Genomic DNA, 53,063 nt, shown 5'->3' on the forward strand with positions numbered 1-53,063 from the left:
CCCTCGGCTGAGCCGAGGGAAGGGGGCCTTCACGCGCGGAACGACCTACTCGGTCACCTCTTCGATGGCGGAGGTTCCCCGGGAGCCGGGGTTCCCGTACCGCTCCCACACCTCGTTCAGCCGGATCCGCCCGTCCGGCAGGAACTCCGGCGTGTTCGTGCTGTGCCCCGCGATCACCTGCCCGCTGGCCAGCACCATCGTGTAGGCCATGTCGATCGTGCCGTCCTCGCCGCACTTCCCGGTCAGCGAGCCGAGCCGCACCCCGCCGCCGGTCAGCTCGGCCCACACCAGATCGTCCTTCTGCCGGTACAGGGTCACCGGCGCGTTCGGATCCGTGCTGACCTTGCGGAACCGTTTCCCGTCGTAGTTGATCATCCGTCCAGCTCCGTCCGAGTCGGGAACCAAAGGTCGTCCGAGGTCAGCTCCGCGAGGTCGTACTTCCCGAGCGCGCTGGCGAGCAGCCGCAGTTCGAGTTCGAGGCAGCGCACCAGCCGCACGAGCCCTTCGTCCGCGTCCTCGTCGACGGCGAGCAGCGCCGCCCGGCCGAGGCCGACCGCTGAAGCGCCCATCGCCAGGCACTTCAGCGCACGGGCCCCTTCCCAGATCCGCCCCGACACCAGCAGCGACGCGTCGTGTTTGCCGACCCGGCGCAGGCATTCCACCAGCGGCAATCCCACCTGGTCGAGGAACACCGACGGCGCCCAGCCGGTGCCGCCCTCGGCACCGTCCACGGTGACGGCGTCCGCTCCCGCCGCCCACGCGACCCGCGCCGCCTCGCCGACGTCGCGGCCGGGGTGCAGTTTCACCCAGGCGCGGGCCCGCGGGTAGTTGTTGCGCATCAGGTGGATCTGCTGGCGCAGGATCTCCCCGGTGAAGGTGCCGGGGCTGCTGGACCGCAGCACCATCGCCTGATCCCTGCCGAAGGCTTCGTCCACTGTGTACTGTTCGGCGATCTCGCCGGCGGCCGTGCGCGAGAGCACGGTCATCCCGCCGAGTCCCGGTTTGGCGCCCTGCCCCACCTTGAGCTCGAACGCCAGCCGCCCGGTCTCCAGCAGTTTCGTCGCGGACGGGTCGCTGTAGACGAGGTTCCACACCTCCGCGTCGGCGTCTTCGGTGCTCTGCTGCACGACGACACCACCCAGCCCGTCCGGCACGGCATCGGCGTACGCGCGGATGCGGCCGAGCAGGCCGTCTTCGGCGCTTTCGCCCATCCGGCCGTACCCGTGCATGGGGACGACGTTCTCGCCGATCACCATCGGCATCCCGAGCCTGCCCGCCTGCTCGCTCGCGGCGATCCCGAGCCCGCTGCCCGCCACCTGCGTGGACCCGAACGCGCACAGGAACACCGGCGACGGCGCGGTGAACCCGCCGAGCACGGTCGACAGCCCGACGTCGCCGTAAACCGGTTCACGCGCGAGGTCGAACATCTTCTCCAGGCGCCGCGGGACGAACACCGGCGGCACGATCCGCGCGCGGTCGAGTTCGTCCGGCGGAGTGCCGGCGTCCGCGCCGAACAGCGACCGGCCGTATCCCGCGACGTCGGGGAAGATCGCCGCGCTGCCTTCCCGCGCCCTGGCCCGGATCGCGTCCTCCGGGAGCTGCCGCGCGGTGATCACGGCGCCGCGATCCCGGGCAGCTTCGGGTACGCGTTGGCCTGCCAGATCGCGTCCAGCCCGGCGATGTACCGCGTCACCCGCTCCAGCCCCATCCCGAAACCCGCGCTCGGCGGCAGCCCTTCGCGCGCGAGGTCGAGGTACCAGGCGTACTTCGCCGGGTTCTCCCCCGTCTCCCGCATCCGCTCGATCAGCCGCCGGTACTCGTGCGTGCGCTCGCCGCCACTGCACAGCTCCCCGAACCCGTCCGAGGCGATGAGGTCGAAGTTCCGCAGTACTCCCGGTTCGGTACTGGACTCGCCGTCGGTGAACCCGCGCGAGCCCTTGGGGTAGTCGACGATGAAGAACGGCCGGTTCGTCTGCTCCGAGATGATCCGCTCGCCCTGCCAGTCGATCTCCGCGTCGGCGCTCTGCCCGTGCCGAAGACCTTGCAGCCGCGACACCGCCTCGCGATGCGTCATCCGCTCGAAGTCCTCTTCCAGCAACGCCGTGAACGCCGCCTGGTCCCGGCCCAGCGTGGCAAGGTCCACTTTGGACTCTCGCAGGGTGTGGGAGACCACGTGCCGCAAGAGTCCCTGCGCGATATCGAGGACCTCCTCACGACTGGCACGGGCGACCTCGACGTCGATCTGGGTGAACTCGACCAGATGCCGTCCGGTGGTCGAGGTCTCCAGCGGCTCCAGCCGCACGTTCGGCGCGACGTAGAAGATCTTGTCGAACGCGAGCAGCGAAGCCTGCTTGTACAGGATGACGCTGGTCATCATCTTGTACTTGTGCCCGTAGTAGTCGACGTCGACCTGCTTGGCCCCGCGGCATCCCGGGTCGGTGACCGGCCCGATCAACGGCGGTTGCAGTTCCACGAACCCGTTCATGCCGAGATACTCGCGGGTGCCCGCGGTGATGCTGTTCTGGATACGCAACGCCGCCTGCGTCACCGGTGACGTCAGATGCTCGCGAGTGCCCGGCGGCAGCGCCGCCTCCGATGGTCCGGTCATGTCCTGCTCCCCTGTGTCAGTCGGTTCACGGTCTCGATTCCCGGCAGCCCGTACTTCTCGTCGAACGACCGCTCGACGTACCGGAGCGCGTCCAGCAGATCGCCCGAGGTCATCCGCCGTTCCGCGGGCAGGTCGACGAGGTCGCCCAGCGGCATCGCGCCGATCCGCTGCCACTCCAGCCGTCCACCGGCGTCCAGCCGTCCGCGCGCGCGGCCCGCGTTGTCCGGGTGCAGGCAGAACGGGACGTCCAGCTGCCCCCGCGCGAACGCGGTGACCAGCGCCCTGCCGAGATCGGTGTCGAGCGAAAGAACGTTGTCCACCAACGCCTTCGCCTGCGCGTGGATCCCGGTATCACCCAGCCTGCCGATCCGGGACACTCCCCGCGCGGCTTCGGCCGCGTGTTCCAGCGCGGTCACGTTCTCCGCCACGGTCGGCAGCCGGTGCGCCTCGGCGGTGGTCTTGACGATCAGCCTGCTCGCCCCGGTGCGGGCGGCCAGCCGCGCGGACTCCGCGATCAGCTCCAGCGCGCCGCCCGGCGTCCTCGGGTGGACGCCCATGTAGCCGTAGATCACCACATGCGTCCGCGCGTGCGGCACGTATTCCCTGATCAGCGCGTGCAGGGCGGCCACGGCCTCCTCGTCCTGCCCGGCATGGGTCTGCTGCGCGTAGCTGAAGGACAGGCAGCGGATCCCGTGCCGCCAGAAGAACATCCCCTCCAGCACGCTCAGCGCGACCAGCAGCGCCGGCGGGCAGAGCTGGCCCATCATGCAGCCGCCGAAGGTCTCCAGGTGCGGTTCCAAGGCGGGACCGCGGGCCTCGGCCAGCGTTTCGCACGAACGCCGCCAGTTGTCGACGGCCGCCGACAGCGGCATCCGGCTGTACGGCAGGCAGTACGACACCGGGCCGCCCTCTGTCGCGTGCAGCCCGAAGTCCAGCAGCGCCCGGACGATCCGGCGGGGATCCGCCGAACCGTGCCGGACCTGCACCGGGAAGTCCCCGGTCAGCACGCCGTCGAGCAACGCCGCCGTCGTCGCGGGATCGTGGTCGACGAGCGGGTACCCGTTGAGATCGGCACCGGCCGCCAGCGCCGCGCGAGCCGCCTCGTGGTCGCCGACCCTGGTGTAGCTGTCGATCGTGATCGTGCCGACCGTCGCGGCCCTCGCCGCCCTGGTCGCCAGCAGCCCGCGGGTCATCCGGCCCGGATCGGCGAACCCCATCCGGGGCTGCACGACCAGCTCTCCCCTGGCGTGGTGGCGCGCGACCACCTCGCCGAACGAATGTCCCCGCCGTGGGGTGAGCACGCTCATCCGGCGCCCAGCGGGACGCCGGGGGCGCGCACGGACAGGGTGCGGAGGAACGTCCGGAACGGCGTCAGCCCGCCGGAGTCCTCGAACACCGCGTCGAAGCCGGCCTCCAGCAGCCGCGCGGCGTTGCTGCCGCCCGTCACGTCGAGCTTCCCGCCGATGACGACCGGCATCGTGACCAGCTCCGCCCGCGCGCGGAAGGATTCCATCAACCGGACGCCGTCTTGGCGGCCGTGCCCGTTGAGGCTGCTGATCACCAGCAGATCCGGCCGCCGGGTGACGCACTCGCGCACGATCGTCGCGTCCGGGACGCAGGCGCCGAGGTTGGTGACCCGGCAGCCCAGTTCCTCCAGCAACAGCTCCAGGTACACCAGGTTCCAGGTGTGCGCGTCGGACGAGAGCCCGGTGACGAGCACGTCGAGACCGGCGTCCGGGAGCGTGGGCTGGACGGCTTCGATGGTCATGGTGCGGCGTTCTCCCTCTCTCCTCGGTCCGGCCGCACGTCGATCTCGATCAGCGCGACCGCCTCTTCGGCCAGGCGCGACGCCTCCGCCGGGCTGTCCGCGGTCACCATCAGGTCGCCGACGCGGTCCCACGAACTGCGCAGCCCGTCGAACCGGTCGCCCGCCGAGACACTGACGTCGCACATGAACACGCCCTCGGCCTGCGACGCCTTCTCCACGCCGCGCACGTCCTCGATCAGGCCGGGCTCGATCGAGAGGAACCGGACCGCGGCGCCGCCTTCGGCCTCGCGCGGCAACAGGTCCACGACCGGTTCGTCCTTCATCACCGAGAAGTAGGCGCGGTTCAGCTCCACCGGATAGGCGCGCTGGATCAGCTCGATGATGCCGTCGCCCGCGAACCGGCCGGCGCATTCGACCAGGTACGGGACGCCATCCGAGACGATCCACTCGCAGTGGACGATCCCGGTGCGGAACCCGGCCGCCGAGGTGAGCCGCCGGGTCTCCTCGGTCAGCGTCGCGGTCAGCTCGTCCGGGATGTCGGCGGGGACGATATGCGCGAGCTCGATCGGTCGCGGTCCGGGGAACAGCCGCTTGCCGGTGACGTTGGCGAACAGCGGTTCGCCGTCCCGCAGCAGCATCTCGACGCTGAACTCGTCACCCTCGACGAAGCTCTCGGCCAGCATCTTCAGTTCCATCGCGCGGTCCGGGACGAAGATCCCCTCGTCCTGCACGACGCAGTTCGTCCACGCCTGCTCGGCCTCGGCCGGGTCGGTGAGCACCTGCGTCCCCACCGACGCTTGCCGGTTCGCGGGTTTCAGCACGGTCCTCCCCGGATGCCGCGCCATGAACTCGCGGACCTGCGCCGGGCTTTCGACGCGCGCCGACGCCGGATTCGCGATCCCCGCCGCCCGGCTGACCAGACGCAGCACCGCCTTGTCCCGCAGGATCTGCGCCGCGCCGAACCCCGCGCCCGGCAGGCCGTAGCGTTCCGCGAGCCGGGCCGCGAACGGGGTCGCGTACTCGGTCAGCGGCACGACGGCGGCCGGGTCGAGGTCGTGGTGGACGTGATAGAACTCGTCCGCCTTGCCGGGCAGGTGGAACTCCCATTCGATGAGCTCGCGCACCAGCGCCGAACCGGCCACCGTCTTCCGCGCGTCGCGTTTGCGGATGACGTCGGGTTCTTCGACGAAGATCACCGAGCCGTCCGGCTGGAAGTCCTTGATGGACGAACCCAGCGCGGCGGCCACGAACCCGACCAGTACCACCGGCCGCGTCATGACTGCTCCTCTACGTAATACCAGTTCTCCGGGTTGATCAAGCCGTACGGGTTGATCGGCGAGAAACCGCGCAGGTTGCCCGCGACCTCGAACAGCCGCCGCGGGAACGTCGGCATGAAGATCACCGGCGCCTGCTCGGCGATGTACTCCTGGTACTCGTACAGCGCTTCGAGCGAGTCGGTGGTGACCGTCTTCGCGATCAGCTCGTCCGCCTTGGCGTCACGCCAGTTGCTGAAGTTGCAGGCCGCGCCGCTCTGGAAGAGGTTCTCCCCGGTCGGATAGTTGTAGACCCAGCCGCCGCCCCAGCAGGACAACTGCCACATCCGCTTCTCGCCGGGACCGTCCTCCGCCACCAGGACCGACCCCATCACCTCTTCGAGGCGGATCTCGATGCCGGCCTTGGCCGCGTCGTCCCGGAACTGCGCCATGAGCCGTGCCAGCGACGGCCGTCCTTCCCAGTAGCGCAGGGAGAAGCTCAGCTCCGTGCCCGCCGGGATGCCTTCGCCCGCTTCACCGGGACCGGTGCCGGGACGCACGCACACCGCGGGCGAAGCGCTGACGTCCCAGCCGTTGTCTGAGAGCAGCTGCCGGGCCTTCTCCAGGTCGAACGGCCAGAACCCGCCGCGTTCGGCGATCTTCGGCGACACCAGGTCGCTCTTGGGCAGCACCGGGATCGACCCGGTCTGGCTCCAGCCGTACCCCTGGTAGACCTCGCGCGCCCCGTACTCCTGGTCGAAGCAGCTCTGAAGGGCCTGCCGGATGTACGGCTGCCGGATCATGTTCCCGGCGACGGTCGGGTTGCTGAAGTTGACCGCCATGAAGTTGATGTTGAACAGGATCTGCGGTTCCAGCTGGAAACCGTCGCCCAGCGGGTTCGGCCCGCCCTTGGTCGGGTCGCCGTCGGGCTGGACGCCCATTCCCGGCGGCAGGAAGCCGACCTGGACGTCACCGGACTGCAGCAGTTCGTACTGCTGTTCGTCCGACGTCGTCGAGACCTGGCGCAGCTCGTCGAGATGCGCCGGATTGGGGCCGCTGTAGTGCTCGTTCGGGACGAAGGTGACGACACCTTCCTCGGTGTAGCTCTTGAGCCGCCACGGCCCGTTCACCACACTCCACACAGGACTGTCGGCCCAGCGCGTGCGGTGCGAGTTGTCCTCTTCGACGACGTCGCCGTTCTCCGCCATCAAGAACTCGTAGACGGCTTCGGCCTGCTCGATGTCGTGTGTCGCGTCGGCCGGGCCGTCCGCGGTGCGGTCCCACGCCTTCGGCATCGGCGTGATCATGGTGAGCTGGTTCAGCAGCACCCAGTTCTTCGAGTACGCCTTGTCGAAGGTGAAGCTCACCGTGTCGTCGGCGACCTTCCCGAACGACACCAGGTTGTCCGGGAAGTAGCCCTCGGAGTAGGCGCCGAACCTCGGCCCCTTCACCTTCAGCATGTTCATCCAGAAGATGACGTTGTCCGCGCAGAGCGTCTCGCCGTTGGACCACTTCCACGGTTTGATCCGGACCGTGCAGGTGCGGCCGGTCTCGTCCCACACCGGCTCCTCGCCGACGCTGAGGTCCCAGTCGATCTCCGGCGCGCCGTCCCGGCCCAGCCAGTAGAGCGGCCGGTACATCAGCATCTGGAACTCGTAGAGGCTCCGCACGCCGAAGCGCTCGCCCGGGGTGAAGGGGAAGATCACCGCGGGCGGGAACCCGGGAAGGCAGGCCCAGGTGGCGACGCCACCCTTGATCGGCTTGTCCGTCATGACTTTCGTTTCCTCCGCTCGTCGCCGCGCTCAGGCGGCGGTCGCCTCGAGAACCTCGGCCGGCCGTTTTTCCTGCGCTGACAACGGTTTCGCCAGACTGAAGTAGGTACCGATCACGATCGCGCCCTGCAGGAGAGCCAGTCCCCAGAAGGCGTAGGGCACGGAAGCCGCGTCCGCCAGCGAGGACAGCACGACCGTCGCGCCGACACCGAGCCCGAGGCCCAGTGCCTGGGTGCCGCCGAAGATCCGGCCGACGCGTTCCTCCGGGCTGGCCCGCATCAGCAGCGTGCGGGCCGCGATCCGGCCCTGCGCGAAGCAGAATCCGGCGAACGGGATCGCCGCCATCAGGGCGATGTAGTGCAAGGGCTGGATGGCGAGGCAGATCAGGTTCCCGAGGGTGCCGAGCACGGCCAGATGGATGCCCTTGAACCGTTTGCTGACCTTGCCGTACGCGGCGGCGCCGACGATGAACCCGACGCCTGCCAGCGCGTCGACCACGCCGATCATCCACGCGCCCTGGTTGAAGGTCTGCAGGATCAGCGTCGTCAGGATGACGTTGGCGACCATCAGGCCGATGTTGCCGTTGGCGTACAGCAGCGCGAGCCGCTTGATCGGCTGCCGCACCGGGACCTCGACCGGCGCCGACGGTTCGGTGGCCGTGATCTCCTCCACCACCGGGGCTTTGGCGGGCTTCCGGCCGATCGCGTAGACCAGCACGGCCGACAGGACGAAGCTCAGCGAGTTGAACACGAACAGCGGAGTGGCGCCGAACCAGATCACCAGGAAGCCTGCCAGCGAAGACGCCAGCAGCATTCCGGAGTTGCTCGCCATCTCGAAGTGGGAGTTGAACTTCCCGAGCCGCTCGTCGCGGATCCGTTCCTTGATCAGGCCGTTGCTGGCGGGCATGAACAGCGCCGCGGTGCACGCGAGCATGAAGTTCGCTATGTAGGAGCCGAGGCTCGCCGGGCCGCCGATCCACAGCCACACCGGCAGCGCGAACGCGGTCATCGCGCTCACGAGGTCGGCCGCCACGCACAGCATCCGGCGGTCGACCTTGTCGACCAGCTTCCCGAACATGACCGCGAGCGCGACCTGCGGGATGGACACCGCGATGAACAGCCAGCCGACCGCCAGGGTGGTCTGCTCAGCGTGGAAGACCAGGATCGCGGCAGCGGTGATCTGGAACGCGTTGCCCGCCGTGGTGATGAAGCCCGCCGGGACCAGCAGGCGTTCGGCGAGCCGGGAACTCCGGGCCGCGTCGGCGGAAAGGGTGCTGTCGAGTGACATGGGGTCTCAGACCTCGCTCGTCGGGGGGAATTCCAGTGATGGCACGGGGAAAGCCGTGGTGTGCGTGACGTCGAAGGCGGCCGCGGTGATCCGGGGTTCGAAGCCACCGGCATCGGCGGCACGCCCGGCGAGGTCGATCAGGATCGGCGAGGCACAGCCGATCAACGCCCGCAGTTCGAGGAAGAGGTCACCGAGCCGCGCGCGGAGCATCTCCTGATCGAGGTTGCCCTTCAGCGTGCGTTCCGTCGCCGCGCGCAGGCGTTCGACATGCTGCACGATCAGATCGGCGGCACGGCTGAGGCTGAAGTCTTCGAGCTCGTAGTTCAAGGCGAACCGGGAGACCATCGCCGCGGCGCGTTCCGTGGCTTCGGTCGACACCGGGAGCGAGCCGTTCTCGCCACCGACCTCGGCGGTGAGTTTCGCCAGGGTTTCGGCGAGTTCGTTCCAGGGCGCGACCAGCCGCTCCCCCGCGACCTTCTCCAGCGCGGCACGGGAGAAGTTGGTCCGTGCGAACTCCGGAGCGGTGAGGTTGAGGTGGAACCGCGCGATGTCGCGGGGCACCTCGGCCGCCAGGTCACGGGCCCAGACCACGTGTCCCTTGCTGGTGGAGAACTTCTCGTTCTCCAGCTCGTAGAACTCGTTGACCAGCAAGGTGTCCGGGAGGACGTAGCGGCCTTCGAGGGCCATCAGCTCCGCGACGTGGACGACTCCCCAGGTGAACAGGGGGTCGAAACCCATGAACACCACGACCCGCGCGTCGTTCTCCGCGAGCCAGGCGTCGTCGTCGGCGACCTTCGGCTTCCCGTTGCGCCGCAACGCGTACTCGGTGCAATACATCGAGGCGGGCATACCCTCGACCCAGGCGTTGAGGCGTTGCCCAGGTGTCTGGAGGAACGGTGCCGGCAGGCCCCACTTCACCGGATACGTGATCGCGAAATCGGGCAATGGCCCGGCGAGCAGCTCCCGCATCAGCCCGAGCACATGCGGCCGCCACGCGGGACCGCGTTCCTCGTAGTAGGCGAGGAGCCGCTCGCGGTACTCCGAAACCGGGAAGACCATGATCTCGGTTTCGCGGTAGGTCACCTCGTCTGCCGGGTCGAGCACCGAGTACGGCTCAATGAGCGCGTCGAAGTCGATCGGATGCCCGCAGCCCTCGCAGAACCCGCCGCGGCTGTCGGCGAGGCACGTCGGGCAGCCACCGCCGACGAAACCCTCGACCAGGAACTCGCCCTTGCTCTCGCTGTAGGGCAGCCGCACCTTGCGCAGCCGGAGCTTTCCCTTGTCGTACAGGCGTTTGACGTAGTCGTAGACGAGCGCCTTGTAGCCTTCGTCGGTCGGCGAGAAGCCGTCGACCTCGACACCCATCGCCTTGAACGTGCGCTGGATGTTCTCCGTCGACTGCTCCACCAGTTCGGGCGGTGTCAGCCCGACCCTGGCCGCGCTGGTGACGAGGTAGGTCTGGCTGTCGTCGGTGCAGGAGGCGAACACGGCCTCGCGGCCCGCCGCGCGCAGGTACCGGCGGTGCACGTCGGCACCGAGGTACGGGCCGGCGATATGCCCGATGTGCAGATCCCCGTTGGACGTCGGCGGGCCGCCGATGATCACCACCGGTCGCTGTTCGGTCATGCTCACGCCTCCGCCTCGTGCCGGGCGGCGAACTTCACCGTCATGTCCGAGTCCCACCAGATCGCGTACATCTCGAAGTCCTCCGCGCCGTCGTTGAGGATGCGGTGCTCGGTGCCGGGCTTGTGGAATTCGATGTCGCCGGGGCGGAAGGCGCGGCGCTCTCCCCCGGACTCGACCACGGCCTCGCCGCTGACGGCGATGAAGATCTCGTACTCGTGATGGGAATGCGCACCCGTCGCGCCGTGCGCCGGCACCGTGACCCAGGCGCCTTCGAACGGCGCGTTCAGCGCCGCCCACGGCAGCAGCCGCTGGCCGTAGGCACCGTTCTCGAAGACCATCTTTTCCCGCTCGAGCGGACGGATCTCCATGACTTCCTCTTCCTTCTCGTGGGTCAGCGGGTGACGGCGATCGGGGCGGTTCCCGAAGTCGGCTGCGGTGGCACCGAAGGGTTCTCGCCGCGGTGGGCGAGGAGGTCCTGCAGGATGTCGTTGGCCCGCGGGGCCAGGACGCTCAGCAGGGAGTCCGCGATCCCGTGCGTGGCCTCGTTGACGCCCTGCAGGTAGACGGCCGCGGTGGCGGGCTGGTCGATCTCCAGCCGGTAGTCGCGGGTCACCTTGATCTCCGACAGGCCGATCGACTTCGCGATCTCCTGGACCATCCTCGGCATCTCCGGCGAGAAACCGGTGCCGAGCAGCACGAGGTCGGTGCGCAGTTCCTGCGTCTCGCCGGTGCGCCGGTCGGTCAGCTCCAGCACGATCTCGTCGCCCTCGTCGCGGGCGTCGGTGATGTCGTTCATCGTGATCATCTTGAGCCGGGAACGGCCGGACAGACGGTCCAGGTAGATCGAGCGGTAGAGCGCGTCCATCGTGCCCGGCGCCAGCCCGGAGTAGTTCGTGTGGTGCATCTCCTTGAGCATCTGCTCGCGCGCTTCCGGCCGGGAGCCGAAGAAGGTGTCCACATGGGACGGGAAGAACAGCTCGTTGTTGAACTTGCTGCTCTCGTAGTAGTTCAGCCCGATCGAACGCATCACCATCGTCGGCTTGCATTCGGGCAGATCGTGCTGCACCGAGCTGAAGAGTTCCGCCGCGCTCTGCCCGGCGCCGATCACCGCGACGCGGTACGGAAGGTCCTTGCGCAGCTTCGCGATCCTCGGCAGGTACTGCGTGCTGTGGATGACGCGCTCCTGGTTCACCGTCCGGAGCTGATCCGGGATCCGCGCGTCGCGTCCGGCGCCGACCACCAGGTACCGGCTGCGGATGACCTCGCCGTCTGCGACGTGCGTGTCCCAGCCGGTCAGTGTGCCGTCCGTCCACACGGGAGTGATCTCGCGGCATTCCCGGCCACGCTGCAGATCCACCAGTGACAGCGAGTCGGCGGTCCACTTGAGATAGTCGGCGAGCTCCACCCGGTACGGGACGAAACTGCCCATGTTCACGAACTCGTTGAGCCGGTTCGTGGCGTGCAGGTAGTTCAGGAACGAGAAGCGGCTGCGCGGGTTGCGCAGGGTCACCAGGTCCTTGAGGAACGAGACCTGCGACAACGCCTCCGGCAGGAGCATGCCCCGCTGCCAGGAGACCTCTTCGTCCCGTTCGAGCAGGACCGATTCGCGGGCCAGGCCGGGCGCGAGCTCTTCCAGTGCCACTGCGAGCGCCAGGTTGGACGGTCCTGCTCCTACTGCGAGCAGCTCGACATCACGGTTCGCCATTTGTTTGCTCCGCCATCGTTTGAGAGTGCTGGGAAGGTGTGGTGCGGTGCCGGTGCGCGGTCAGGCGCCGGCGGCCACCGAAGGCAACAGGGGGTGCGCGGTCAGCCGGACCTGGGCCATGGCCTTGTCCAGCACCGCTTCGCAGTCTTCGGGATCGGCGCCCGCGCAGATCACGTACGCGTGCCGCGAGATGAACTCCGCCGGCGGCAGCCGCAGGCGGCCGCCCGGCTCGACGAGCACGTCCGCGGCGAGAATGCCGTTGTCCCGCAAGGTATCCGGAACGGACACGGACTCGACGACACAGTCCTGTTTCGGGTAGCCGAACCGCACGCCGACCCACCGGGGCTCGGCCTCGTGCGGGATGTGCGGACGCATGCCGAGCGCGACGTCGACCGCGGCCGCGCCCGGGTCGACCCCGGTCGCGAATTTGGCGAGCAACGGGATCAGGTCGCCGCCGAGCCTGCCGTTGATCTCCACGATCACCGGCCCTCGTCCGGTGAGCTTGAGCTCGGTATGGGTGATGCCGTACCGGAAGTCGATCGCGCTGTGCGCGCGGGCCAGCGTCGAGCGCAGGACCGGGTCGGCGAGCAGTTCGTCCGCGGAGCTGACCAGGTGGCCGAGTTCCTCGAAGTACGGATGCATGCCGACCGTCTTGCGGGCCACGAACATCGGCGTGTACTCGCCGTCCACGACGGCACCGTCCACGCTGATCTCGGGGCCGCTCAGGTATTCCTCGACCAGCGCCCCGCCCTTGTAGGCGGGAGAGCCGCCGAAGCTCGCGTCCTCCGCGGTCCGGAACGCCTTCCGTACCGCCTCGGCGTCTTCCGCGAGGCTGACGCCGATACTGGCCCCGCCCCCGCGCGGCTTGACCACGACCGGGTACCCGATCCGCTCGGCCACGCGGACGGCCTGATCGTCGTCGTGCACGAACCCGAAATCGGGCTGCGCGACGCCGGCCGCGGTCAGCGTCCGGCGGCTGAACCACTTGTCACGGCAGCCTTCGATCGCGGAGATCCCGGCACCCGGCACCCCGAGTTCGTCCGCGACATGCGCCGCCGCCACGATCAGCGCCTCGTCCCAGGACACCACGCCGAGCACCGGCGTCGTGGCGTGGAGCGCGCGGGCCGCGGCCAACACGGCGTCCTGGTCCTGTGTGTCCAGTACCGTCGCGCCGGTGATGTGGCGCTCCTGCCAGGTCGGTTCGGTCCCGTTGAACAACCACAAGGGATGCCGGCGCCCGGCCGACGCCAACAGGTACTCCCGGTACGGCCGCATCCCGCAGCCGATCACCAGGACAACACCCTCCGCTGAGCTCATTCCCTCTCCCCACCAGCCCGTCGCTCCGTCGCGGGCTACTACATCCCGGGGGCGGGTTGACCGGAACCCTTGATTCGGGAAGAACAATCAACGGGGCGTAGCGTCAGAGGGCCGCTTCGTAGGCGGCGGCGAGGCGCTGCAGCACGCCGGGGCCGTCCTTCTCCGGTGCCGGCGCGCCGACGTGGACGACCCGGAGTTCGGCCATGAACTCCGACCACAGTTCCGGCCCGCCCGCGGCGAGCAGTTCGGCCCGGACCCGCAGGCGCTCGGTCGTCGGACGATGCTCGATGCCCCAGGCCCCGAGGTGCGCGAACACCGGCACCAGCTGGATCGACGCCTCGGTCAGGCTGTACGCGGCCCGTTTTCCGGGCCCGGCGTCCTCGCGGGTCAGCAGACCGGCCTTGACCAGCCGCTTCAACCGGTCGGCGAGGATGTTGGACGCGATCCCCTCTTCGGATCCGGCGAGCAGTTCCCGGAAATAGCGCCGGGTGCCGTACATGATGTCCCTCAGCACGAGCAGGCTCCAGCTGTCGCCGAACGCCTCGACCGCGGCGTTGATCGGGCAGCCGGAACGGGCGGGTTCCGCCATCCCTTCACCTCCACCAGAAGTGGTTGCAATCTACCATCGCCCACTTTATCGTGGGCCGACCGATTGCATATCGCAAGCACCAGGAGGCCGGGATGCTCGAACCACGGACCGCCGACGGGAAAGTGCTGTGGCATTTCACGATGTCCCTCGACGGCTTCGTCGCGGGCCCTGGCCACGGCATGGACTGGATGACCGGGATCGCCTCCCGGCCGGACCTGATCGGCGAATACGCCACGACCACCGGCGCCGTCCTCGGCGGCCGCGACGGCTGGGACGCCTACCCCGACCCGAGTGGAATCTACGGCGGCGCCTGGAAAGGCCCGCTGTTCGTCCTGACCCACCACCCCGAAGACGCCACGCCCACTGACGGGGTCACGTTCCTGGACTGCGGCGCGGACGAAGCCGTCCGGATCGGGCTGGAAGCGGCGAACGGCAAGAACCTCGAGGTGTTCTCGCCGGACATCGGCCGCCAGCTGCTCGCGCTGGGGTTGATCGACGAGATCGACCTGCACATCGCGCCGGTCCTGCTCGGTGACGGCGTCCGGCTGTACGACAACCCCGGGGGCGCGCCGATCCACCTGCGCGGAGTCGGCAGGGAAGACCCTCGGGGCGTGCTCGACGTCCGCTTCCGGCCTCTCTAGTTCCGGTTCCCGTACGACTGCTCGCACGGATACCCGTCGCGATCGGCGTCCCAGCTCAACGGGCGACCGGCGTTCACCCAGGCCTCGAACGCGTACGTGTACGTGTACGAGAATCCCTCGGCCAAGAGGCGCTGGCACGACGTGCGGGAGGGCGCCCGCGTGACAGTCACCGGCGGCTCGACCACGACCACCGAGGTGGCGGGCGGCGCGACGACGGCGGTGGTCGTCGACGGCGGCACGATCTCCCGCACCACCGTGACCGGTGTCCCGGCCGTCGTCGTCCCGCAAGCGCCCAGTACCGCGACGGCACCCGCCGTCATCAGCAGTGCCGTGACCATCCTGTTCATCTGCCCGCCTTCCGGTGAAACCGCCGAACCCTCACGGGAGGAGAACGGCGGTTTCACCGGCGGCATAACGAGTTTCGCGCGATCGGAGCCGCAAGTCCCTGGAAGTCGGGAGCTTCGGCACGGACCGGGCAGGGCCGGAAGACCCTAGGACAGAACGACGTTCACCATCCACGAGATGCCGAACCGGTCGATGCAGGCGCCGAATTCGTCGCCCCACATCTGCTTTTCGAAGGGAACCGAAACGGTGCCATCGGCCGAGAGTTTCTCCCAGTAGCCGCGCAATTCCTCGCCGTCTTCACCACTGAGGCTGATCGACACGTTGGTGCCCGGATTGTGCTCCATTCCCGGCGGCGTGTCCGAGGCCATGATCGTGTAGCCGCTCGGGGATTCGAGCTGGCTGTGCATGATCTGGTCCTCCGCCGGCGTTCCGGCCATACCGGATTCGCCGAACGTATTCAGCGTCAATTCTCCGCCGAACACCGACTTGTAGAACTCCATGGCCTGCCGGGCGTCGCCGGCGAAGCTGAGGTAGGGATTGAGACGGGAAGCCACTGGAACGCTCCTTCTGGTCGGGTCACGAGCATCCTGGCAGACGCCTCCCGGTGCGACAACGGCTCGGCTACGGCCGGGTGAATTCCTTCACGCGGCGAAAATTCAACGCCGTCTGCCGAATGCGGTGAGCGATTTCCCGAATACCGCTTTAGGGTCCCCGTATGCCTCCGTTCCGGATCCACCCCGCGACGGCCGACCGGTTCGGCGACGTCGCGACCATCCTCAATCCGAACGGGAACGACCGCGCCTGCTGGTGCCTCGCCTACCGCGCGAAACCCGCGGACTACAGCAGGCTGCGCGGCGACGAACGCGCCGAGCACGTCCGCGGCCTCTGCGCGGCGGACCCGGGCCCGGCGTCCTCGCCTACGACGGCACCACGCCAGTCGGCTGGTGTGGCGTCGGCCCACGCGCGCAGCTGCACCTCCTGACGCGTTCCCGCACGATGCCGGCGATCGACGACGTTCCGGTGTGGACGGTCATCTGTTTCGTCGTCCGCGCCGGACATCGCCGCCAGGGTGTGGCGCACGCGCTGCTGGACGGCGCGGTCTCCTACGCCAGGTCGCACGGCGCGCCCGTCGTCGAGGGCTACCCGGTCGATCCCGGGGAGGGACGGATCAACTCCTCCGCGGCGCACGTCGGGACCATCGGGCTGTTCGCCGCCGCGGGGTTCGAACTCGTGGAAGAGACCAAGGCACGCTCGGACCGGAAGCCTCGCTGGCTGATGCGGCTCGATCTGCGCTCTGGCTCGTGAGCCCCTCGGCCATGTCGCGAAAGCCACTTTCGGGACGCCTGGTGTCCCGAAAGTGGCTTTCGCGACGTGTTCGACAGGCGGAAGGCCTTCACGGACCGGCAGGGTGCGGTGACCTCGCACGAAGCGCCCAAATCGGGCATCGGGTACGCCCCTGGNGTCGCGAAAGTGGCTTTCGGCATCCCCGAAGGCCCCTTCCCCACGTCAACGCGGCGAAGGACGCCTTCAGTCCACCCAACCACACCGAAACCCGATAGCTAACGATTGACTTTCGATAGATAACTCGCGAAAATCGATGCATGATCACAGGCCAACGGGCGGTCGCGCCTCTCCGAGTGTTCCTCGTGCTGCTGTTCGGGGTCCTCGTCCTCTTCCAGACCATGTCCCTGCCGGGGCAGTTCGCGCATATGGCCCGGCAGGACCCCGAGATGGCGTATCTGCGCTGGCCCGCGACGGCGGTCTCCATCTTCTGGGTGCTGTGCGTCCAGGTCGTGGTCGTCGCCACCTGGCAACTGCTGACGCTGGTCAAGAAGGACCGGATCTTCACCGAGGCGTCCCTGAGATGGGTCGACGCCATCGTGTGGGCCATCCTCGCCGGCTGGGTGGTGCTGGCGGGCGTGTTCCTCTACGTCGGCTTCAACGCCGGAGACCCGGGTCTGCCACTGCTGCTGTTCCTGGGATTGATCGGCGTCGCCGTGCTGGGCCTGCTCATGGTCGTGATGCGCACGTTGCTGCGGCAGGCCACCACCCTGCGGTCGGACATGGAACAGGTGATCTGATGCCGATCGTCGTCCGCATCGACGTCGAACTGGCCAAACGCAAGATGAGTGTCGGCGAATTCGCCGAACTCGTCGGGCTCACCCCGGCGAACGTGGCGGTGCTGAAGAACGGCCGCGCCAAGGCCGTCCGGTTCAGCACCCTCGAAGCGATGTGCCGGGTGCTCGAATGCCAGCCCGGTGACCTGCTCGAATGGGTCAAAGACTAGGCCACCGAGAACTTCAGGTGGAAGTTGTCGAGTGTCGCGGGCAGCGGCCGCTCCGGCCCGAGGACGGCACCGGAGGCCAGCTCGAAGCGCCGGTCCTTGATCAACCGCGCCAGCATCGTGCTCGCGCAGAACAGCACGAGATCACGGCCGGGGCAGATGGCCGGTCCGGCGCTGAACGGGACCAGCGCCGGGTTGGCCGCCGCGCTGCCGTCCAGCCAGATCCCGGGTTCGAACCGGTCGGCGTAGGGCAGGGATTCGGGGTCGCGGTGGAAGAACGGCGTGAAGATCAGCACCGTGGTCCCCGCGGGTCCCCAGGCGGTCTCGGCCGTGCTCTCGCGCAGCAGCGCGGGCGTGGTCGGCCACAGCCGGACCGATTCGAGGGCACAGGCACGCAGGTACGCGAATTGGCCGGGAGCGCTCGGATCGGCGGCCGCGACCTCCTCGTCGGCACGCTCCCGCGCGTCCGGGTGGGTGGCCAGCAGCGCGAGCGCGCGGAAGGTGACGATCCCGGCGGCGTCGAACGCGAAGAGCCAGTGGGCGACCTGGTCGGCGACGACGTCCATCGACCGCTCCCCCGACGGGCCTGCCGACGCGATGGCTTCGGCGAGGCTCCCCGGCTCGGCCCGTTCCAGGTGGCCGATGAGCCGGGTGCGGAACTGATCGTGGAGCCGGTCGCGCCGGGGGTGCGCGTACGCCCAGTTCGCGTCCTTCCGCAGCCGGGCGAGCGCGTCGGTGAGGCCGTCGTCGCCCGCCGCGGACTCACCGAGCGTGACCCGCCTGACCATCCGCCACCAGGCCACATTGAAGGTGTCCCAGTCCAGCGTGCCGCCGTCCCAGAGTGACGCCGCCTCCTCGGCGATCGCCGCGGCGAAGGGCGCGGCGAGATCGTGCAGCGGTTTCCCCGGTTCGAGGACGTCCTCGTTGAACCGGCGGCGCGGCGCGCGCTCCACCGCGTCGGAGATCAGCACGCCGTGCGGCTGGAAATGCCCCAGCGCCGCCCGCTTCTCCTTGGTAGACGGGCTGAACGGCACCGGCGCGGCGGCGAGTACCTCGCCGACGTCTTCCCCGGACAACGCCAGGTCGATCGTGCGGCCGGGCACCCGCAGGCGCAGCGGACCGGGACCGTATTGGGAGCGGAGCCGTCCCAGCAGCCGCACGGCGGTGCGGTCGAACTGGAATTTCTGTGCCGCGGCCATTCCCAGCGGCCGCCGTTTGATCACCCCGCCGGCGAGGGTGGGCAGGACGACCCGCAGTGCGACACGCACGGTGTCCTGGACGGAAGCGGTGGCCGGTTCGGTCGAAGTCGCCATACGCGTCGGCTACCCGGCGCGGCGCGCGCGTAACCCGTTTGTCCCACGACCGGGCGGGGAATCCGGCCGCCATGGCGACCAAGGCACCCGGGGCGGATCCGCCGGAAACCGTGGATCTGGACAGGCTTCGTTCGGCGGCGTCCGGCTGCCGCGGCTGCGACCTCTACCGCGACGCCACCCAGACCGTCTTCGGCGAAGGCTCCCGCAAGGCGGAGATCATGGTGGTCGGCGAACAACCCGGCGATCAGGAGGACCGACAGGGTGCCCCGTTCGTGGGACCCGCCGGGCGGCTGCTCGACCGGGCGCTCGACGAAGCGGGTTTCGACCGCCGGAAGATCTACGTCACCAACGCGGTCAAACACTTCAAGTTCAAACGGGACGAACGCGGCAAACGGCGCATCCACAAGACGCCGTCCAAGACCGAGATCGTCGCCTGCCGTCCATGGCTGCACGCCGAACTCGCCGCGGTCCACCCGGAGCTGCTGATCTTCCTCGGCGCGACGGCGGCGAAGGCGCTGCTGGGCGACGACTTCCGCATCACCCGGAGCCGTGGCGAGCGGATCGAACTCGCCGAGTTCGGCACCACCGCCGTCGCCACCGTGCATCCGTCGGCGGTGCTGCGCGCGCCGGACCGCGACGAGGCCTATCGGGCCTTCGTCGCGGATCTCGTGGCGGCGCGCGGCGACCGCTGAATCACGCCACTTCGGAACTGCGGCCGCTGTTGTGCAGGCCCAGCATGTCCAGCAGTGTCGCGCAGTCTTCGGGGCTCCTCGCCCGCGAAGCGACGGCGATGGCCGCCTTACGCCGGATCGCCTCCTGCTCCGGTGTGTCCTGGCCTTCCGGCAGCAGGTCCGGTACGGAGTGAAGGCCGAGTTCGTTGCTCATCTGTCCCCCTTGGCTGTGAAGGATGTGTCGCATTGGTACCCGCGGCTCGCGGGTTTGAACACGGGTGCCCCCGATCGGGGGTGAATCAGCTCCGCAGCGCCGGCAGGAGCGTGTCATGGGCGAAGCGGAGGAAGCCTTCCTGCTGGTCGCCGCCGATCTGGATCAACGCCAGATCCGTGAACCCGGCCGCCTCGAATTCGCCCACCTGCTTCACGATCCGGTCGACGTCCGGCCCGCACGGGATCGCCTCGGCGACGTCCTCCGGTTTGACGAACTGGGTGGCCCCGGCGAACCCCGCGGGTCCCGGCAGTTCGGCGTTGACCTTCCAGCCGCCGGCGAACCAGCGGAACTGCTCGTGCGCGCGCCGGATCGCGGCGTCGCGATCCTCACCCCACGACACCGGCAGCTGGGCGATCTTCCTGCTGGGCGGGCCGAGTTTGGTGGCGTCCCACTCCCGGCTCAGCGCCTCGTCCGGTTCCACCGCGATCATCGCATCGGCGATCGGCGCGAACCGGGTCACCGACTGCGACCCGGACACCGCGACCGCGATCGGCACCCGCTGCTCCGGCAGGTCCCAGAGTTTCGCGGAGTCCACCCGGAAGTGGTCACCCTTGTAGTTGAAGTAGCCGCCGTCGAACAGCCCCCCGATGATCTGGACCGCTTCGGCGAGCATCTCGTGCCGGACGTTCGCCGGCGGCCAGCCGCGCCCGACGACGTGCTCGTTGAGGTTCTCCCCCGCGCCGAGCCCCAGGGTGAACCGGCCGTCCGACAACGCCTGGACGGTCGCCGCCTTCTGCGCCACCACCGCCGGGTGGTAGCGCATGATCGGGCACGTCACGAAGGTCATCAGTTCCACCCGTTCGGTGCTCTGGGTCACCGCTCCCAGCACGCTCCACGCGTACGGCGAATGCCCCTGCTCGTCCAGCCAGGGCGAAAAGTGGTCGCTCATGACCTCGAAGTCGAAGCCCGCCTTCTCCGCCCCGGCGGCGTACTTCACCAGGTCTTTCGGCCCGGCCTGTTCGGTCATGAGGGTGTAGCCGATGCGCATGTGATCCTCCTTCGCGTCGACCACCGCGTACCCGCCCGGCCCCGGGATCAACCGGACGTTTATCCGGCGAATCGAACGGGGTACCTGACCGGGGAAAGGAAGGAGCCGCGATGCCGCAGCAGGCTTGGAGCGACAAACGAGAACGTCAGTACGAACACATCAAGGACTCGGCGAAGGAGCGGGGCGCGAGCACCGACCGGGCCGAGGAGATCGCCGCCCGCACGGTCAACAAGAACCGCGCCCAGGCGGGCGAATCGCGCGAAGCGAGCCGCACGTCCCTCGAGGACATGTCCCCTCAGCGGCGGGGTGGCAAGCGGTCGGGGAACCGGCTGGGCCCGAACGGCCCGACCAAGGACCAGCTCTACAACGAAGCGAAACAACGCAACGTCGAGGGCAGGTCGAAGATGTCCAAAAGGGAGCTTCAGCGAGCCCTGGGCCGTTGATCACGCGTCACGCGGCGGAGCACCGCCGCGGTCACCCCACGGCCACGGACGGATGGGTTTCGTAATGGATGCACACGGACGGGGCGGCCTCACCCCCCAGACCCGGTCTCAGTCGGACGGTCTGTCCGACCGGGTCGAACTCCGCCTTCCCGCTGAAGCGGAGCAGATCCCTCTCGTCCGCACGCTCACCCATGGTGTGGTGGCCCGTGCGGACTTCGGCTTGGACGCCATTTCAGACGCGAAGATGGCCGTCGACGAAGCCTGTTCCCAACTTGTCCAGCCCGCTGAACTGGGAGCCGTTCTTTGTTGTGTCTTTCACGAGATACCGGAAGGAATCGCCGTCTCGATCTCGACGCGGACGAACAAGCCTTACCTGCCGAGCGAGACGACGTTCGGCTGGCACGTCCTGACGACGCTGACCCATTCGGTGCGGGCGCGGTGCGAGCCGATTCCCGGCGAAACAGGGGGCACGACGACGATCGATCTCGTGTTGGCCCCGGGAACGAGCGACGGGTGAGTGGGGAGCGCAAGACTCTCACCCGGCAGGCGGACGACTACGCCCAGTGCGAACCGCTCTTCGAGGAGATGTCCTCGCTGCCGGAGGATTCGCGGGCCCGCCGGGAGGTGCGTGCCCGCCTCGTCACCGAACTCCTGCCGCTCGCCGAGCACATCGCCACCAGGTTCTCCGGACGGGGTGAGCCTCGCGAAGACCTGGTCCAGGTGGCGCGGATCGGCCTGATCAACGCGGTCGACCGATTCGATCCCGGCCGCGGGCACGACTTCCTCTCGTTCGCCGTGCCCACCATCATGGGCGAGGTCCGGCGGCATTTCCGGGACACCGGCTGGTCGGTCCGGGTACCGAGGCGGCTCAAGGAACTCCACGTCTCGCTCAGCCAGGGCACCGCCGCGCTGTCCCAGCGGCTCGGCCGCGCGCCGACTCCGACCGAGCTCGCCGAACACCTCGGGCTCGAAGTCAACGAGGTGCGGGAAGGACTGCTCGCCGGCCAGGCGTACCAGACGCTGTCGGTCGACAAACCGGTCCACGACAACGCCACCGAGGCCCTCTCGCTCGCCGACACGATCGGCGAGGAAGACCACGAGATGGCGCTGGTGGAGAACCACGAGGCGCTGCAACCGCTCCTGCGGGAGCTCCCGAAGCGGGAACGCGCGATCCTCGTGATGCGCTTCTTCGGGGGTTACACCCAGACGCAGATCGCGGAACGGATCGGCATCTCGCAGATGCACGTTTCGCGTCTCCTGTCGCAGACGCTGGACCAACTGCGCGGGAAGCTCTCGGAGTAGCACCCCGTGACGGCCTCCTTGAGGGACTTCGGTTCCTCAAGGAGGCCGTCACTCGCGTGCTCAGAGGCGTAACTCGCGTGTTTGAAGGCGTAACTCGCTCATCCGGCCCCAAACACGCGAGTTACGTCTTTAAGCACGCGAGTTACGCCTTCGATCACGCGCCGGCAAGTACGTGAAGGCCCCCTTCACCGCGTCCAGCGCGGTGAAGGGGGCCTTCACGTACTTGTGTCACACGGGTTTCAGCGGATCGTGCCCCATCGACATCAGCTTGTGCCGCCAGTGCGCTTCGCCCGCGACCGGTTCGAGGTCGTCACGCCGCTGGTCCCCGACCCGCCGGACGACCGAGCGCATCACCCGTTCGTCCTCGGCGGTGAGGTCGGTCCTGCGCTTGCCGAGGATGCCCAGCACATGCCGTCCGGTCGGCGTACCCGCCTGGTCCGGCAAGGCTTCGTCCTCGTCGTCGGCCGACCTCGTGCGCAGCCAGTCGGCCAGTTCCCGCGAGGTCATGTTGACCACGCGATGGAACTCGTCCCACAGTTCGTCATCGATCTCGTGCACGGCGAAACCTCCTGCCAGCACTCGACTTTCTTACGGCGTCGTGTACGGCGCCCGCTGTTCGATGGACGGGCTCGCGGCCGGGTAACGGCCGTCCTGCCCGGGCACCGGCGTCACCGTCGTGCCCTGTTGTTCGGGCTCGACGCGCCTCGGCCGGTTGATGACCGCTTCGGCCTCCTGCTCCCCACGGATCCGCGAGAGCACGCTGAGCGTGATCGCGTGGGCGACGGCCAGCACCAGCAGCAGAACACCCAGCCTGCCCACCACACCAGGAAGGTCGCTACCCCCGATGTCGACGGTCGACAGCAGCGCCAAGACGCCCAGCGTCGCGAGATGGAACAGCACCGTGACGAGCCACGTCATGGAAGCGCCCGCGGCCGGATCGCCGTGGGAACCCCGCAGGTAGCGCTTACCGCTCTGGTAGATGATCAGACCGTCGAGCATGACCAGTGCCACCCCGATGACGAGGAAGGCCACGTATGCGTTGGTAGTCATGCCGGAACGCTCCCTTCGTAATGGACCTCACCCCAGGAGATACCCGGGACCTCCCCGAGGAAAACGCCGTCTTCCAGGGGAGGTCCCGGGTCACCGGTCAGCTGCCGGGGCGGTCCACGTCACCGCGCCAGGCGCCGGACTCGTGGCCGCGGCTCTCGATGAACTCCTTGAACCGCTTCATGTCGCCCTTGATCCGGCGGTCGAGCACACCGAGCTTGTCGGCGACGTTCTCGGCGAAGCCTTCCGGATCGATATCCATCTGCGCCGTGACACGGGTCTTGTTGTCGCTCAAGCGATGGAACGTGATGACGCCCGCGTGGTCCGGACCGGAGTCCGACGTCCACGCGACGCGCTCGTCGGGATGTTGTTCGGTGATCGTCGCGTCGAATTCCCGGCTCACCCCACCGAATTTGGTCACCCAGTGGGTGTGGGTCGCGTCGATCTGGCGGATCTCCTCGACACCTTCCATGAACTGCGGGAAGCTCTCGAACTGAGTCCACTGGTTGTACGCGGTCTTCACCGGGACTTCGACGTCCACCATTTCGGTGATCGTGCTCATGCATCCTCCTGTCGGTTGGGTGCTTTTCGAACCGGTACTCCCCGGCTACCCGGCGCTCAGCGGGGCGAAACACGCTGTGATTGACCGGCCGGGTGGCCGGGTACCCGGCGGGCAGAACACTCCGAGGAGGTGCCCCATGATCGAAGAGACCCACCGGAAGCCGGCCGCAGAGAAGTCGGTCGGCGAATTGGTTTCCGATCTCAGCGACGAGGTCAAACACCTCGTCCGCGATGAGATGCGGCTGGCCGTGTTCGAGTTGCAGCGCAAAGGGAAGAAAATGGGCTTCGGTGCCGGATTGTTCGGCGCCGCCGGTGTTTTCGCGCTTTTCGGGCTGGCGACCCTGATCGCCGCGGTGGTGCTGGCACTCGCGCTGGTGATGCCCGCGTGGCTGGCGGCCGTGGTGACGGGCGCGGCCCTGCTGCTGATCGCCGGCCTTTCGGCCCTCGTCGGCAAGAAGGAGGTCTCCAGCGCGACCCCGCCGGTGCCGGAAGAGGCCATCGAAGGTGTCCGTGAGGACGTCGACACCGTCAAGCAAGGAGTGCGGTCATGACCGATTTCCCCAAGAACGCCGAAGAGGCCCGCGCCGACCGCGACGTGACGCGGGAGGAACTCACCGAGACCCTCGACGCGCTGGGCAAGAAGATGGACGTCAAGGCGAGGGTCAACGACAACCTCGACGCCAAGGTCGACGAGGCGAGCGCCAAGATCTCCGAGAAGGTCTCCGAGCCCGCGGCGCAGAAGTTCCGTCAGGGCACCGAAGTCGTCCGTGCGAACCCCGTGCCGATCTTCGCCGGGCTCCTGGCGTTGCTCGTCACCATCCGGCTGATCATGCGAAAGAGGTCTTCATCGTGAACAAGGTTCTCTACAAGCCGCTCAGTATGGTCGTGAGCGCCGGCGGCGGCGTGCTCGCCGGGATCGCGTTCAGGCAGATCTGGAAACGCGTGAGCGGCGAAGAAGAAGCGCCGGACGCCACCGACCGGGACTTCACCTGGACCCAGGTGATCGTCGCGGCCGCCGCGCAGGGCGCGATCTTCGGCGCGGTGAAGGCCGCCACCGAACGGGCGGGCGCGGTCGGCTACCGCAAGGCGACCGGCGACTGGCCCACGGAGGACTGACCATGCGCGTGGTGATCGTCGGAGGCGGGTTCGCCGGCTACAACGCGGCCAAGACCCTCCTCAAGTCGGTCGGCGACGACACGGAAGTCGTCGTCCTGAACCCGACCGACTACTTCCTCTATCTCCCCCTGCTCCCCGAAGTCGCCGCCGGGATCCTCGAACCACGGCGGATCTCGGTGTCCATCCCCGGCACGTTGCGCGGTGTGCGCCTGGTGCTCGGCACCGCCAAATCCGTCGATTTCGACGACCGCAGCGTGAGTTACACCGACCCCGAGGGCCGCGAGCACTCCCTCGGTTACGACCGTCTCGTCCTCGCCGCGGGCAGTGTCAACAAGCTGCTGCCGATCCCCGGCGTGCCCGAGTACGCCCACGGCTTCCGCGGCCTGCCCGAAGCCCTCTACCTGCGGGACCACGTCACCCGGCAGATAGAACTCGCCGCTTCGGCGCAGGACCCGGCCGAACGCGACGCGCGCTGCACATTCGTCGTGGTCGGCGCCGGCTACACCGGCACGGAGGTCGCCGCGCAGGGGCCCGCGTTCACCGCCGCGCTCGCCGCCCGGCATCCCGAGCTGAAGGACCAGAAGATCCGGTGGCTGCTGCTGGACGTCGCCGAGCGGGTCCTGCCGGAACTCGACCGGCGGCTCGGTGCCACGGCGGACGAGGTGCTGCGCGAACGCGGCGTCGAGGTACTGATGAAGACCTCGATCGACGACGCCGGCGAAAAGGGCGTCACGCTGACCACCGGTGAATCCGTGCCCACGCACACCCTGGTGTGGTGCGTCGGGGTCCGGCCTGATCCGCTGATCGAGGACCTGGGGCTGAAGACGGCCAAGGGACGGCTCGTCGTGACGGCGCAACTGAACGTCCCTGGACGGCGCGACGTCTACGCGTGCGGAGACGCGGCCGCGGTCCCCGATCTGACCCGTCCCGGCGAATACACGCCGATGACGGCCCAGCACGCCGAACGGCAGGGCAAACTCGCCGGGCGGAACGTCGCCGCGTCCCTCGGGCACGGCTCGCACGGCACTTACCGGCACCACGACCTCGGCTTCGTCGTCGACCTCGGCGCCCGCCGGGCCGCGGCGAACCCCTTGCACATCCCGCTTTCCGGGTTCGCCGCCAAGGCGGTGACCCGCGGCTACCACCTGCTGGCCATGCCGGGCAACCGGCTGCGCACCGCCACCGACTGGGCGCTCGAAGCGGTGACGAAGCGGCAGACAGTCCAATTAGGACTCGTACGATCGGGTTCGGTGCCGCTGGACACGGATTCCCCCGAACTCCCCCGCACGAACTGCTAGAGGAGAGACGCCCATGACCACCGAATCCGATCCCGTCCGCGCCGAAGGCCCCTCGGTCGTCACCGACGGCGGCCCCGACGGGGCGAAGCTACTGGTCCTCGACCCGGCGGGCGAGGGCAAACACGGCGAACTCCCGGCGACGTGGCGCCCGCTCGCGGCCCAGCGTCAGATCATCTGGTGCCGGTTGCCGGTCGACGGCGCGCTCAGCCAGGCCGAAGACGTGCTCGGCGACGCGGAACCCGGTGGCCCGCCGATCGACGTCGTGGCCGCCGGCGACGCGGCCGCGGACGCGCTGCGGCTGGCCGAACGCCATCCCGGCTCGGCGTCCCATGTCCTGCTGGTCGACCCGGTGCCGGACGAATCGTCCGACCTCGCCGAACGGGTGCGTTCGGCCGGGACCGCCGTCGACGTGCTCCCCCACAGCACCGGTGAGCCGTACAACCGGGTGCCGCCGCCGCTGCCGCTCGGACATCCGGACGTCGTCGCCGGGATCACCAAGATCCTCGAGGACGTTTAGCCGCCGGAGGGCGGCGGTATCCGGCGACCATGAGCGAAACCGTTGCGGACCATGTTCTGGCCAGGCTGCGCGAATGGGACGTGGAGCAGGTCTTCGCCTATCCCGGGGACGGGATCAACGGGCTGGTGAGCGCGTTCGGCGCGGCGGGGAACAAGCCCCGTTTCGTGCAGACGCGGCACGAGGAGATGGCGGCGTTCGCCGCCGTCGGCTACGCGAAGCTGAGCGGACGGCCCGGTGTCTGCATGGCGACGTCCGGCCCGGGGGCGATCCACCTGCTCAACGGCCTCTACGACGCCAAACTCGACCACGTGCCGGTGGTGGCGATCGTCGGGCAGACGGCGCGCAGCGCGATGGGCGGCAGTTACCAGCAGGAGGTGGACCTGCAGGCGTTGTTCAAGGACGTCGCGAGCGAATACCTCGTCGAGGTGAACGTCCCGGAACAACTGCCGAACGCGCTCGACCGTGCCCTCCGCACGGCCATCGCGCAGCGCGCGCCCACGGCGGTGATCATCCCGGCAGATCTGCAGGAGGAGACCTACCAGCCGCCGCAGCACGAGTTCAAGCACGTGCCGTCGTCCCCGCCCGACCATCCGCGGGCCAGTGTCATCCCGCCCTCGGAAGAAGTCGCCCGCGCCGCGGAGGTGCTGAACGCGGGTGAGAAGGTCGCGATCCTGCTCGGGCAGGGCGCGCGCAACGCTGTCACCGAGTTGCGCGAGGTCGCCGAACTGACCGGCGCCGGAGTGGCGAAAGCGTTGCTGGGCAAGGATGTCCTACCCGACGACCTGCCGTATGTCACCGGCTCCATCGGCCTGCTCGGCACCCGGCCGACGTACGAGATGATGCGGGACTGCGACACGTTCCTGATCGTCGGCTCGAACATGCCGTACGCGCAGTTCCTGCCGGAATTCGGCCAGGCCCGCGCGGTCCAGATCGACATCGATCCCCGGTTCCTCGGGCTGCGCTACCCGACCGAGGTGAACCTGCTCGGCGACGCGAAGGGCACGCTGCAGCAGCTGATTCCGTTGCTGGAGCGCAAAACCGACCGCGGCTGGCGCGAAAAGATCGAGAAGAACGTCGGCGAATGGCAGGAGACCCTGACCCGCCAGGCGATGTTGGAGGCGAACCCGGTCAACCCGATGCGGATCGTGCACGAACTGTCCGAGCGGATCCCCGAGGACGCCATCGTCACCGCCGACTCCGGTTCGGCCACCAACTGGTACGCCAGGAACCTCCGGATGCGCGGCCGCATGCGGGGCACGCTCTCCGGGACCCTGGCGACGATGGGCTCCGGCGTCCCGTACGCGATCGGCGCGAAGTTCGCCCATCCCGACCGGCCGGTGATCGCACTGGTCGGCGACGGCGCGATGCAGATGAACGGGATGGCGGAACTGCTGACCATCGCCCGCTACCGCGAACTGTGGGCCGATCAGCGCTGCGTCGTCTGTGTCTTCCACAACGGCGATCTGAACCAGGTCACCTGGGAACTGCGGGCCATGGGCGGCTCGCCGAAGTTCGAGCCGTCGCAGAGCCTGCCGGAAGTGTCCTATTCGGACTTCGCGCTGGAGATCGGCCTCGGCGGGATCGCCGTCGACGATCCCGCCCAGCTCGGCGAGGCGTGGGACGTCGCCCTGTCGGCCGATGTGCCGACCGTGCTGGACGTCCGCTGCGATCCCGAGGTGCCGCCGATTCCGCCGCACGCCACCTTCGATCAGGTGAAGGCCATGACCGAAGCCGTCCTGAAGGGTGAGCCCGACGCCTGGCACCTGGTGACACAGGGGATCAAGACGAAGATGCAGGAGCTGCTGCCCTCGCGCCGCTGAGGCTCAGGCGCTGGCGCCGCCGTCGAGGACGATGTCGTGCCCCACGACATACGCGGACTCGTCCGAAGCCAGCCAGAGCACGGCGGCGGCGATCTCCTCGACCGCGCCGATCCGGCCGAGCGGGATGACCGACCCGAGCCGCTCGGCGCGGTCGGCCTCGGATTCACCGGGCCGGAACGACATCCCGGTGTCGGTGGCGCCGGGGCTGACCGCGTTGATCCGGATGCCCTCGGCGATGTGGTCGCGCGCCGCGGTGCGGGTCAGCACGTCCACGGCGGCCTTCGAAGCGGCGTAGGCGGCCATCCCCGGCAGACGGTGGTGCGAGCCGATGTTGGAGGACATGTTGACGATGACTCCCCCGCCGCCGGCCCGCATCTGTGCGATCTCGTGCTTCATCGACAGCCAGGTGCCCGTGAGGTTCGTCCGCACGACGGCGTCGAAGTCCTCTTCGTCCAGATCCGCCGTCGGGGCGGGACTGCCGAGCACACCGGCGTTGTTGAACGCGATGTCGAGTTTGCCGTGCCGCCGCACGGTCTCGGCCACGAGACGCTCGACTTCCGCGCCGGTACTCACGTCGGCGGTGACCGCGTCCGCCGTTCCGCCGTCGGCCTCGATCTCCTTCACCGTCTGACGGAGCTTTTCGCCGTCTCGACCGGACACGACGACCTGAGCGCCTTCGCGCGCGAAGGCCGCCGCCGTGGCGCGGCCGATCCCGGAACCTCCCCCGGTGACCAGGACGACCTTGCCGCTGAATCGCTTCCCCACAGTATTCTCCACTTTCTGGTCCGATCGTTCCATTATGTACGCGGGCGAGCGGCTTCGAGTACCGCGATGGCCTGCTTCGCCGTCGCGTTGGCGCGCGCCGCGGGATCCGGACCCTTGCTCAGCACCCGCATCCCCTGCAGGACGGTGAGCAGGAAGCCTGCCAGCTCTTCCGGGTCCGCGGCGGCGTCGAGTTCGCCCTGCGCCTTCGCGCGGCTCAGCGCCATCCGAACGGCCAGCTCGAGCGCGTCCCAGCTGCGCTCGACCATCCGCGCGACCTCGGGGTCCCTCGGCATCATCTCCATAGCGGCGTTGACCACGAAACAGCCTTTACGCCCGGACTCACCCAGTATTTCGGCGAGATACCGGTCGATGAGCCGCCGCACGCCCGCGAGCGCCGGCCCCGGGCCGGCGAAATCCTCGACGAACCGCTGGTCACCTCGGGCGATGTAGCGCTTCAAGGCCGTCAGGTACAGCTCGTGCTTGGTACCGAACGTGGCGTAGAGACTCGCCTTGCCGATGCCGAGTTCGGCGACCAGGTCGCTGACCGAGGTGGCCTCGTACCCCTGCCGCCAGAACAGTTCCAGTGCGGCTTCGCAGGCCGCGTCGACATCGAATTCCTTCACCCGGGACACGAGAGGAGCTTAGCCGCATCTGGACCGATCGGTCAAGAAAGCGAGCGGTCTCGGTTCCAGCCGAGGGCGTCTTGGGTGCCCCTGCCCGGTCGATGAAGGCTCGGGAGCGGCGGAGGTGGTGGTGTGGGGGGGGGGGGCCCGGCGGGTGCCCCCCACACACNTCCGGCACTCATGCGGATGATCGCGCGGGAATGGGCTGCCCGCTCCTGACACCGACCTCGTGAGCGGGTTCCGGAGGCGGTGTCGCGAAAGCCACTTTCGGGACACCAGACGTCTCGAAAGTGGCTTTCGCGACATGCTCGCCAGGGCGGTGCCGGGCCCGGCCATGGCCGACGTTGCGAAAGCCACTTTCGCAACCTTCGCACAGGGCGAGGTGAAGGATTCAAGGAGGCGGCAAGGGAGCGGCTCAGGAAGCGGAGTCGTAGGCCGACCGGGCCTCTTCCACCTTCGGCAGGTTCTCGGTCGACCAGTCCGCGAGGGTCGCGAAAAGCGGCGCCAGGCTCCGGCCGAGTTCGCTGATCTCGTACTCGACCCGGGGCGGCACCTCGGCGTGATAGGTCCGGGTGAGCAGGCCGTCGCGTTCCAGCTGCCGCAACCGTTGCGTCAGCACCTTCGGCGTGATCGAACCGATGCGCCGCTCGAGTTCGACGAACCGCTGCCTGCCGAATTCGTTGAGCGCCCACAGGATCGGCGTGGTCCAGCGGCTGAAGACGAGGTCGACCACCGGGGCGATCGGGCAGGCCTGTTCGGGGGTCGTCGAGGCGTCGGCACGCATAGGGCCAAGGTACGCCGGGTTGCCGAGTTGTCATGATCCGGACACCCCACGGCCGCGCCGGGGCGCGTAACGTTCTGTTATGGACTTGACCACCGAAAGGCTCGTCGTCCGCGAGTGGTCCGAGGACGACGCCGAAGCCGCGCTGGCGATCTACGGCACCACCGACGTGACCCGCTGGCTCACCCCGGCGATGGACCGCGTGACCGACGCCGCGGCCATGCGTTCGGTTCTGCAGGCCTGGCAACAGGCGCAGCCGAATCTCGTGCCGCCGCGCGGGAGATGGGCGGTGCAGCGCAAGGAGGACGGCGTGGTCGTCGGCGGGCTGGGCATCCACCTGCTGCCACCGTACGAAGAGGACCTGGAGATCAGCTGGCAGCTGCATCCGGACGCCTGGGGCGAGGGGTACGCCTCCGAGGCCGCCCGCGCACTGATCGGCTGGGCGTTCACCCAGGACACGGACGAACTCTTCGCCGTCGCGCGGCCGAACAACACCCGTGCCATCGCGACCGCGAAACGGCTCGGGATGGTCTGGGTCGGGGAAACCGACAAGTACTACGGGCTTCGCCTGCAGGTGTACCGGATCCGGCACACGGACACGGTCTAGGCGCTGTCCACACGGGACACTTCGCCCGAGACGGCGTGTCCCGCGCCGCGCCCGTCCGCCGTGGCGGCGACGCGGCCCCGGTCGACCCGGATCGCGGCCTCGGTCTCGTCACTCACCGCGAGCACCCCCGCGGCCGCCGCCAGTGTCCCGGTCACGTCGCACACCACGCGCAGGCGCGGCCAAGACGGCTCCGGGAAGGCCTGCCGCAGGCCACCGCAGACTTCCGCGACAGTCAGCCGGGTCAACGGCACCAGCTCGGCGGGCTCGCTGGTCACGACGACGACGGTGACATCGCCGTCGTGCGCCCGGACGGCCTCTTCCGCGGCGCCCAGCCGATGCGTGCCCAGGACGACGACCACGCCGTCGGCGGGTACGAAGGATTCCCCGCGCACGAGGTCGACGGCCTCTGGCGGTGACCACGGCCGGTCGGCCGCCTGCGCCGCGGGCACGATCACCGGCGGCGCCCACCAGTCGTTGAAGACCAGTCCCGCCAGCCGTTCGCAGGCGCTCACGACGTCGAAGGGTTCGACGAGGCCCGGCGCGGCGGCCGCCAGCTGGCCGGCGCCGTGCAGCGTGGTCAGCACGGTCTCCGCGAGCCGGACCCGGCGCGGGATCGGCGACCCCGGCGGCCGCTCCGGCGGGTCGAGCCGTTCCAGCGCGAGCCCCAGCAGCAAGCCGTTGAGCTTCACCAGCTGAGCGAACGGCCGCCGGACCCGCTCGTCCGCGAGCACCTCCGGCATCAGGTCGCGCGCGAGGCCCGCCTGGTCGTCGTTCAGGGGAAACGCGGCCACTCTCGCCCTGGCCAGCGCGCCCAGCGCGTCCTCGAGCGTCTCCCCGGGCGCCGCGTGCGGCGCGCCCGCGGACCGCTCGGCCAATTCGGCCAGGACGGCGAAGTACAGCGCGCGTTTTCCCGGGAAGTTCGAGTAGACGGCACCGCGGGTGAGTTCGGCCCGCTCGGCGATGACGTCGATCTTGGCGTCCCGGAAGCCCTGCTCCGCGAACTCGTCGCGCGCGGCGGCCAGCACCTTCGCGCGATTGCGCTCCTGCGTCTCCGCCCTGCTCAGCCGGACCATCGGCCTCCCGTCAGCCACCACGTTGCCCTCGGACCCGAATCAAGATACCTTGATCATTCAGATGATGAGAACATCTGATTTCAACATCCGAACTGGGAGAGCCGCCTTGCCCGAAATTCCCGAGATCCTCCTGACCGACCCCGAGGTCCTGCGCGACCCGTTCACCGCCTACGGACCGGCCCGCGAGCGCTCCCCGATCGCCAAGCTCAGCGCCCCCGGGTTCTCCATGTGGGCGGTGCTGCGCCACGAAGAGGCGCGGAAGATGCTGAGCGACCAGCGATTCGCCCTGAGCGCGAACAGCTACCAGCGCATGGACATCCCCGACCACTGCCGCCCGTACATGCGGACGATGCAGGAGGTCGAGGGCCCGGAGCACCTCCGGCTCCGGCGGCTCGTCGCCCCCGCGTTCACCCCGCGCAAGGCCGCCGAGCTCCGCCCCGGGATCGAGCGACTCGTGGAGGACCTCCTCGACGAGCTCGCCGGGGAAGACCGGATCGACCTGGTCACCGCCTTCGCGAGGCCGCTCCCGGTCGACGTGATCTGCGCGCTGGTCGGCATCCCCGTGGCCGACCGCCCGCGATGGCGCGAATACGGCGCACTGGTCTCGGCGGGCGACGGCGCGGGGCTCGCGAAAGCGGTCCCCGGGATCGTCGAGGGCGCGCTCGCCGCCATCGCGGACCGGAAACAGGACGCGGGCGAGGACGTCGTCTCGCAACTGCTCCGGATCCAGGCCGAAGACGGTGACAGGCTCAGCGAAACCGAATTGGTCGCCCTGGTCTGGCAACTCGTGCTGGGCGGCCAGGTGCCCGGCAACCTCATCGCCAACGCCGTCGAAATCCTGCTCACCCGCCCCGAGCAGCTGGCCCAGCTTCGCGAGAACCCGGCGCTCATGCCCGGCGCGGTCGAGGAGGTGATGCGCTGGCAGAGCCCGCAGCTGCTGACGATCCCCCGGTTCGCGACCACGGACGTCCGGATCGGCGACGTCCTCATCCCCGAAGGAGAACCTGTTACCGTCGCGATCGCGGCGGCGAACCGGGACCCGCGGGCGTTCGAGGACCCGGACGTCTTCGACATCCGGCGCCCGGCGGGACCGGCGTGGCACCTCGCCTTCGCCCACGGGCCGCACTTCTGTCTCGGCGCTTCCTTGGCCAGGGTTCAGGTCGAGGTCGCGCTCACCGCGCTGCTGCGCAGGTTCCCCGATCTCGCCCTCGCCGACGGCCTGCTGCGGATCCCGGACCCCGGCACCTGGCGGCTGAACGCCCTGCCGGTCACACTGCACGCCACGGTTGCGAACTGAAACACGTTCTAATAGCGTGAGTGGCTGTGAGACACGGGATAGTGCTGTTCACCAGTGACCGGGGGATCAGTCCGGTGGCGGCCGCCCGGGCGGCCGAAGCGGCGGGCTTCGACACCTTCCACGTGCCGGAACACACGCATATCCCGGTCAAACGGGAGGCTCCGCATCCGCGCACCGGCGATTCATCGCTGCCCGACGACCGCTACCTGCGGACGCTGGACCCGTGGGTCGCGCTGGCGACCGCGGCCTCGGTGACCTCCCGGATCCGGCTCGCGACGGCGGTGGCCCTCCCGGTCGAGAGCGATCCGATCACGCTGGCGAAGACGATCGCCAGCCTCGATCACCTTTCGGCCGGGCGGGTCACCCTCGGCGTCGGCTTCGGCTGGAACGTCGACGAACTGGCCGATCACGGCGTTCCCGGCGGCAAACGGCGGACGGTCCTGCGCGAGTATCTGGAGGCGATGCGCGCGCTCTGGACGCAGGACGAAGCCTCGTACGCGGGCGAGTTCGTCTCGTTCGGCGCCAGCTGGGCGTGGCCGAAACCGGCTCAAGCGCATATCCCGGTGATCGTCGGCGCGGGCGCGACGGAGAAGACGTTCCGCTGGATCGCGAAATCGGCCGACGGCTGGCTCACCACACCCGGCGACACCGACATCGAGGAGAAAGCCCGGCGGCTCCGCGAGATCTGGCGCGAGGCGGGCCGCGCCGGGGAGCCGGAGATCTCGGCGCTCGGCGTCCGTCCCGATCCGGAGAACCTGGCCAAGCTGGAGGCCGCCGGAGTCACCGAAACGATCTTCGGCCTCCCGGACCGCTCCCCCGACGAGGTCGAGGCCTGGCTTCAGCGCCTCGCCGGGAAACTCAGCCTGCCCGCTGGGAGTCGATGAGATACCGGCCGTCCTTCTGGACCAGGACGAAGGTCTCCCTGCCGGTCGTGGTCCCGCCGGAGGCCCGCACGTAGGTGAGCGTCGCCGTCACCGTGTTGCCGGATTCGGTCACGTTCGACACGGTCACCGCGCTGAACTGCTTCCAGTAGTTCGAATATCGCTCGAAGCTCTGGTTCCTGGTCTGCTTGAAGTTGTCGCTCAGCGTCGCGAACCCGGCCTCGAGATTCCCCGGGATGAGCGTGTAATACGCCGCGAGCGCCTGTCCCGGCGTCTGCGCCGGAGGCGGGGCGGCCGAGGACGACGAAGACGGTGTCGAGGGCGGCGCGGAAGACGGCGAAGGCGACGGCGCGACCGGCTCCGACGAGGTCGGGACGGCGGGCTGCGACTGGGAGGCCGGCGGCGGCGCCTGGCCGGACGGGGTGTCCTCGTCGCGGTTGAGCACCACCACCACGGCCGCGGCGGCGGCCGCCGCGAGCACGAGGAACACGGCGATCACGCCGACCAGCATCCCCTTGCGCGCCTTCGGCGGCGGCTCCTCGGCGACGAGTGTCGTCGGCTCCCCCGCCGCGAGCGCCCGCAACTCACGCTCGGTCTCGGCCATCGTCGGCCTGCTGTCCGGCCGGACGTCGAGGAGCCGGTTCAGCAGCGGCGTCAGGATCCCCGACTTGACCGGCGGGGTGATCTCGCCGCTCGACGCGCGGTACAGCAACGCGATCGGGTTCTCGGCCGTGCCGTAGGGCGTGCCGCCTTCGAGAGCGGTGTACAGCGTCGCGCCGAGCGAGAACACGTCGGAGGCGGACGTGGCGTCCTCGCCGCGAGCGACCTCCGGCGCCAGGAACGCCGGCGTCCCGGAGATCTCGCCGGTCGCGGTGAGCTGGACGTCGCCCATCGCCCGCGAGATCCCGAAGTCGGTGATCTTGACGGTGTCGTCCTCGCCGAGCAGGACGTTGCCGGGCTTGATGTCGCGGTGGACGATGCCCGCCCGGTGCGCGGCCGCCAGCGCCGAGCACAGCTGGATGCCGAGACGGATGACGTCGTCGACCTCCATCGGCCCTTCGCGCAGTTTGTCCGCGAGACTGGTCGAGGGCAGGTACTCCATGATGATCCACGGGCGGTCCTGCTCGTCGATCACGCCGAAGACGGTGATGGCGTGCGGATGCACCAGCCGCGCGGCGATCCGCGCCTCGCGCAGTGCGCGGTTCTTCGCCTCGTCGGCCTTCTGCTCACCGGCACCGTGCGGCAGAAGGAGTTCCTTGATCGCGACCGTGCGCTCCAGGTTCTCGTCGCGCGCCCGCCACACGGTGCCCATGGAGCCACCGCCGACGGGCTCGATGAGATCGAACCGGTCGGCGAGGCGGCGGATCTCCTCCATTGTCGACGTCCCCCTGGAGCTCTGTCGTTCGCGCGAACCTTGCCAGCATGCCAGGAACGCGCCGGGAGGCAGGACCCGGCAGGGGGGTTTCCGGGGCGGTGTCGGTCACGTCTCCCGCTGGACCGTTCAGCGGAACCCCGCCCCATCGGCTGCCCGGAAGTTCGTATCCCGCCCCGCCGCGGGCGCACTTTACTTCTCCGGTGCGACCTGTTTCCGGGAAAGGGCGGCGATGCGGGAATCCATCGGCGGACGCGGCGTGCTCGAAGGCGCGTTCGCGTTGCTCGAAGCACTCGACCAACACGGCGGGCGGGCCGGGCTGACCCAGCTCGTGCGGGCCACCGGTCTGCCGAAGACCACCGTGCACCGGCTCCTGGACCAGCTGGCCGGCCTGGGCGCGGTCGAACGAGCGGGCCGCGGTTACCGGATCGGGTCGCGGGTGTTCCGCCTCGGGCGGTTCTGGCAGCCCGAACTCCGTGACCTGGCCAAAGAACGGCTGCCGGCGCTGTCGGCGCGGATGCGCGCGAGCCTGGTGCTCGTGGTCCCGAGGGAGGGGCGCGCGCTGGTCGCCGCGGGCGCCGTCCTGCCCGCCGACGACGTCCCCGCGTGGCCGGGCCGCGCGCTTCCGCCGGGGACCGCCGCCGGACGGCTCCTCGCCGCCCATCACCCGGCGCTCGCCGAACCGGACACGGACGCGCTGGAGATCCGCGAGGCCGGATACGCGTCCGAATCGGAGACGATCACGGCAGGGCTCTGCTGCGCGGCCGTGGGCATCAGGACCCCGGACGGCCGGGTCGGCGCCGCACTCGCCGCCGTCCTGCCCGCCCGCCGCGACCCGGTTTCGGCGGTGGCCGGACTGGCGAGCACCGCGTGTTCCTTCGGCACCGCGCTCGCCGAATGCGCACGGGCCGGATGATCGGCGAACCGCGAACAAAACCCGATCAACGCGAAACCGGAGGACGAGCCGAAATCGGGCGGAATATTTCCGACGGAATCACGAATATCGTCTCACCGTGCGTCCGCGGCCAGCGGCGTACAGTGCCGAAACCAGGATCTACAGGCTGTTTCCGTGACCGATCGCCTACCGGACCGGCGTCCCCGCCTCGATCAAATCACCGCTTTCCGTTTTCAACGGCGGTTCCGAACCGGAGCGGCGCACGTACTGTTCAGGAATTCTTTCGGACAAGGAGGGAATTCCTTGAGAAGACATTCCTGGAAAAGGCGGGGCGTGACCGTCGCCGCGTTTCTCGTCATGGTGTCGGCCGCGTCGGCCACCACGGCGGTCCCGGCGTCGGCCACGGGAGCCTCCGGCCGCCCCGTGGTGGCCGGGATCGACCTGGAGCGGGCGACGATCCCCGATCTGCAGCGGGCGATGCGCTCCGGACGGCTGTCCTCGGTCCAGCTGACCGCCTTCTACCTGCAGCGGATCCGCAAGCTGAACCCGACGCTCCACGCGGTGCTCACCACGAATCCGGACGCGCTGCGGCTCGCCGCGGAGAGCGACGTGCGGCGTCACCGGCACCGTTCGAAGGGACCCATGGACGGGATTCCGGTGCTGCTGAAGGACAACATCGACACCGCGGACCGGCAGCCGACCACGGCGGGCTCGACGGCGCTGCTGGAATCCCGCCCCTACCGCGACGCCGGCGTGGTGGAAAACCTGCGTGAAGCCGGGGCGGTCATCCTCGGCAAAGCCAACCTGTCGGAGTGGTCGAGTTACCGCTCCACCAGCTCGTCGAACGGCTGGAGCCCGCTCGCCGGGCAGACCGCCAACCCCTACGTCCTCGACCGCAACCCGTGCGGTTCGTCGTCCGGCCCGGGGGTGGCCGTCGCCGCGCATCTGGCGACCGTCGCCGTGGGGACCGAAACGGACGGTTCGATCAGCTGCCCGTCCGGCGCCAACGGCATCGTCGGGGTCAAGCCGAGCCTCGGGCTCGTCAGCCGCAGCGGGATCGTGCCGGTGTCGAAACAGCAGGACACGGCGGGCCCGATGGCGCGCAACGTGGTCGACGCCGCGATCCTGCTCGCGGCCCTGAACGGGGCGGACCGTCGTGACCCGATCACCGTCGACGCCGCCCGCCAGTCGCTCGACGACTACACGAGATTCCTGCGCCCCAACGCTTTGCGCGGGAAGCGGATCGGCGTCTGGCGCGAGGTCTACACCCCGGACGACACGACGAAGGCGGCGTTCGACCAGGCACTGACCAGGCTCCGGAAGCTCGGCGCGACCACGGTCGAGATCACCATTCCCTACCTGGATGTCATCGCGGCCAACGAGTTCCCCGCGATCCGGACCGAGTTCAAGCACGACATCAACGCCTACCTCGCGTCCACCGGCGGCAAGCACCCCGCCGACCTGGCCGGGCTGATCCAGTACAACCTGGACAACGCGGCGATCGAAATGCCGTACTGGACGCACAACCTGTGGGACCGGTCGCAGGCGACCACCGGCGATCTCAACGATCCGGCGTACCGCGCGATGCGGGAGGCCGCGACGAGCGCCGCCCGGCGCGGGCTCGACGAGACCCTGCGCGGGGAGAAGCTGGACGCGATCGTGGCGCCGACGAACAACGCCGCGTGGAAGACGCGGCTCGGCGTCGGCGACGGCGCGCTGCTGATCGACTCGTCCGGACCGGCGGCCGTGTCGGGCTACGCCAACATGACCGTGCCGATGGCGTACGCCGGGCCGTTGCCGCTCGGGTTGTCGATCATGGGCGGGCGGTTCAGTGAACCGTCGCTGCTGGCGATCGCTTACGCCTTCGAACAGGACACGAAGGTCCGGCGGCTGCCGACCTTCATTCCGTCCATCGGCTGAATCGAGGGTGGGGCGCGGCAAAGGTGGCTGCCGTCCCCTGCTGAACGGGGTTGGTTCGAAGCTTCGTGGCACTCGCGATCGATCGCGGAGAGCCCACCCCTCACCCTTATGACCACCAGACGTGACCCGTGGGCAGACAAGTGTTACTGCGAGTGAGGGGTGTGTGGGAATAGAGACGTTCAACGTCCCTATTTCCACACACCTCACGTACAAGGGGGCACTGTGTGGGTTTCTGGTCATCCAACGCACCAAAATCCACACACGGACGCATCCACCGGTCCTTACCCGACCAGCAGCCCGAGGCTGCGCTCCACTTCCGCGACCGCGGCTTCCCGCTCGACGTGACCGTCGATCACGAGCGTCGCCAGCCCGTGGAGCAGGCACCAGAGCGTGACGGCGAAACCGCCCGGGTCGTTCCGCTCCCCCACCCGGTCGGCCAGCAGCGCACAGGTCGCCCGGTGGGCCTCGGCCAGTTCCGGATACGCGGCCCGATCCCCGATGCCGGCGCCCGCCATCAGGCGGTACAGCGCGGGATGTTCCAGGGCGAAGCCGAGGTAGGACCGGCCGAGCGCGGTCACCGTCCCGGCGCGGCAGTCACGCAGCCGGTCTTGTACTTCGGCGTGTCCCTCCAGCGCGACCGCCACCAGCAGCGCGTCCTTGTCGCGGAAATGCCGGTACGGCGCCGCGGTGGACGCACCCACCTTCGCGACCGCTGCGCGCAGACTCACTCCCTCCGGACCTCGTTCGACGAGGAGCTCCCGTGCGGCGAGGACGAGCGCACGACGAAGATCCCCGTGGTGATAGGCACGTTTGATGATCATGGCGGACCCCCCAGCCCTTGATGCCACGCGAACGCCCCACCTTAACGGGTGCGGAACCGGCCGTGAGCGCTTCGGGGCGTTCCGTGTCCGTCAGTCCCGCCGAGCGGCACCACAGAGCCGCAGCACGCTTTCGGCGAGCGCGTCGACGCCGTCTTCGAGCGTCAACTGCTTCGCGTCCACCGCCTGTCCGGCGGCGTGGCCGAGCGCCACGATCGCGCTGACGAGCCAAGGATTCGCGAGCCGCCGGTCGAACTCGCCCGACGCCTTGCCCCGGGTGAGCAGCCGGTCCAGATGGTCCGACACCGCCGAATGACGTTCCCGGTCGGCTTCGGGGTCATTCTCTTCGGCGGCGCCGGCGGGCAGTCGCGGGTAGCGCCGGAACATCTGCCAGCCCACGTCGAGCAGGCGCAGCATGGCGTCGGCCGCGGGCCCCTCGTCGAGCCGCGCGGCGGCCATCTCGTTCGCGGCCTCCTCGGACACCGCGTCGATCACCGCGCTCAGGAGCGCCTCGCGGGTTTTGAAGTGCGCGTAGACGGTCTGCCTGCTCACCCCGGCCGCTCTCGCGATGTCCTCGACGCTCGCCTGGGCTTGTGTGCCGAGGACTTCCCTGGCCGCGGCGAGGATCGAAGCGACACTGCGGTCGGCGTCGGTCCGCCGTCGCCGCTGCCGCCCCTCGGCTACCTCAGACATGTTGTCAATCTTAACCCAGGCCGTTATGTTTGACAGCATGTCAAAGGTTGGGTTCGTAACCGGTGTCGCCCTCCTGTCGACGGGACTGCTCGCGGGGGCGTTCGGCTACGGCATGGTCAACGTCGCCGCCACGTTCGACGTCGTCCCGCTCGAAGTGCGGCTGACCTTCCACTCCGCCCTGATGCAGCGGAACGGCGTCGTCATGCAGACCGCGATGGGCCTCGCGGCGATCAGTTCCCTCGCGCTCGTCTTCCTGAGCCGAGGGCGGGCACGACAGCTGGCCGGCGCCGCCGCGGCCCTCGCGGTGACGTCGTTCCTGGTCACCCGCTTCGGGAACGTGCCCCTCAACGGCCGGATCAAGGTCTGGGCGGTCACCTCCGCGCCGGCCGACCACGCGGCGATCCTCGATCAGTGGGAGACCTACAACGTCGTCCGGACCGTCGCCGCGCTCGCCGCTTTCGTGCTCGTCATCGTCGTTTCACGGTTCAAGGCTCAGCCGGGCTGATCCGCGAGATCGTTCGCCGCCACGTACCCGAAGGTCATCGCCGGGCCGATCGTCGAACCCGCCCCCGCGTAACTGTTGCCCATCACCGCCGCGCTGGCGTTCCCGGCGGCGTACAGGCCCGGGATCACCGAGCCGTCCGCCCGCAGGACCCGCGCCCGCGCGTCGGTGCGCATCCCGCCCTTGGTGCCGAGGTCGCCTGGGACGATCTTGAAGGCGTAGAAGGGCGGTTCCCAGAGCGGCGCGAGGCACGAGTTCGGCAGGACGTACGGATCGGTGTAGTAGTGGTCGTAAGCGCTGGCGCCCCGGCGGAAATCACTGTCCACACCGGACAGTGCCTGCCCGTTGAACCGGGTGACCGTGGCGCGCAACGCCTGCGGCGGGACACCGATCGCGCTGCCGAGCGACTCCACGGTCCACGCCTTCTTGACCGCTCCCGACGAATACCACTCGCCGGGAAACGGCAAGAGCGGCGCGACGTCGCGGAAGAGATACCGGTTGCGGTAGTGCTGGTCGACGACCAGCCACGCGGGAATGGTCGGCGACGTCGGGTTCCGGTCGTACATCGTGTGCACGACGTCGCTGTAGGGCGCCGCTTCGTTGACGAATCGCTTGCCCGCCGCGTCCACCATCAGCCCGCCGGGCAGCGTCCGCTCGGCGAGGCAGAAGTACGGTTCGCCGGGGAGCGGGATCGCCGGCCCCCACCAGGCGTCGTCCATCAGGTCCAGTGCGGCTCCGGCCCGCTTTCCCGCCAGGATCCCGTCCCCGGTGTTCGACCGGGCCCCGACAGTCCATTGTGTACCGATGGGCTGGCGCTGGTATTCCGCCCGCATGGCGGCGTTGTGCTCGAACCCGCCGGAGCCGACGATGACGCCGCGCCGGGCTTTCACCACGCCCGCCGCGACGGCCACGCCGGTGACCTTCCCGTTCTCGATGACGAGGTCGGTCAGCGGCGTGTTCAGCCAGACCGGGACCCCGGTGCGCTGCAACCCGGCCCGCAGTCCCGCGGCCAGCGACTGGCCCATGGTGAGCGGCTTCTGTCCGGCGAGGGCGGCGGCCGTGCCGCGCGCGAGGCAGGCGGCCGCCACCGCGGCGCCCTTCGGGTTGACCGCGGCCAGCGCGAGCCATTTGTAGTCGGCGCTGAAGACGACCATCCCCGCGGGCGTGGCGAGGTAGGGCGGGTTCAGATTGGCCAGTTCGGCACCGAGGACGTTCCCGTCGAGCTGGTCGGGTTCGATCGAGCGGCCGCCGGGCATCCCGCCGGGCAGTTCCGGGTAGTAGTCGCTGTAGCCCTCCATCCAGCGGAACCGCAGCGGGCTGTTGGCCATCACGAACGACAGCATCGCCGGGCCGTTGGCGAGGAAGGCCTGCTGCCGCGAGGCGGGAATCGACGGGCCGACCACGGCGGCCAAGTACCGTGCGGCCTGTTCCGGGGTGTCGCGGACGCCGGCCTCGGCCAGCACCGAGTTGCACGGAATCCAGATCCCCGCCCCTGACCGGGCGGCCGAACCACCGAACTTCGCCGCCTTCTCCAGCACCACGCAGCTGAGCCCGCGTTTCGCCGCGGTCAGCGCGGCGGTCATCCCGGCCGCGCCCGCCCCGACCACGACGACGTCGTACTCGCCGAGCACCGCGGACGCGGCCGAAGCCGTCCCGGCGAACGGCAGTCCCGAAGCGAGCGCGAGCCCGGTGCCGAGCAGGACCTGGCGCCGGGACAGACCGGAATCGGGACCCATGAATCCTCCTCGCGTGGGGATCGAGCGAGGTCATGTTCTCCAGCCGACGGCAAAAGTGAAACAAGTTCTACCCGCTTGGAGCAGGCGGGACCCGCCGCGCTCGGCCGGTCACCTCAACCGGCGCGAGCATTCAGCCCAGCGCGCGGACCAGGTCCAGCGCGCAGCCGAGGGTGGCGAGCCGGTCGGCGACCGTCTCCCCCGCCGGGTACAGCCGGACCGTGTCGACCCCGGCGTCCCGCCAGACGCGCAGCCGTTCGGCGACCATCGGTTCGGTGCCGATCAGCGTCGTGCCGAGCACCATCTCGTCGGTCACCAGTGCGGCGGCGCCCTCCCGGTCGCCCGCCTGCCAGCGTTCCCGCACCGCCGCGGCCGTCTCGGCCCAGCCTTGCCTGCTGTAGGCGTTGTTGTAGAAGTTCGTCTCCGCCGAACCCATCCCGCCGAGACTGAACGCGAGTTCGGCCTTGCGGCCCGCGACCATCCCGCGCAGCTCGTCCTCGTCCGCGGCGAAGGCGACCTCGGCACCTTGGCAGACTTCAAGGTCCGCCCGCGTTCGGCCCGCTTTCGCGAGACCCGCGTCGAGATGCGAGAAATAGGCCTGCGCCCCCTCGGGGACGAAACTGGTGCCCAGCCAGCCGTCCGCGATCTCGCCGGTCAGCTCCAGCAGCTTGGGCGAGAGCGTGGCCAGATGGATGGGGATCTCCGGATTCGGCGCGGTCGACAGCCGCATCGGCCTGCTCTCGCCCGGCAGCGGGATCTCGAATTCCTTGCCGGAGAACGAGATCTTCTCCCCCGCGAACGCCTGGCGGATGATCGCGACCGTTTCCCGCATCCGCGTCAGCGGCCGGGCGAACGGAACCCCGTGGAGCCCCTCGACCACCTGTGGCCCCGACGCGCCGAGCCCGAGGGCGAACCGGCCGCCGGAGAGCTCCGAGAGGGTCAGCGCGGTCTGCGCGATCGCCACCGGGGTCCGGGTGCCGAGCTGGATGATGCCCGAGCCGAGCCTGATCCGCTCGGTCCGCGCCGCGAGATAGCCGAGCACGGACGGCGCGTCCGAACCCCACGCCTCGGCGACCCAGCATTCGTCGAGACCGAGCTTTTCGGCCTCCAGCACGAAATCCAGCGTTTCCCGCCAGCCGCGGGACGCCTCGACCGTGGTCGCCGTCCGCATCAGGTGCCGTCCGCCTCGGCGCGCTCCTTGATCGCCGCGAGGGTTCCGGTCATCGCGTTCTCGAACTCGCGCAGCCGGACGAAGACGATCTTCTCCTCCTTGTCCGGCATCCGGTCGATGGCCAGCGAGAGACCCGACCGTCCCGGCCCCATCCGCATCCACTGCCGGAGCTTCGTCCCGCCGTTCTCGGGCTCCAGCGTGAACCGCCAGAGCGCGGTCGGCGTTTCGGGATCCTGCACCGCCCAGGCGAAGACCCGCGGCGCCTCGCATTCGACGACATACGACGTCGTCTCCCATTCGCCGAACGCGGCGTGCTTGCTGCGGCCGACGAACCGCTTGCCGACGGCGGGCGCGTCCTCCGCGCCGTCGCACCACTCGACCGACCGGACTTCCTGGCTCATTTCGGGCATCAGGCGCACATCGGACACGATCGACCAGACCCGCTCCGGGACCGCGTCGACCCAGGTTTCGACCTCGACCGTCGGCCCGTCGGCGTACTTGGCGCCCGTCCACTCCATCGTGGTCACCCTCCCATGCCTGTGACCTCGATAGTTGCGTAGATGGACTCAGGTTGTCAAACCCTCCTGCGCGGCGAATCGCCGTACGACGTCGGGCCGGCTCGCGAGCTTCGGCGGATAGCCCGCGCCGATCCGCGCCCGGGTGTTCTCCGCGGTGAGCGGCCGGGCGCAGTGCGCGCAGACGACCTCCGCGTGGGTGTCGTGCCCGCAGGTCTCGTGGTGGAGGGTGATCGGCGGCCCGTCGTCGCCAGAGAGCCAGCGGTCGCCCCAGCGCGACATGGCGGCGAGCACCCCGTAGAAATCCGAGCCCTTCTCGGTCAGCACGTAGTCGTAACGGACAGGGTCGGCCTGGTAGGCGCGCTTTTCCAGCAACCCCTCCGCGACCAGGCGGCGCAGCCGGTCGGCGAGGGTGTTCCGCGCGATGCCGAGCTGCTGCTGGAACTCGTCGAACCTGCGGATCCCGTAGAACGCCTCCCGCAGGACCAGCGGCGTCCACCAGTCGCCGAGCAGGTCCATGGTGCGCGCGATCGAACACGGCCACTGCGCGAACGAAGTCCGTTTCATACCCGCGAGCCTACGCCCGGCGAAATTGATCCGGTCATTCCTCCACCCATTCTCCGGCGCTCACGCACTGGCGCGGAATGTTGCGATCCGGTCAAGGATATCTCGCGCGTTAATGTCGCCCACCCGCTTCCGCACGCTTTCCGACAGCGGACGTAAACGATCTCGTGTCCGCGCGGAACGGATTCCGTCCGCGAGGTCCATCGCGGCGAGACCGACCTCCGCCGCCCGGTCGAGATCACCCTCCAGCGCGTGGTCGACCGCGAGCCAGATCATCGTCAGCGACCGGCTGCGCAGCATGTCCGGCCCGTAGCCGTCGATGGCTTCGGTGAGCGCCGGAATGGCCTTCCGGCTGTGGCGGACGTCGACGAGCCTGGCGAGTTCGGTGCGCACCGTGCCGATCATCGCGGCCAGGTCGGTGGCCGTGAAGAAGGCGGACCACGACGGGACGGTGTCGCCGGCGGAGTCCGCGAATTGTTCCGGGGCAAGGGAAATCTTGTCGAGCGCCTGGCGGACATCGCCGAGCAGCGCGTAGGCCCATGCCTCGTTCGCCGACAGGATCGCCTGCGACAGCGGCCGTCCGGCGCGGCGTGCCGCGACCTGTCCCTGGCCGAACTGTTCGAGCGCCTCCGACGGCGATCGGTGATGCAGGTACATCCGGCCGAGCCGGTAGCGGATGTTGGCGAGGAGGTCGTAGTCGCCCGCCTCCGCCGCGAGGTCGAGCGCGCGGCGGAAGTGCCGCTCCGCCCTTACGGGACGGCCCGAGTCGAATTCCGTCCAGCCCTTCAGGTTGTGCAGATCCGCGACCACCCCGGCCAGCCGCCGGGCCAGCGGATCGGACATCATCCCGCGCCGCAGCGCGGCACCGTAGGGCTCCAGCACGCGCAGCAGCTCCCGGCAGGATCCGCCGCCCTCCCGGTAGTCGCGCGCCCGGAGCGCGGCGATGACACCTTCCAGCCGGTCGACGTCGGCCTGCCCGACGCGCATCGGGAGCCGGTCGATCACGGCGACGCCCCTGGACGCGGGACACCGCCGGCGCGGCCCCGGAGCCCACAGCCCGCGTCACGCCGAGTGAGGCCGTCCCGGGGAATGACGACGGTGATTCGTACACCCATTACCGCTCCTCCCTATCCGCAACGACCAAGCTCGCCGAGGTCCAGGACGGAGCCACGCCGGTCTCCTGGAAACATTTGAACGACGCGTGCTGATGTTAAACCGCCAACAATACGGATTCACTCCGCCAAATGGCTGCCCATATTTCCTTCATCGGAATATGCACGTGCGAAGTCACTTTCTTTTGCACGGCTGACCGCCTTTTCCGCTTGCTCACCGCACGTGCCCGCCGAAGACGGTGCGTGAGCGCGTGAGACCCAGCTCTCAGCCGAACGTGTGAACCTTGTCAACTCGGGTCACGAAAAGGCTTCACATTGCGTTATTCATAGCTGAAGATCAACAGCAACCGAACGTAAGGGGCTGAAGCATTGGACAGGGAAAGCGACCTCATCCGGGGGACGATCGTCTTCGGCCTGCGCACTTTCGGTGCGGACCCGCTCCCCGTGCGAGCCGATCTCGAATACGACCCCGAAGACCCCTACGCCGTCGTGGTGGCCTACCACTCGGGCGGCGGGACGGTGCGCTGGATGTTCGGCCGTGATCTCCTCGCGGACGGCCTCCTCACCCCATCGGGTGAGGGCGACGTGATCATCAGCCCGGCCGACGACACCTCGATCGTGATCTTCGCGCTCAGCGCGCCCGACGGCTGCGCGGTCCTCGAAGCCCCGGCGCAGGAGCTGGCCGAGTTCCTCGACCGCACCTACGACGTCGTGCCCGCCGGATCCGAGCCGGAATGGTTCGACTTCGACCAGGAGATCGGCAAGCTCGTCACCGAGTCCTGACGGCCGGTGGCGGCACCGCTCACACGGTGCCGCCCTCCACATCGGGTCAGCCGAGTTCGCGGAGCCCCGGGACGACCTGCTCGGAGAAGGAGCGCAGGAACCGCTCCTGGTCGTGGCCGGGACCGTGGAAGACGAGGTGGTTGAAGCCCGCCTCGACGTACGGCTTGATCTGCTCGACGGCGTCCGCCGGGTCGGAAGTGACGATCCAGCGGCGGGCGACCTGTTCGATCGGCAGCGCGTCCGCGGCCTTCTCCATCTCCGCCGGGTCCTCGATACCGGCCTTCTGCTCCGGCGTCAGCGACAACGGCGCCCAGAACCGGGTGTTCTCCAGCGCCTGCGCCGGATCCGGGTCGTAGGACAGCTTGATCTCGATCATCTTGTCGATGTCGCCGGTGCTCCGGCCCACCTGCTCCGCGCCTTCCGCGACCGCGGGCAGCAGCTTCTCGGTGTAGAGCTCCATCCCCTTGCCGCTGGTGCAGATGAAGCCGTCGCCCTGCTTGCCGACGTACTTCGCCATCACCGGGCCGCCGGCCGCGATGTAGATCGGCACGCCGCCCTCGGGGCGGTCGTACACGGTGGCGTCGGTGGTCTGGAAGTACTCGCCCTCGAACGTGACGCGCTCCTCGGACCACAGCTTGCGCATCAGCTCGATCGCCTCGCGCAGCCGCGCGAACCGCTCCTTGAACGCCGGCCACTCGATGCGGGCGACCGCGACCTCGTTGAGGGCCTCACCACTGCCGACGCCGAGCAGCACCCGGCCCGGGTACAGGCTGCCGAGGGTGCCGAACGCCTGTGCCACCACGGCCGGGTTGTACCGGAAGGTCGCCGTCAGCACGCTGGTGCCGAGCACGACCCGCTCGGTGCGCTCGCCGACCGCCGCCATCCACGCGAAGGAGAACGGCGCGTGCCCGCCCTGGTGCCGCCAGGGCTGGAAATGGTCGCTGACCATCACGCTGTCCAGCCCGACCTGCTCGGCGAGCACGGAGTACTCGACGAGGTCGCGCGGGCCGAATTGCTCGGCCGACGCCTTGTAACCGATCTTCAGTGCCATCCGGGGTCACCACCTGGGCTCTTGGGTTGTTCCGCTCTTCACCTTGGCACAGAGTCGATCAGCTCCGCCTATGCCTCGACGAGGTGAACAGTGTCGGGAACACCACTGTGTCACCGGGAATGCGCGTGGAAAGACCCCGTACCCGCCCTCGCCTTCCGGGACCGGCACGTGGTGATGAACTGTGCCGCTTGCGCCGTCACCTGTGCGTGGTGCTGGGCGGAGTCGTGATCGGGGAGTCGAACCCCACGCTGCCCACCACGTACCAGGCGAGCCGGAGTACCGCCGGCCCTCGGCTTGTGCCCGCTTCCCGAAGGGCTACCTGCTTTCCACGTTCAGTCCAGGAGGTCGGTCTCCCAGTTGGTGCGCTGGATCTCGACGTCGACCGCCCGGATCTCCCCCGCGACCCGGTCCGCGCGCGACCGCAGCTCCGCGACCGGGAGCGCGGAGAGGTACCGAAGCTCCGACCGGAGCTGACGGCCGTAGCCGCCCTGGTTGCGGCCTGCCGCGGCGTCGGCGGCCGCGGTGAGGACGCCGTGCCTGAGCCGCAGGACGTCGCGGCGCGCGATCGCGTCGGTGATCGTGCCCTCCCCGAGCGGGGTCGCGGCGTTGGTCCGGTTGATCCGCCGGATCAGCGATTCCAGTTCGTCCAGCGCGGTTTCGGCTTCGACGAGCAGGGCGGACGCGTCTTCCGACGGTTCCTCGCCCTCCTGGTGCCGCGCGTTGTCGACGATCCGGGAGCGCAGTGCCTCCACTTTCTTGGTCGCGTCGGCGCGCAGCGCGAGCGCTTCGGCCAGTTTGATCCGGGACATGCCGGGAGTATCACCAAGATCGGCGACCGCCGCACCCGGTTTTCAGCCCGCCAGGGAATGCCTGCGATAGGAGGAGTCCGGCTCGGTGAACTCGATCCCGTTCTCGTCCAAGGCGTTGAAGACGGTGAACCGGCCGCGCGGGAAGACGAAACCGACCGCGACCATGCCGTTCGCCATGTCCCGCGTCGCGCAGTCGAGCAGCTCGACGTCCTGGAGCACCTGACCATCCAAAGCGGACAGTTCCGGGAAGACGTCCTGCCGCCACCGCAGCGGGCTCGGCTCGGCCGGATCACCCCAGTCCCATGAGGACTTCCCGTACGGGTCGATCGTGTTCCAGGTCAGGGAAAGCTCGTCGAACTTCCAGTGCCTGATCTCCAGCCGCTCATCGCCGAAGTCGACCACGACGGGCGCGTCGGAGAGCCACTCGGCGTACTCGACGAACCAGGTCAGGTGGACGTGCCGCAGCCGCTTGCCCACCAGCGCACGCAAACGATCCCCGTGCGCCCTCCGGATCGTCTCGAGTCCGGAGAGCCACACGGGTTCGTAACCCTCGATGTCGAAGAACGCCACCGAAGGAGTATGCCGTCAGTCGTAGGACAGTGCTTCCACCAGCTCGCCGCTGTCCGGGTTGGGCAGCGCCTTCGCCACATCGGCCTGCGCCACGATGCCGACCAGCTTGTGCCCGTCGATCACCGGCAGCCGCCGGACCTTGTGGTTCGCCATGGTGCGCATGATCTCCTCGGCGTCGTCGTCCGCGCCGATCGTCACCGCCTCGCCCTGGGCCAGTTCGGAGGCGTGCAACGCCCTCGGGTCCTTGCCCTCGGCGAGCACCTTCACCACGATGTCGCGGTCGGTCAGCATGCCTTGGAGCTTGCCGTCCTCCCCGCAGATCGGCAGCGCGCCCACGGACTCGGCGGCCATCTTCTTCGCCGCGTCGAGCACGGTTTCGGAAGCGGACACGCAGGTCGTGTTCGCGGTCATGATCTCTCGTGCCGTGGTCATCCCATCGCTCCTTTCGTCAGGATCCGCATACCGGATACCCGGCATCCGCGTGCCGACACCTCAAGCCGCCGGCGGCTCCAGCAGGATCTTGACCGCGCCGTCCTGTTTCTTCTGGAAGATCTCGTACGCGTGCGGCGCCTCCGCCAGCGGCAGCTTGTGCGTCGCGAAACCCTCGACGCCGAGCGGGTCGGCGGAGTCGGTGATCAGCGGCATGATGTCGTCGATCCAGCGCCGGACGTTGGCCTGCCCCATCCGCAGGGTGATCTGCTTGTCGAACAGTTCCATCATCGGCAGCGGGTCGACCATGCCGCCGTAGACGCCGCTCAGCGAGATCGTCCCGCCGCGCCGCACGCAGTCGATGGCCGCGTACAGCACGCTGAGCCGGTCGATCGCGGCCTTCTCGGTGATCTTCGCGCCGATCGGATCGGGCAGGAGGGCGACGAGATTCTGCGCCAGCCGCCCGACCGGGGCGCCGTGCGCCTCCATCCCGACGGCGTCGATCACCGAATCCGCGCCCCGTCCGCCGGTGGCCTCGCGGATGACGTCGCCGAGGTACTTGTGCTCCCGCGTGTCGTAGGTGACGACGCCCGCCGCGGCGGCCTTCGCGAGCCGTTCCGGCACCAGGTCGATGCCGATCACCTTGCCGGCGCCCCGGTGTTTCGCGATCCGGCAGCAGAACTGGCCGATCGGGCCCAGCCCGAACACCACGACCGTCCCGCCCTCGGGGATGGCGGCGTAGTCGACGGCCTGCCAGGCCGTGGGCACGACGTCGGAGAGGTACACGAACCGCTCGTCCGGCGGACCGTCCGGCACCTTGATCGGGCCGTAGTGGGCCTGCGGGACGCGCAGGTATTCGGCCTGGCCGCCCGGGACCTGGCCGTAGAGCTTGGTGTAGCCGAGCAGCGCCGCGCCCTTGCCACGGTCGGTGACCTGCGTGGTCTCGCACTGCGACTGAAGGCCGCGGTCGCACATGAAGCAGTGGCCGCAGGAGATGTTGAAGGGGATCACGACGCGGTCGCCGGGTTTCAGGTTCGTCACCCCGGAGCCGACCTCTTCGACGACGCCCATGGGCTCGTGCCCGAGGATGTCGCCCTCGTCGATGAAGGCGCCGAGGACCTCGTAAAGGTGCAGATCGGAACCGCAGATCCCGGTCGAGGTGATACGCACGATCGCGTCGGTCGGTTCGACCAGTTTCGGGTCCGGGACGGTGTCCACCCGGACATCGCGTTTCCCGTGCCAGGTGACGGCCTTCATGGTGCTCCCTTCGGCGAGTGGCTCTGCTCCCCCGCCGGATGCCCGCCCGCGCATCCGGCAAACCTCGCCGTTCCGTGCCACCGTGGAACCATGCGAACCCGGATGCTCGCCGTCACCGTCGACTGCCGTGAGGCCGAAGCGCTGGCCGCGTTCTGGAAGGAAGCACTCGGCTACCCCGAGACCGAACGGTGGACCGACGGTCACGGGGTGACCTATGTCGAGCTGAAGAGCCCCGACGTGCCGAGCCTGCTCTTCCAGCCGGTCCCCGAGGAGAAGTCGGGCAAGAACCGGCTGCACCTCGACATCGCGCCCACCGAACTCGAGCAGCGCGAGGAAGTCGCCCGGCTCGTGTCACTCGGCGCGAAGATCCTCGAAGACCCCGAATCGGACCCCTGGGTGGTCATGGCCGACCCGGAAGAGAACGAATTCTGCGTACTGCCGCGGCGCTGACCCCACTGGGCTCGTGAGTGGTAAGGACGGTTCTAACCGTCCTTACCACTCACGAGACCGATGTGGCCTCAAGCGGCTTCGTCGTCGGTCCGGACCGGCCTTTCGGAATGCAGCCCCAGCATCTCCAGCAGCATCCGGCAATCGGTCGCGTCGCGGGCGTTCGCGACCACCGCTTCGGTCGCCTTGCGGAGCACCGCCGCCCGCACCGTGGTCGCCCCACCGTCGACCAGTTCCTCCACCGGACGCATTTCGTCGAACGGGTTCCCCATGACCCACCTCCGTCGTCCCTTTCGTTGATACCGGATTCCGGCGGCCGACGCCCCCGCGTTCTTGCGGTTCCGGCGGCGCCCCAGCCGGTTTCTCCCTAGACTGGCGCCATTCGGACGAGCGGACGGAGCGGGGAACTGACCACCGAGTTGCGCGGGGAGTTCGTGACCCTGACCCCGGTCACCGAGGCCCATGTCCCGGACCTGCGGCGGATCCGCGGCGCGGCCGAGGTCGCGGCGCGCTGGGGTTCGGTCGAAGACTCCCCCACCTGGCCGTTCGACGACCCCACCACGACCTGCTTCACGGTCCTGGAAGGCGGCGTCGTCCGCGGCTTCGTCCAGTACGGCGAAGAGGAGGACCCGATGTACCGGCACGCGTCGGTCGACCTCTTCCTCGACCCGGCGGCCCACGGCCGCGGGCTGGGCACGGACACCGTCCGCACGATGGCGCGGCATCTCCTGCACGATCGCGGGCACCATCGGCTGGTGATCGATCCCGCCGTGGACAACGACGCCGCCATCCGCTGCTACAAGGCCGTCGGCTTCCGCGAGGTCGGGGTGATGCGCCGCTACGAACGCGACACCGACGGCGAGGGCTGGCACGACGGACTGCTGATGGACCTGCTCGCCGAAGACCTCACGTAGCGGGTCAGGGCGACTCCGAGCAGCACCACGGCCATCCCGGTGAGCACCCGCGGGCCGAGTTCCTCGCCGAGCACGATCGCGCCCAGCGCGACCGAGACCACCGGCAGCAGGTAGCCGACGGTCGCCGCCGAGGTCGCGCCCTCGTCGGCGATGAGCCGGTAGTTGAGGTAGAAGGTGACGCCGGTGCCGAAGATCCCGAGTACGACCACGGCGACCACCGCGGTCACGTTCAGCGGCCCGGACGGTGCGGCGTCGAACGGCAGCGCCAGCGCGCTCAGCCCGGTGGCGGTCAGCAGCTGGGCGGCGGAGATCGCGATCGGGCCGCCCTCGCCGACGAGTTTCCGTCCCATGTAAGCGAAAGCGATGGCGTAGCTGATGCCGGCGCCGAGCAGGGCCAGCGTCCCCCAGCCCAGCAGGCCGCTCTTCTGCCAGGGCGCGAAGATCAGCAGGATGCCGGCGAAACCGAGGACCAGGCCGCCGACGCGGATCGCGGTGATCCGGCGTTCGGTGCCGATCCCGATGCCGATCAGCAGCGACCACAGCGGGGTCGTCGCGTTCATCACCCCGGCGACACCGGAGTCGACGGTCAGTTCGCCGATGCTGAACAACGCGAACGGCAAGGCGTTGCAGAAGAAGGCGGCGACGAGGAGCCTGCCCCAGATCCGGCGGCCGCGCGGGAGGCGCTGCCCGGCCCAGCGGCTCAGCACGAGAAGGACGGCCGCGCCGAGCGCGCAGCGGATGACGGTCACCTGAACGGGTGGCAGCCCGGTCAGGGCGAGCTTGATCCACAGGAATCCCGATCCCCACAGCAGGGCGAGGACGCCCATGCGGATCAGGGTTCCCGGCGCGCCGATGCTCACTTCGTTCCTTTCGCCGGGCCGCTCGATACCTCTCCAAGCTGCCTCGGGACGACTCGTCAGGACAAGTGAAAAGATC

General features: G+C 69.1%; 64 protein-coding genes. 24 read left to right on the forward strand and 40 right to left on the reverse strand.

The window, feature by feature from the left end:
• Positions 1 to 45: 45 nt before the first annotated feature.
• From ACXIZN_RS17085 to ACXIZN_RS17145, 13 genes are all read right to left on the reverse strand, one after another.
• Positions 46 to 375 carry a hypothetical protein gene (locus ACXIZN_RS17085; protein WP_457955614.1) on the reverse strand — a complete coding sequence of 110 codons (330 nt, stop codon included), beginning with the start codon at positions 373 to 375 and terminating at the stop codon, positions 46 to 48.
• Positions 372 to 1,616, reverse strand: coding sequence for a glutamate synthase-related protein (locus tag ACXIZN_RS17090; protein WP_457955615.1), 1,245 nt, complete (start codon positions 1,614 to 1,616; stop codon positions 372 to 374). The genes ACXIZN_RS17085 and ACXIZN_RS17090 overlap by 4 nt, the downstream gene beginning before the upstream one ends.
• Positions 1,613 to 2,608 (reverse strand): asparagine synthetase A, encoded by a 996-nt coding sequence (locus ACXIZN_RS17095; RefSeq protein ID WP_457955616.1) that lies wholly within the window; start codon positions 2,606 to 2,608, stop codon positions 1,613 to 1,615. The genes ACXIZN_RS17090 and ACXIZN_RS17095 overlap by 4 nt, the downstream gene beginning before the upstream one ends.
• Complete coding sequence (locus ACXIZN_RS17100; RefSeq protein ID WP_457955617.1) at positions 2,605 to 3,915, reverse strand: methylaspartate mutase; 1,311 nt, start codon at positions 3,913 to 3,915, stop codon at positions 2,605 to 2,607. Before ACXIZN_RS17100 ends, ACXIZN_RS17095 begins: the two co-directional genes overlap by 4 nt.
• Positions 3,912 to 4,376, reverse strand: a complete 465-nt coding sequence (locus ACXIZN_RS17105) for a cobalamin B12-binding domain-containing protein (protein WP_126730803.1) — start codon at positions 4,374 to 4,376, stop codon at positions 3,912 to 3,914. The genes ACXIZN_RS17100 and ACXIZN_RS17105 overlap by 4 nt, the downstream gene beginning before the upstream one ends.
• The gene (locus ACXIZN_RS17110; RefSeq protein WP_457955618.1) at positions 4,373 to 5,653 is read right to left on the reverse strand and encodes an ATP-grasp domain-containing protein; all 1,281 of its coding nucleotides are present in this window, start codon (positions 5,651 to 5,653) and stop codon (positions 4,373 to 4,375) included. Before ACXIZN_RS17110 ends, ACXIZN_RS17105 begins: the two co-directional genes overlap by 4 nt.
• Positions 5,650 to 7,401, reverse strand: coding sequence for an ABC transporter substrate-binding protein (locus ACXIZN_RS17115; RefSeq protein ID WP_192745040.1), 1,752 nt, complete (start codon positions 7,399 to 7,401; stop codon positions 5,650 to 5,652). The genes ACXIZN_RS17110 and ACXIZN_RS17115 overlap by 4 nt, the downstream gene beginning before the upstream one ends.
• A 30-nt stretch (positions 7,402 to 7,431) precedes the next feature.
• Positions 7,432 to 8,688, reverse strand: coding sequence for an MFS transporter (locus tag ACXIZN_RS17120; protein WP_457955619.1), 1,257 nt, complete (start codon positions 8,686 to 8,688; stop codon positions 7,432 to 7,434).
• Positions 8,689 to 8,694: 6 nt separating this feature from the next.
• A complete protein-coding gene (locus tag ACXIZN_RS17125; protein WP_457955620.1) occupies positions 8,695 to 10,314 on the reverse strand; it encodes a class I tRNA ligase family protein in 1,620 nt (539 codons plus the stop codon).
• A 2-nt stretch (positions 10,315 to 10,316) separates the two neighbouring features.
• The gene (locus ACXIZN_RS17130) at positions 10,317 to 10,682 is read right to left on the reverse strand and encodes a cupin domain-containing protein (RefSeq protein ID WP_037344297.1); all 366 of its coding nucleotides are present in this window, start codon (positions 10,680 to 10,682) and stop codon (positions 10,317 to 10,319) included.
• Positions 10,683 to 10,705: 23 nt separating this feature from the next.
• A complete protein-coding gene (locus tag ACXIZN_RS17135; RefSeq protein WP_457955621.1) occupies positions 10,706 to 12,019 on the reverse strand; it encodes a lysine N(6)-hydroxylase/L-ornithine N(5)-oxygenase family protein in 1,314 nt (437 codons plus the stop codon).
• A gap of 60 nt (positions 12,020 to 12,079) precedes the next feature.
• Positions 12,080 to 13,336 carry an ATP-grasp domain-containing protein gene (locus ACXIZN_RS17140; protein WP_457955622.1) on the reverse strand — a complete coding sequence of 419 codons (1,257 nt, stop codon included), beginning with the start codon at positions 13,334 to 13,336 and terminating at the stop codon, positions 12,080 to 12,082.
• A 103-nt stretch (positions 13,337 to 13,439) separates the two neighbouring features.
• The gene (locus ACXIZN_RS17145) at positions 13,440 to 13,925 is read right to left on the reverse strand and encodes a winged helix-turn-helix transcriptional regulator (RefSeq protein WP_457955623.1); all 486 of its coding nucleotides are present in this window, start codon (positions 13,923 to 13,925) and stop codon (positions 13,440 to 13,442) included.
• Between the two features lie 92 nt (positions 13,926 to 14,017).
• Between ACXIZN_RS17145 and ACXIZN_RS17150 the strand changes: the two genes are divergently transcribed.
• Positions 14,018 to 14,566: a dihydrofolate reductase family protein gene (locus ACXIZN_RS17150; protein WP_457955624.1), complete on the forward strand. Its 549-nt coding sequence runs from the start codon at positions 14,018 to 14,020 to the stop codon at positions 14,564 to 14,566.
• Here ACXIZN_RS17150 and ACXIZN_RS17155 read toward each other — a convergent pair.
• Entirely contained in the window at positions 14,563 to 14,913 is a 351-nt protein-coding gene (locus ACXIZN_RS17155) for a hypothetical protein (protein ID WP_457955625.1), read from the reverse strand. The two genes, ACXIZN_RS17150 and ACXIZN_RS17155, sit on opposite strands and share 4 nt — an antisense overlap.
• A 144-nt stretch (positions 14,914 to 15,057) precedes the next feature.
• Positions 15,058 to 15,465, reverse strand: a complete 408-nt coding sequence (locus tag ACXIZN_RS17160; protein ID WP_126730788.1) for a VOC family protein — start codon at positions 15,463 to 15,465, stop codon at positions 15,058 to 15,060.
• A gap of 161 nt (positions 15,466 to 15,626) precedes the next feature.
• On the opposite strand from ACXIZN_RS17160, the gene ACXIZN_RS17165 reads away from it, so the two are divergent.
• From ACXIZN_RS17165 to ACXIZN_RS17180, 4 genes are all read left to right on the forward strand, one after another.
• Positions 15,627 to 15,893 carry a hypothetical protein gene (locus tag ACXIZN_RS17165; RefSeq protein ID WP_457960744.1) on the forward strand — a complete coding sequence of 89 codons (267 nt, stop codon included), beginning with the start codon at positions 15,627 to 15,629 and terminating at the stop codon, positions 15,891 to 15,893.
• Entirely contained in the window at positions 15,797 to 16,216 is a 420-nt protein-coding gene (locus ACXIZN_RS17170) for an N-acetyltransferase family protein (protein ID WP_457960536.1), read from the forward strand. Before ACXIZN_RS17165 ends, ACXIZN_RS17170 begins: the two co-directional genes overlap by 97 nt.
• 296 nt (positions 16,217 to 16,512) lie before the next feature.
• Positions 16,513 to 16,992 carry a DUF2975 domain-containing protein gene (locus tag ACXIZN_RS17175; protein ID WP_457955626.1) on the forward strand — a complete coding sequence of 160 codons (480 nt, stop codon included), beginning with the start codon at positions 16,513 to 16,515 and terminating at the stop codon, positions 16,990 to 16,992.
• A complete protein-coding gene (locus tag ACXIZN_RS17180) occupies positions 16,992 to 17,198 on the forward strand; it encodes a helix-turn-helix domain-containing protein (protein ID WP_457955627.1) in 207 nt (68 codons plus the stop codon). The genes ACXIZN_RS17175 and ACXIZN_RS17180 overlap by 1 nt, the downstream gene beginning before the upstream one ends.
• On the opposite strand, the gene ACXIZN_RS17185 is transcribed toward ACXIZN_RS17180, so the two are convergent.
• Positions 17,195 to 18,508: a cytochrome P450 gene (locus ACXIZN_RS17185; RefSeq protein WP_457955628.1), complete on the reverse strand. Its 1,314-nt coding sequence runs from the start codon at positions 18,506 to 18,508 to the stop codon at positions 17,195 to 17,197. The two genes, ACXIZN_RS17180 and ACXIZN_RS17185, sit on opposite strands and share 4 nt — an antisense overlap.
• A gap of 71 nt (positions 18,509 to 18,579) precedes the next feature.
• On the opposite strand from ACXIZN_RS17185, the gene ACXIZN_RS17190 reads away from it, so the two are divergent.
• On the forward strand, positions 18,580 to 19,200 hold the full coding sequence (locus tag ACXIZN_RS17190; protein WP_457955629.1) for a UdgX family uracil-DNA binding protein: 621 nt from the start codon (positions 18,580 to 18,582) through the stop codon (positions 19,198 to 19,200).
• A gap of 1 nt (position 19,201) precedes the next feature.
• Here the strand turns inward: ACXIZN_RS17190 and ACXIZN_RS17195 are convergent, their stop codons facing one another.
• Positions 19,202 to 19,393 carry a hypothetical protein gene (locus ACXIZN_RS17195; RefSeq protein WP_457955631.1) on the reverse strand — a complete coding sequence of 64 codons (192 nt, stop codon included), beginning with the start codon at positions 19,391 to 19,393 and terminating at the stop codon, positions 19,202 to 19,204.
• Positions 19,394 to 19,478: 85 nt separating this feature from the next.
• On the reverse strand, positions 19,479 to 20,441 hold the full coding sequence (locus ACXIZN_RS17200) for a TIGR03557 family F420-dependent LLM class oxidoreductase (RefSeq protein WP_457955632.1): 963 nt from the start codon (positions 20,439 to 20,441) through the stop codon (positions 19,479 to 19,481).
• Positions 20,442 to 20,551: 110 nt separating this feature from the next.
• Between ACXIZN_RS17200 and ACXIZN_RS17205 the strand changes: the two genes are divergently transcribed.
• From ACXIZN_RS17205 to ACXIZN_RS17215, 3 genes are all read left to right on the forward strand, one after another.
• Complete coding sequence (locus ACXIZN_RS17205; RefSeq protein WP_457955633.1) at positions 20,552 to 20,884, forward strand: plasmid stabilization protein; 333 nt, start codon at positions 20,552 to 20,554, stop codon at positions 20,882 to 20,884.
• Between the two features lie 64 nt (positions 20,885 to 20,948).
• Complete coding sequence (locus ACXIZN_RS17210) at positions 20,949 to 21,401, forward strand: anti-sigma factor (protein WP_457960537.1); 453 nt, start codon at positions 20,949 to 20,951, stop codon at positions 21,399 to 21,401.
• Positions 21,398 to 22,186, forward strand: a complete 789-nt coding sequence (locus tag ACXIZN_RS17215) for a SigB/SigF/SigG family RNA polymerase sigma factor (protein WP_126730772.1) — start codon at positions 21,398 to 21,400, stop codon at positions 22,184 to 22,186. The genes ACXIZN_RS17210 and ACXIZN_RS17215 overlap by 4 nt, the downstream gene beginning before the upstream one ends.
• A 228-nt stretch (positions 22,187 to 22,414) precedes the next feature.
• Here ACXIZN_RS17215 and ACXIZN_RS17220 read toward each other — a convergent pair whose 3' ends face one another.
• The 3 genes from ACXIZN_RS17220 to ACXIZN_RS17230 form a co-directional block, all read right to left on the reverse strand.
• Complete coding sequence (locus ACXIZN_RS17220; RefSeq protein WP_126730770.1) at positions 22,415 to 22,744, reverse strand: DUF3140 domain-containing protein; 330 nt, start codon at positions 22,742 to 22,744, stop codon at positions 22,415 to 22,417.
• Positions 22,745 to 22,774: 30 nt separating this feature from the next.
• The gene (locus ACXIZN_RS17225; protein WP_126730769.1) at positions 22,775 to 23,236 is read right to left on the reverse strand and encodes a hypothetical protein; all 462 of its coding nucleotides are present in this window, start codon (positions 23,234 to 23,236) and stop codon (positions 22,775 to 22,777) included.
• A gap of 97 nt (positions 23,237 to 23,333) precedes the next feature.
• A complete protein-coding gene (locus ACXIZN_RS17230; protein WP_457955634.1) occupies positions 23,334 to 23,795 on the reverse strand; it encodes an SRPBCC family protein in 462 nt (153 codons plus the stop codon).
• A gap of 136 nt (positions 23,796 to 23,931) precedes the next feature.
• On the opposite strand from ACXIZN_RS17230, the gene ACXIZN_RS17235 reads away from it, so the two are divergent.
• The 6 genes from ACXIZN_RS17235 to ACXIZN_RS17260 are packed head-to-tail and all read left to right on the forward strand — an operon-like array spanning position 23,932 to position 28,545.
• Positions 23,932 to 24,345 (forward strand): phage holin family protein, encoded by a 414-nt coding sequence (locus ACXIZN_RS17235; protein WP_457955636.1) that lies wholly within the window; start codon positions 23,932 to 23,934, stop codon positions 24,343 to 24,345.
• Positions 24,342 to 24,647: a DUF3618 domain-containing protein gene (locus tag ACXIZN_RS17240; protein ID WP_126730764.1), complete on the forward strand. Its 306-nt coding sequence runs from the start codon at positions 24,342 to 24,344 to the stop codon at positions 24,645 to 24,647. Before ACXIZN_RS17235 ends, ACXIZN_RS17240 begins: the two co-directional genes overlap by 4 nt.
• Positions 24,644 to 24,910, forward strand: a complete 267-nt coding sequence (locus tag ACXIZN_RS17245; RefSeq protein ID WP_457955638.1) for a DUF4235 domain-containing protein — start codon at positions 24,644 to 24,646, stop codon at positions 24,908 to 24,910. Before ACXIZN_RS17240 ends, ACXIZN_RS17245 begins: the two co-directional genes overlap by 4 nt.
• A gap of 2 nt (positions 24,911 to 24,912) precedes the next feature.
• A complete protein-coding gene (locus ACXIZN_RS17250; RefSeq protein ID WP_257487554.1) occupies positions 24,913 to 26,208 on the forward strand; it encodes an NAD(P)/FAD-dependent oxidoreductase in 1,296 nt (431 codons plus the stop codon).
• A gap of 13 nt (positions 26,209 to 26,221) precedes the next feature.
• Positions 26,222 to 26,725, forward strand: coding sequence for a hypothetical protein (locus tag ACXIZN_RS17255; RefSeq protein WP_457955639.1), 504 nt, complete (start codon positions 26,222 to 26,224; stop codon positions 26,723 to 26,725).
• Between the two features lie 29 nt (positions 26,726 to 26,754).
• Complete coding sequence (locus ACXIZN_RS17260) at positions 26,755 to 28,545, forward strand: thiamine pyrophosphate-requiring protein (RefSeq protein WP_457955640.1); 1,791 nt, start codon at positions 26,755 to 26,757, stop codon at positions 28,543 to 28,545.
• A 3-nt stretch (positions 28,546 to 28,548) separates the two neighbouring features.
• Here ACXIZN_RS17260 and ACXIZN_RS17265 read toward each other — a convergent pair whose 3' ends face one another.
• The 3 genes from ACXIZN_RS17265 to ACXIZN_RS17275 all read right to left on the reverse strand — a co-directional run bounded on the left by ACXIZN_RS17265 (position 28,549) and on the right by ACXIZN_RS17275 (position 30,717).
• Positions 28,549 to 29,310: an SDR family NAD(P)-dependent oxidoreductase gene (locus tag ACXIZN_RS17265; protein ID WP_457955641.1), complete on the reverse strand. Its 762-nt coding sequence runs from the start codon at positions 29,308 to 29,310 to the stop codon at positions 28,549 to 28,551.
• 32 nt (positions 29,311 to 29,342) lie between these two features.
• On the reverse strand, positions 29,343 to 29,942 hold the full coding sequence (locus ACXIZN_RS17270; RefSeq protein WP_457955642.1) for a TetR/AcrR family transcriptional regulator: 600 nt from the start codon (positions 29,940 to 29,942) through the stop codon (positions 29,343 to 29,345).
• A gap of 406 nt (positions 29,943 to 30,348) precedes the next feature.
• Positions 30,349 to 30,717 carry a winged helix-turn-helix transcriptional regulator gene (locus ACXIZN_RS17275; protein WP_457955643.1) on the reverse strand — a complete coding sequence of 123 codons (369 nt, stop codon included), beginning with the start codon at positions 30,715 to 30,717 and terminating at the stop codon, positions 30,349 to 30,351.
• A gap of 79 nt (positions 30,718 to 30,796) precedes the next feature.
• Here ACXIZN_RS17275 and ACXIZN_RS17280 point away from each other — a divergent pair, with 79 nt between their 5' ends.
• Positions 30,797 to 31,321, forward strand: a complete 525-nt coding sequence (locus tag ACXIZN_RS17280; RefSeq protein ID WP_192745067.1) for a GNAT family N-acetyltransferase — start codon at positions 30,797 to 30,799, stop codon at positions 31,319 to 31,321.
• On the opposite strand, the gene ACXIZN_RS17285 is transcribed toward ACXIZN_RS17280, so the two are convergent.
• Positions 31,318 to 32,394: a TetR/AcrR family transcriptional regulator gene (locus ACXIZN_RS17285; RefSeq protein ID WP_457960538.1), complete on the reverse strand. Its 1,077-nt coding sequence runs from the start codon at positions 32,392 to 32,394 to the stop codon at positions 31,318 to 31,320. The genes ACXIZN_RS17280 and ACXIZN_RS17285 overlap by 4 nt on opposite strands.
• Before the next feature lie 106 nt (positions 32,395 to 32,500).
• Here ACXIZN_RS17285 and ACXIZN_RS17290 point away from each other — a divergent pair, with 106 nt between their 5' ends.
• A complete protein-coding gene (locus ACXIZN_RS17290; RefSeq protein ID WP_457955644.1) occupies positions 32,501 to 33,691 on the forward strand; it encodes a cytochrome P450 family protein in 1,191 nt (396 codons plus the stop codon).
• Between the two features lie 26 nt (positions 33,692 to 33,717).
• A complete protein-coding gene (locus ACXIZN_RS17295) occupies positions 33,718 to 34,575 on the forward strand; it encodes an LLM class F420-dependent oxidoreductase (protein ID WP_457960539.1) in 858 nt (285 codons plus the stop codon).
• On the opposite strand, the gene ACXIZN_RS17300 is transcribed toward ACXIZN_RS17295, so the two are convergent.
• Positions 34,550 to 35,947 carry a serine/threonine-protein kinase gene (locus ACXIZN_RS17300; protein ID WP_457955645.1) on the reverse strand — a complete coding sequence of 466 codons (1,398 nt, stop codon included), beginning with the start codon at positions 35,945 to 35,947 and terminating at the stop codon, positions 34,550 to 34,552. The genes ACXIZN_RS17295 and ACXIZN_RS17300 overlap by 26 nt on opposite strands.
• Positions 35,948 to 36,176: 229 nt before the next feature.
• On the opposite strand from ACXIZN_RS17300, the gene ACXIZN_RS17305 reads away from it, so the two are divergent.
• Both ACXIZN_RS17305 and ACXIZN_RS17310 read left to right on the forward strand, forming a co-directional pair.
• Complete coding sequence (locus ACXIZN_RS17305; protein WP_457955647.1) at positions 36,177 to 36,860, forward strand: IclR family transcriptional regulator; 684 nt, start codon at positions 36,177 to 36,179, stop codon at positions 36,858 to 36,860.
• Between the two features lie 336 nt (positions 36,861 to 37,196).
• Positions 37,197 to 38,759 (forward strand): amidase, encoded by a 1,563-nt coding sequence (locus ACXIZN_RS17310; protein ID WP_457960540.1) that lies wholly within the window; start codon positions 37,197 to 37,199, stop codon positions 38,757 to 38,759.
• A 281-nt stretch (positions 38,760 to 39,040) separates the two neighbouring features.
• Here the strand turns inward: ACXIZN_RS17310 and ACXIZN_RS17315 are convergent, their stop codons facing one another.
• Both ACXIZN_RS17315 and ACXIZN_RS17320 read right to left on the reverse strand, forming a co-directional pair.
• Positions 39,041 to 39,580 carry a TetR/AcrR family transcriptional regulator gene (locus ACXIZN_RS17315; protein WP_457955648.1) on the reverse strand — a complete coding sequence of 180 codons (540 nt, stop codon included), beginning with the start codon at positions 39,578 to 39,580 and terminating at the stop codon, positions 39,041 to 39,043.
• 90 nt (positions 39,581 to 39,670) lie between these two features.
• Entirely contained in the window at positions 39,671 to 40,270 is a 600-nt protein-coding gene (locus ACXIZN_RS17320; protein WP_457955650.1) for a TetR/AcrR family transcriptional regulator, read from the reverse strand.
• Between the two features lie 37 nt (positions 40,271 to 40,307).
• Here ACXIZN_RS17320 and ACXIZN_RS17325 point away from each other — a divergent pair, with 37 nt between their 5' ends.
• Entirely contained in the window at positions 40,308 to 40,775 is a 468-nt protein-coding gene (locus tag ACXIZN_RS17325; protein ID WP_457955651.1) for an anthrone oxygenase family protein, read from the forward strand.
• On the opposite strand, the gene kstD is transcribed toward ACXIZN_RS17325, so the two are convergent.
• The 5 genes from kstD to ACXIZN_RS17350 all read right to left on the reverse strand — a co-directional run bounded on the left by kstD (position 40,763) and on the right by ACXIZN_RS17350 (position 45,742).
• Positions 40,763 to 42,508 (reverse strand): 3-oxosteroid 1-dehydrogenase, encoded by a 1,746-nt coding sequence (kstD, locus tag ACXIZN_RS17330; RefSeq protein WP_457955652.1) that lies wholly within the window; start codon positions 42,506 to 42,508, stop codon positions 40,763 to 40,765. The two genes, ACXIZN_RS17325 and kstD, sit on opposite strands and share 13 nt — an antisense overlap.
• A 130-nt stretch (positions 42,509 to 42,638) precedes the next feature.
• On the reverse strand, positions 42,639 to 43,676 hold the full coding sequence (locus ACXIZN_RS17335; RefSeq protein ID WP_457955654.1) for an LLM class flavin-dependent oxidoreductase: 1,038 nt from the start codon (positions 43,674 to 43,676) through the stop codon (positions 42,639 to 42,641).
• Complete coding sequence (locus ACXIZN_RS17340; protein ID WP_457955656.1) at positions 43,676 to 44,194, reverse strand: SRPBCC family protein; 519 nt, start codon at positions 44,192 to 44,194, stop codon at positions 43,676 to 43,678. The genes ACXIZN_RS17335 and ACXIZN_RS17340 overlap by 1 nt, the downstream gene beginning before the upstream one ends.
• A gap of 48 nt (positions 44,195 to 44,242) precedes the next feature.
• Positions 44,243 to 44,758, reverse strand: coding sequence for a winged helix-turn-helix transcriptional regulator (locus tag ACXIZN_RS17345; RefSeq protein WP_126730733.1), 516 nt, complete (start codon positions 44,756 to 44,758; stop codon positions 44,243 to 44,245).
• A gap of 60 nt (positions 44,759 to 44,818) precedes the next feature.
• Positions 44,819 to 45,742, reverse strand: a complete 924-nt coding sequence (locus ACXIZN_RS17350; protein ID WP_457960541.1) for a tetratricopeptide repeat protein — start codon at positions 45,740 to 45,742, stop codon at positions 44,819 to 44,821.
• Between the two features lie 494 nt (positions 45,743 to 46,236).
• Here ACXIZN_RS17350 and ACXIZN_RS17355 point away from each other — a divergent pair, with 494 nt between their 5' ends.
• Complete coding sequence (locus ACXIZN_RS17355; protein WP_034319553.1) at positions 46,237 to 46,650, forward strand: SsgA family sporulation/cell division regulator; 414 nt, start codon at positions 46,237 to 46,239, stop codon at positions 46,648 to 46,650.
• A 46-nt stretch (positions 46,651 to 46,696) separates the two neighbouring features.
• On the opposite strand, the gene fgd is transcribed toward ACXIZN_RS17355, so the two are convergent.
• From fgd to ACXIZN_RS17380, 5 genes are all read right to left on the reverse strand, one after another.
• The gene (gene fgd / locus ACXIZN_RS17360) at positions 46,697 to 47,701 is read right to left on the reverse strand and encodes a glucose-6-phosphate dehydrogenase (coenzyme-F420) (protein WP_192745079.1); all 1,005 of its coding nucleotides are present in this window, start codon (positions 47,699 to 47,701) and stop codon (positions 46,697 to 46,699) included.
• Between the two features lie 332 nt (positions 47,702 to 48,033).
• The gene (locus ACXIZN_RS17365; protein ID WP_457955657.1) at positions 48,034 to 48,510 is read right to left on the reverse strand and encodes a DIP1984 family protein; all 477 of its coding nucleotides are present in this window, start codon (positions 48,508 to 48,510) and stop codon (positions 48,034 to 48,036) included.
• A gap of 42 nt (positions 48,511 to 48,552) precedes the next feature.
• Positions 48,553 to 49,080 carry a hypothetical protein gene (locus tag ACXIZN_RS17370; RefSeq protein ID WP_457955659.1) on the reverse strand — a complete coding sequence of 176 codons (528 nt, stop codon included), beginning with the start codon at positions 49,078 to 49,080 and terminating at the stop codon, positions 48,553 to 48,555.
• Positions 49,081 to 49,095: 15 nt separating this feature from the next.
• Complete coding sequence (locus ACXIZN_RS17375) at positions 49,096 to 49,512, reverse strand: CBS domain-containing protein (RefSeq protein WP_457955660.1); 417 nt, start codon at positions 49,510 to 49,512, stop codon at positions 49,096 to 49,098.
• A gap of 60 nt (positions 49,513 to 49,572) precedes the next feature.
• Entirely contained in the window at positions 49,573 to 50,766 is a 1,194-nt protein-coding gene (locus tag ACXIZN_RS17380; protein ID WP_457955662.1) for a zinc-dependent alcohol dehydrogenase, read from the reverse strand.
• Between the two features lie 90 nt (positions 50,767 to 50,856).
• Here ACXIZN_RS17380 and ACXIZN_RS17385 point away from each other — a divergent pair, with 90 nt between their 5' ends.
• Positions 50,857 to 51,216, forward strand: a complete 360-nt coding sequence (locus ACXIZN_RS17385) for a VOC family protein (RefSeq protein WP_457955664.1) — start codon at positions 50,857 to 50,859, stop codon at positions 51,214 to 51,216.
• Positions 51,217 to 51,284: 68 nt separating this feature from the next.
• Here ACXIZN_RS17385 and ACXIZN_RS17390 read toward each other — a convergent pair whose 3' ends face one another.
• The gene (locus ACXIZN_RS17390; protein WP_126730720.1) at positions 51,285 to 51,485 is read right to left on the reverse strand and encodes a hypothetical protein; all 201 of its coding nucleotides are present in this window, start codon (positions 51,483 to 51,485) and stop codon (positions 51,285 to 51,287) included.
• A gap of 135 nt (positions 51,486 to 51,620) precedes the next feature.
• On the opposite strand from ACXIZN_RS17390, the gene ACXIZN_RS17395 reads away from it, so the two are divergent.
• Complete coding sequence (locus tag ACXIZN_RS17395; RefSeq protein ID WP_321183136.1) at positions 51,621 to 52,127, forward strand: GNAT family protein; 507 nt, start codon at positions 51,621 to 51,623, stop codon at positions 52,125 to 52,127.
• Here ACXIZN_RS17395 and ACXIZN_RS17400 read toward each other — a convergent pair.
• A complete protein-coding gene (locus ACXIZN_RS17400; protein WP_457955665.1) occupies positions 52,052 to 52,987 on the reverse strand; it encodes a DMT family transporter in 936 nt (311 codons plus the stop codon). The genes ACXIZN_RS17395 and ACXIZN_RS17400 overlap by 76 nt on opposite strands.
• Between the last annotated feature and the right edge of the window lie 76 nt (positions 52,988 to 53,063).

Source organism: Amycolatopsis sp. TRM77291, assembly GCF_054166285.1.

Coding starts and splice junctions, on each gene's coding strand:
- ACXIZN_RS17085 (WP_457955614.1), bottom strand. CDS start 375: ATGATCAACTACGACGGGAAACGGTTCCGCAAGGTCAGCACGGATCCG.
- ACXIZN_RS17095 (WP_457955616.1), bottom strand. CDS start 2,608: ATGACCGGACCATCGGAGGCGGCGCTGCCGCCGGGCACTCGCGAGCAT.
- ACXIZN_RS17100 (WP_457955617.1), bottom strand. CDS start 3,915: ATGAGCGTGCTCACCCCACGGCGGGGACATTCGTTCGGCGAGGTGGTC.
- ACXIZN_RS17105 (WP_126730803.1), bottom strand. CDS start 4,376: ATGACCATCGAAGCCGTCCAGCCCACGCTCCCGGACGCCGGTCTCGAC.
- ACXIZN_RS17110 (WP_457955618.1), bottom strand. CDS start 5,653: ATGACGCGGCCGGTGGTACTGGTCGGGTTCGTGGCCGCCGCGCTGGGT.
- ACXIZN_RS17115 (WP_192745040.1), bottom strand. CDS start 7,401: ATGACGGACAAGCCGATCAAGGGTGGCGTCGCCACCTGGGCCTGCCTT.
- ACXIZN_RS17120 (WP_457955619.1), bottom strand. CDS start 8,688: ATGTCACTCGACAGCACCCTTTCCGCCGACGCGGCCCGGAGTTCCCGG.
- ACXIZN_RS17125 (WP_457955620.1), bottom strand. CDS start 10,314: ATGACCGAACAGCGACCGGTGGTGATCATCGGCGGCCCGCCGACGTCC.
- ACXIZN_RS17130 (WP_037344297.1), bottom strand. CDS start 10,682: ATGGAGATCCGTCCGCTCGAGCGGGAAAAGATGGTCTTCGAGAACGGT.
- ACXIZN_RS17135 (WP_457955621.1), bottom strand. CDS start 12,019: ATGGCGAACCGTGATGTCGAGCTGCTCGCAGTAGGAGCAGGACCGTCC.
- ACXIZN_RS17140 (WP_457955622.1), bottom strand. CDS start 13,336: ATGAGCTCAGCGGAGGGTGTTGTCCTGGTGATCGGCTGCGGGATGCGG.
- ACXIZN_RS17145 (WP_457955623.1), bottom strand. CDS start 13,925: ATGGCGGAACCCGCCCGTTCCGGCTGCCCGATCAACGCCGCGGTCGAG.
- ACXIZN_RS17150 (WP_457955624.1), top strand. CDS start 14,018: ATGCTCGAACCACGGACCGCCGACGGGAAAGTGCTGTGGCATTTCACG.
- ACXIZN_RS17155 (WP_457955625.1), bottom strand. CDS start 14,913: ATGAACAGGATGGTCACGGCACTGCTGATGACGGCGGGTGCCGTCGCG.
- ACXIZN_RS17165 (WP_457960744.1), top strand. CDS start 15,627: ATGCCTCCGTTCCGGATCCACCCCGCGACGGCCGACCGGTTCGGCGAC.
- ACXIZN_RS17175 (WP_457955626.1), top strand. CDS start 16,513: ATGATCACAGGCCAACGGGCGGTCGCGCCTCTCCGAGTGTTCCTCGTG.
- ACXIZN_RS17180 (WP_457955627.1), top strand. CDS start 16,992: ATGCCGATCGTCGTCCGCATCGACGTCGAACTGGCCAAACGCAAGATG.
- ACXIZN_RS17185 (WP_457955628.1), bottom strand. CDS start 18,508: ATGGCGACTTCGACCGAACCGGCCACCGCTTCCGTCCAGGACACCGTG.
- ACXIZN_RS17190 (WP_457955629.1), top strand. CDS start 18,580: ATGGCGACCAAGGCACCCGGGGCGGATCCGCCGGAAACCGTGGATCTG.
- ACXIZN_RS17195 (WP_457955631.1), bottom strand. CDS start 19,393: ATGAGCAACGAACTCGGCCTTCACTCCGTACCGGACCTGCTGCCGGAA.
- ACXIZN_RS17200 (WP_457955632.1), bottom strand. CDS start 20,441: ATGCGCATCGGCTACACCCTCATGACCGAACAGGCCGGGCCGAAAGAC.
- ACXIZN_RS17205 (WP_457955633.1), top strand. CDS start 20,552: ATGCCGCAGCAGGCTTGGAGCGACAAACGAGAACGTCAGTACGAACAC.
- ACXIZN_RS17210 (WP_457960537.1), top strand. CDS start 20,949: ATGGATGCACACGGACGGGGCGGCCTCACCCCCCAGACCCGGTCTCAG.
- ACXIZN_RS17225 (WP_126730769.1), bottom strand. CDS start 23,236: ATGACTACCAACGCATACGTGGCCTTCCTCGTCATCGGGGTGGCACTG.
- ACXIZN_RS17230 (WP_457955634.1), bottom strand. CDS start 23,795: ATGAGCACGATCACCGAAATGGTGGACGTCGAAGTCCCGGTGAAGACC.
- ACXIZN_RS17235 (WP_457955636.1), top strand. CDS start 23,932: ATGATCGAAGAGACCCACCGGAAGCCGGCCGCAGAGAAGTCGGTCGGC.
- ACXIZN_RS17240 (WP_126730764.1), top strand. CDS start 24,342: ATGACCGATTTCCCCAAGAACGCCGAAGAGGCCCGCGCCGACCGCGAC.
- ACXIZN_RS17250 (WP_257487554.1), top strand. CDS start 24,913: ATGCGCGTGGTGATCGTCGGAGGCGGGTTCGCCGGCTACAACGCGGCC.
- ACXIZN_RS17255 (WP_457955639.1), top strand. CDS start 26,222: ATGACCACCGAATCCGATCCCGTCCGCGCCGAAGGCCCCTCGGTCGTC.
- ACXIZN_RS17260 (WP_457955640.1), top strand. CDS start 26,755: ATGAGCGAAACCGTTGCGGACCATGTTCTGGCCAGGCTGCGCGAATGG.
- ACXIZN_RS17275 (WP_457955643.1), bottom strand. CDS start 30,717: ATGCGTGCCGACGCCTCGACGACCCCCGAACAGGCCTGCCCGATCGCC.
- ACXIZN_RS17280 (WP_192745067.1), top strand. CDS start 30,797: ATGGACTTGACCACCGAAAGGCTCGTCGTCCGCGAGTGGTCCGAGGAC.
- ACXIZN_RS17285 (WP_457960538.1), bottom strand. CDS start 32,394: ATGGTCCGGCTGAGCAGGGCGGAGACGCAGGAGCGCAATCGCGCGAAG.
- ACXIZN_RS17300 (WP_457955645.1), bottom strand. CDS start 35,947: ATGGAGGAGATCCGCCGCCTCGCCGACCGGTTCGATCTCATCGAGCCC.
- ACXIZN_RS17305 (WP_457955647.1), top strand. CDS start 36,177: ATGCGGGAATCCATCGGCGGACGCGGCGTGCTCGAAGGCGCGTTCGCG.
- ACXIZN_RS17310 (WP_457960540.1), top strand. CDS start 37,197: ATGGTGTCGGCCGCGTCGGCCACCACGGCGGTCCCGGCGTCGGCCACG.
- ACXIZN_RS17315 (WP_457955648.1), bottom strand. CDS start 39,580: ATGATCATCAAACGTGCCTATCACCACGGGGATCTTCGTCGTGCGCTC.
- ACXIZN_RS17320 (WP_457955650.1), bottom strand. CDS start 40,270: ATGTCTGAGGTAGCCGAGGGGCGGCAGCGGCGACGGCGGACCGACGCC.
- ACXIZN_RS17325 (WP_457955651.1), top strand. CDS start 40,308: ATGTCAAAGGTTGGGTTCGTAACCGGTGTCGCCCTCCTGTCGACGGGA.
- kstD (WP_457955652.1), bottom strand. CDS start 42,508: ATGGGTCCCGATTCCGGTCTGTCCCGGCGCCAGGTCCTGCTCGGCACC.
- ACXIZN_RS17335 (WP_457955654.1), bottom strand. CDS start 43,676: ATGCGGACGGCGACCACGGTCGAGGCGTCCCGCGGCTGGCGGGAAACG.
- ACXIZN_RS17340 (WP_457955656.1), bottom strand. CDS start 44,194: ATGGAGTGGACGGGCGCCAAGTACGCCGACGGGCCGACGGTCGAGGTC.
- ACXIZN_RS17345 (WP_126730733.1), bottom strand. CDS start 44,758: ATGAAACGGACTTCGTTCGCGCAGTGGCCGTGTTCGATCGCGCGCACC.
- ACXIZN_RS17350 (WP_457960541.1), bottom strand. CDS start 45,742: ATGCGCGTCGGGCAGGCCGACGTCGACCGGCTGGAAGGTGTCATCGCC.
- fgd (WP_192745079.1), bottom strand. CDS start 47,701: ATGGCACTGAAGATCGGTTACAAGGCGTCGGCCGAGCAATTCGGCCCG.
- ACXIZN_RS17365 (WP_457955657.1), bottom strand. CDS start 48,510: ATGTCCCGGATCAAACTGGCCGAAGCGCTCGCGCTGCGCGCCGACGCG.
- ACXIZN_RS17375 (WP_457955660.1), bottom strand. CDS start 49,512: ATGACCACGGCACGAGAGATCATGACCGCGAACACGACCTGCGTGTCC.
- ACXIZN_RS17380 (WP_457955662.1), bottom strand. CDS start 50,766: ATGAAGGCCGTCACCTGGCACGGGAAACGCGATGTCCGGGTGGACACC.
- ACXIZN_RS17385 (WP_457955664.1), top strand. CDS start 50,857: ATGCGAACCCGGATGCTCGCCGTCACCGTCGACTGCCGTGAGGCCGAA.
- ACXIZN_RS17390 (WP_126730720.1), bottom strand. CDS start 51,485: ATGGGGAACCCGTTCGACGAAATGCGTCCGGTGGAGGAACTGGTCGAC.